Here is a 42,240-nt window from a genome sequence, read left to right as displayed (position 1 = left end):
TTTTTCAGTTTCTTAATTTCTTTTGTTTTAATTAGTTATTTGCTTTGTCTTCATTTATTGTTTAACCCGAATTTCTCATAACGTTTCTGCATTCACGAACCCGAGAACCTTAAGCCCCAACGGGGCGGCCGCGACGCGGTTAGGTTCGCAGGGTTGTCTGCCTGCCCCGACTTCCTCGACTTTACTTCTGGCAGATCCAGGGCCGTATGGCCCGCAGCGTGAATGCAATGTTATGAGATGTTCGGGTCATCTCTGAATTTGCTGAATATTGTATTGGGACTTATTCTGTCTTGATCTTAATTCGCCTTTCATCTTGTTCAATCTTAGACCTTATTTCGTCTTTGTTCGTGTTCAGTCTTTACTCTTATTCAGTCTTTGTTCTTATTCAATATTTGCTCTTATTCGGTCTTTGCTCTTTTTCAGTCTTGCTGTTGTTCAGTTTCTTAATTTGTTTTGTTTTAATTAGTTACTTGCTTTGTTGCTCTATCTTCATATATTGTTTAACCCGAATTTCTCATAACGTTCCCGCATTTACGACGCCGACGTAGTCGGTGTGTCCCGGCATCCGCTTCCTGGCTTCTTAACTTCCGGGACCAAGGTCGGCTATGCCGACCGCAGCGTAAATGTATTGTTATATGCTGTCGAGACTTCTTCGTATTTCCCAACATAATCTCTTCATTCTTTATTATCTTGTTCAATCTTTTTAATCTTGTTCATCTTTTTTATATTTGGTTTTTGTAGTGTTGATAGTCATTTATGATTTGTAGTCTTTTTTGAGCTTCTCATCTTCTGTCTTTTCGTTATATATTTCTATATCTCTTATTGTCTTATCGTAGTTTTATTCTTCATTTACTTGTTAATTTAGGCTTTATACAAATATACCACTACCCCTAATTAATGGTAATGGCTAATTTGTTCTTCATATATAGTTTCTCTCGATTGCATATAACGTTCCCGTATTCACGATGTCCGACTTAGTCGGATATGTCCGGCTGACACCGCTTCTCGATTCATAACTTCTGCCGGACCAAGGGCCGTATGGCCCGATGCGTGAATACAATGTTATGGGTTGTTCCCCCGTGGCATCTTAGAATCCTCTAACTGATCTTGACTTGAATAGCTCTTGATCGGTATAGCTCTTGATCTGTATAGCTCTTGACCTGTATAGCTCTTGACCTGTATAGCTCTTGATCTGTTTAGCTCTTGATTTGTATAGCTCTTGATTTGTATAGCTCTTGGTTTGTATAGCTCTTAATTTGTATAGCTCTTGATTTGTATAGCTCTTGATCTGTATAGCTCTTGATTTGTATAGCTCTTGATCTGTATAGCTCTTGATTTGTATAGCTCTTGATCTGTATAGCTCTTGATCTGTATAGCTCTTGATTTGTATAGCATGTAATAGATATTTACTCTTTAGATTTGTTCTTACACGGGGGAATTTCCTATAACGTTTCCGTATTCACGACGTCCGACGTAGTCGGATGTGTCTGGCTGATTCCACTTCTCGATTCATAGCTTCTGCCGGACCCAGGGCCGAATGGCCCGCAGTGTGAATATAATGTTATACGCTGCCTTGTCTTCTTTGAATATGCTTCCAATAGCCTTTCATATTTTGTAGTCTTTGCCCTTTGTAGTCTTTCTAGTCTTTCTAGTCTTTCTAGTCTTTCTAGTCTTTCTAGTCTTTCTAGTCTTTCTAGTCTTTGTAGCCTTTCTAGTCTTTGTAGCCTTTCTAGTCTTTGTAGTCTTTATAGTCTTGTAGTCTTTGTAGCGTTTCTAGTCTTTACAGCTTTTATATTCTTTATAGTCTTTGTGATTTTTTATTATTTATCTGTTTATCTGTCAGTTCCTGTAAGGAACGTTCCTTATTTCTTATTCATTTATCAAATATTTCACAAGGTTGCGTATAACGTTCCCGTATTCACGACGTCCGACGTAGTCGGATGTGTCCGGCTGTCTCCACTTCCCCGAAAAGCCTCTGCCGGACCAAGGGCCGAATGGCCCGAAGCGTGAATGCAATGTTATACGACGGAACTTTGAGTTACCTACGGGATGGTTATTTCAGATTTAGTTTTACTTGTATTAAGTATTTATCAGTTATTATATCTCCAGTTTCTGTAAAGAATTTTACTTCCTTTGAGCTATTACTATTTTGAAATATTAATGTTCCATCAGGTCCTTTCTCAAAAACTAGTTTTGATGAATCTTGCCTTTTGGAAGTATTAATAGTTTTTATTATTGCCTTTATTTGATTTTTATCAGTTATAGTTCTTACTATTTCCTTTCCATAATCCCGAGTTACAATTATTTCTGTATAATCTTGATCAATAATCTCCTTTTTATGATCATAATAGTAAAGAAACATTAATGTGAGGGAAGCTAATGAGATACCTATTAATAAATATTTTATAGTTTTCATCTTTGTTCCCTTCTATAATGTATGGGTTTGTTATTGCTAATTTATTATATCTCTTCGTTCTGTCGTATAACGTTCCCGTATTCACGAACCCGTAGGGTTGTCTGCCTGAGTTCACTTCCTCGAATTTCCTTCCGCAGACCCAGGGCCGTATGGCCCGCAGCGTGAATATATTGTTATGTGAAGTCTTCGTCTCCTTGTGTCTGCTTACAGTATAATTATTGTGGTAGTATTTGATTAATATATGGTTCTACTTTCTTTTCAAGGTATTCTTGATGTTCAATGAATTTATCATCAAGACTTTCCAAAAGACTTTCTATTCTTTCATCTTCCCAAGAGCTAATAATGTCATTTCGTTCATCTATATCTTTTGGAACTTGTCCATTAGGAAAGAGATTATTTACTTTTTCAAGTAGTTTTATAATTTTATCTGCTTTTATCTTTTTTAAGTCTTCCATTGTTTCTTCCAGATCATCTGCACCAGTATTGTAATAGAAACTAATTATTCCCCCATCACCTACACTGTCAATTAAAACTCTAGTGGTGTACCAGATACGTTCTGGTTCCGTCAAACCTTTAAGACTAACTTCTTCTGCTTTTTGAACGAGTTTTTCCCAGTGAGGTTGTAAATCATCAAACGATATCATTGTTTATCGCTCCTTTGAGTTATGTACTTTAATATAGTTCTTAAGAAGATTTCACATAACGTCTTTTTTACGAACACCTTCCCAAACTCTACTTACTTTAGGGATGTTCACGTAGTTCGTGAATATCCCTATTTGCACTTTGTTCCTGCACCCATACTCCTCGCCACTCTACTTCTCATTGTTTCTGATCCATCTGATCAAGCGGGCTTTGGATGCGCCGGACATCTTTTACACTGACGTGGGTGTATCTCTCGGTTGTTCGTGAGCTTTGGTGGCCCAGCAGCTCCTGAATGTACCGGATATCTATACCTCCCTCCAATAGGTGCGTGGCAAACGAGTGGCGGAGTGAATGGAGACTTACTTGTTTGGGGATGCCTGAAGCCTCCAGTGCCTGATCAAAACATTTTTGTACGGAACGTTCTGTTATATGCTTGCCCCCTATTTGTCCCGGAAACAGCCATTCTTGTGGTCTATATTGGCTGACGTACTGCTCAACGATTTCAAAAGCAGCGCTGGACAAAATTGTTACTCTGTCCTTTCTTCCTTTACCCTGGCGTACATGCAGTGTTCTGCGTTCCGGATCAATGTCCTGAAACCGTAATCGAACCACTTCACCTACACGCAATCCAGAGGAATAGGTTAAGTATAAAATAGCCCGATGCTTCAGATTAGCGGTTGATTTTAAGATTAGCATCACTTCCTGCATAGACATTACATTGGGTAGCTTATTTTCTTTTTTGGGTCTAACGTAAGAGACCTGTTCATCCTCTAGAAGTACCTTCTGATAATAAAACTTGATGGCGCTAATGGCTTGATTAATATAGGCGTGAGAACATTTACGATCCAACAAGGATAGCGAGTATACTTGAATCCGATTTGTACGCGAGTATTCCTGTATCCGATTAGTATTATCTACTTCCCGCACATAGTTGACGAAACGCTCCACCTGGCTGCAGTATGCCTTTACAGTTTTCGGGCTGTAGCCCCGTAGGATCAATTCGTTCTTCAGCCGCTGTTTCAGATCACTGTTCCACTCCAGACCGTGCGCACCCGCCGGTTGAACAGTAGCACTATGAGGAGCAGTATTTTTTTGAGGTGCAGCATTTTTTTGAGAATCAGCACTTCTTTCAGCAGCATTCCCTGTGGCAGCATTTCTTGAAGGAGAATTCTTTGGCGAGGTATTCCTCTGAACATCAAGCCTCTCCTGGAGCATGCTGCATTCTTTTGCGAGACTAGTCTCCACAATCAAAGTATCGTTTATGATGACTTCAAGCAGCTGATCCACATTCCCGATGGTGTAAGGTATCGTCCAAACAACATCTTCCGGAATCCATTTCCGGTCTTTTAATCGCTTGATCTTCGTTACGTCTTCGCTATTAAACTTGTTCATCTTGATGGCTAAAGTCTGTTCATCTCGCTTGGATACGAATACTTCCACGTTGGTTCACCCTCTCATTATACTGGCCATTCAAAATTATGGAAATAAAAAAAGGGAGATCCCGAAGTCCAATGACTTCGAAATCCCCCGATGCTTTCGGCGGTCTATCTCTATTCAGTTGTTCCGTTCAGTTTCATCAAAAAACCTGTTTTCAAACCCTTCTTAAACCCGGCTTGTTCATAAAAACGATGTACTGATTCCAGCGGCGAACTCGTTAACAGCATGATTTTATAGCACTGATGCGCCTTAGCGATTTCCACAGCTTTTTGCAAAACCAATTGGCCTAACCCTCTTCTCCGGTAGTCCTTATGCGTCACCACATTCTCGATCAGCGCATAGGGTCTGGCATTCCGGGTCAGATTCTTGAGAATATGCAGCACACAGGTAGAGACGATTTGGCCGTCCTGTTCAAGTGCAAGAATCTCCATGCAAGGATCATCCAAGATCCTCTCCCATAGCTCCATCAGAGAATCGGTGATTTCCAGCTCCGGATCATCGGCTTGCAATTGCTTATACAGCAGAAGCAGCTGTGGCAGCTCATCCCGTTGAATACTGCGGACCGCACCTGACAACTCCTTCCGCCGCAAACCTCGCATAACACCAGACGGCTCCACCACCATTCCTCCCGGCTGCTGATCCCGAGTCACAAATGTTACGCCATCTATAACCTTTGATGCACCACCCTCTCCACCTTCACTATCAATCCACGCTAAATAACTCTCAATTACCGGAACCTCTGGCGGACTTAACTCACGGGGAATATCCGGAATCGCAAAGAAACGGAGATCCTTAACCTCCGACTCCTCAGCCTTCAAACTGCCTGAATAAGAATCACAGATATAAGCACTAACCACGTTGTAGACTTCATCGCCGTTTGGGTACCGATAATAGAGTGATTCCCCTGAAAAAACATTCAGCAGTCTTAACTCCCCGGCAAGCAGACCTGTTTCCTCCAGCAGTTCCCTCCGGGCCACATCCTCCATGGATTCCCCCGGTTCAAGTGCCCCTCCAGGCAGCCCCCAACAACCATTATCCACCCGATGCTGCAAAAGAATTCGTCCCAGGTTGTCCCTAACGATGACACATGCCCCGGCCATGATCAAAGGCTGTGTTCCAACCTGCCTTCTAAGATTCATTATGTATCCCATCGTAAGCTCCCGGGTGTATATTTTTTCAGCAAAATAGACTGTGCAACGTGTGAACACATAATTAAAAAAGAGCGAATGAATAGCCAAAAACAGATAGTATCTTTGATACTCTGCCGCTGGTAATATCGAGCATGGTGCTCAACCGATTCTTCATCCGGCGAGGAAGCGCACGAACGACTTCATTTTTGTTCTTTTTAAGTCGTGGCTCCACCCAAATAATCTCCTCCAGATCATGAATTACAACAACCACCAAGGCTATCCAGACTAGAGTCTGCGTAGACCAATTCTGCACCTTAATCTCCTGCCTCCCGGACACTATAATGGCGTTATTGTCTTCGCGCAGAGAATCCCGAGTGCCTGTTCCATGGTGCGGATATATTCCGGTTCTCCACCAGAGCACATGAATGTAATATCGCCGCTGCCCTGAGTATTGAAACAATGCCCTGCTTCCAGCACGCGGACCAACCGCTTAACGGTACCAATGCTGCCGTCGATAATTTCGATATGCCCTGGCAGGACCTGCTGTAACAGTTCTCGGTAAAAAGGATAATGTGTGCAGCCCAGCACCACCGTGCCGTAGGCATTCAGATCAAACTGCGCCAGCTTCTGATGAAAATAGGCCGTAATAATCTCCCGGTCGAAGTTCAAAGACTCGCAGAACACTACCAGCTCCGGGAGCGGCAATGAATCTACGATACTCTGATCATCAATGCGGGAGACCAACTCCTTGTATTTGTTCTGTTTTAAGGTTAATTCTGTGGCGAAGACCAGTACTCTTTTGCCCGTGGAACGGGTTCGTTCAACAGCAGGCTTCACCGCCGGCTCCATACCGATGATTGGAATATTGTAAGCAGTCCGGAGATCCGCAATCGCGATGCTTGTGGCGGTATTGCAGGCGATCACAAGCGCCTTGATCTCTTCACTGATCATTTGTTCTACCGATTGCTTCACATAAGTGCTGACTTCTTCCTTACTCTTTGGCCCATAAGGCACATGCAAGGTATCTGCATAATATAAAAAGTCCTCATGAGGCAAATGTTTCATTGCCTCATGCAGAACAGAAATTCCGCCAATTCCCGAATCAAACACTCCGATTCTCAAGCTTTCACCTTCTTATATTTACTTTATCCGGGTTGTACCCCTTGATTTAAAAACATCCAGTACATGTTGCTGTACTGGATGTTCAAGTCTACGGTGATCTATCGTACCCTGTCAGGCTAAGAAAGTATTAGCCCCGGTTCTTATTGACCGTATTCGCTTTCGCACCTTCCGGTCCTTTAGCTCCTGGTTTAGCTGTGGTATTTCTCTTTGCGACTACCGGCTTCGCCGTCTTGTTCCATCGGGTCCAGCCTTTGCTTCCAGTTCCCCGGCCAGTTCCGCCGCCCTTGCTTTTTGCGCCCATTGTATTGTATCACTCCATTAGTTTACGACTTGCACTTTATCTATCATACCATTACCTTAAGTCGATGTTAAGTCATTATACGCTAACAGCCCGCAATGCGTGAGCATAGCGGGCTGTGGATGAGACAATAAATATGCAAGTTATATTATTGCTTCGGCTGAATATAGCCTTCCGCTTTCAGCAGTTCAGCGATCAGCACAGCTCCTCCGGCAGCACCTCTAAGGGTATTGTGGGAGAGACTGACGAATTTGTAATCATGCAGCGAATCCTCGCGGAGTCTGCCGGTGGAGACACCCATTCCGTTCTCAATATCACGGTCCAGACGGGTTTGAGGACGGTTCTCTTCTTCGAAATAGGTAATGAACTGCTTCGGTGCGCTCGGCAATCCCAATTCCTGTGGACGTCCGGCGAATTTCTTCCAGTTCTCCAGAATGTCTTCCTTGGACGGCTTCTTCTCGAAAGATACGAATACCGCAGCCATATGTCCATCCGCAACAGGTACGCGGATACATTGGGAAGTGATGACTGGAAGCTGGCTCTTAGTAATGCCTTCGCCATCTACGCTACCCCAGATCCGCAGCGGCTCCTGCTCGCTCTTTTCTTCTTCTCCGCCAATGTATGGAATCACGTTATCCACCATATCCGGCCAATCCGTAAAGGTCTTGCCTGCACCAGAGATAGCCTGGTAAGTGGTTACAACAACCTGCGAGGGCTGGAACTCTTTTAGCGCGTGAAGTGCCGGCATATAGCTTTGGATGGAGCAATTCGGTTTAACGGCGATAAATCCAGTTTCAGTACCGAGCCGTTTTCTTTGCTGTGCAATGACTTCTAGGTGTTCCGGGTTGATTTCAGGAATCACCATCGGTACATCCGGAGTCCAGCGGTGTGCTGAGTTATTAGAGATGACTGGAGTACCTGTCTTAGCATAAGCTTCCTCCAGCGCTTTGATCTCTTCCTTCTTCATATCTACAGCGCAGAAGATCAGATCTACATCTGCAGCCACTTCCTCAACCTTGGAAGCATCCTGAACCATAATCTCCTTAACGTTATCCGGCATTGGCGTGGACAGCTTCCATCTGCCTTTTACCGATTCCTCATACGTTTTGCCCGCCGAATTAGCGCTCGCCGCGATGGCAGTAACCTCAAACCAAGGGTGATTCTCCAGAAGTGCGATAAACCGCTGGCCTACCATACCGGTACCGCCAACTATACCTGCTCTTAGCTTACTTGACATATGAATTTCATATCCTTTCAAGCTGATTCCTGAATTTGATTTTTTGCTGCTTTTTAATAACCGATTATAAATGATATATGCAGCTTACACAATATGTGAATGCAAAGATAGAAATAATTAGTATACCTTTGTACTACAGAATGCCCAATCGTTTAGCTAATTCCTCCAGGTCCAACCCTTTTAGCGCGCCTTCCACCAATGCCGGAAGTAAAGCCGGCGTGCAGGCGAAGCAAGGTGTTCCGTCCCGCGAAAGCTGTTTGGCAGTCTGCTCATCATAAAAGGGTTTGCCCTGATCAGACAAAGCCAGCAGACACAATGTCCGGACGCCCGATTCACGCATTTCACGCATCCGGCGAATTAGTCCCGACTGGTTGCCGCCCTCATACAAATCTGAGATGATAATAAACAATGTTTTACGGGGCTCTTCAATAAATTGCTCACAATACATCACCGACTTATGAATGTCCGTCCCTCCGCCAAGCTGGATCCCAAACAACATATCGACCGGGTCATTAGCACATTGCTCCGTTAAATCTACAACCTCTGTATCGAATACGACCACACGGGTATCCAGAGCCGGAATGCTGGCAAAAACGGAACCGATAACTGAAGCCCAGATAATCGACTCGGCCATCGAACCGCTCTGATCAATATCAACAATAACGGTCCACTCTTTGCTGTGGCGGGCACGGTCGAAATAATAAAAACGCTCAGGAATGATCCGCTTGCGCTCCGTATCATAATGCTTCAAATTCCGCTGAATGGTCCGCTTCCAGTCCAGTCCGCTCAAAGATGGCAGTGGTGAATGTTCCCGCTTATTCAGTGCTCCGGTGACAGCACGGCGGATGTCGCTATCCAGCAGCTTCACCAGATCATCCACTACAGCTTTGACGAGCAGCCGGGCTGTCTCCTTGGTCTTCTCAGGAATCTTCCCTTTCAAGGAGAGCAGCGTTCCCACCAACTGAATATCAGGCTTCACTGTGGCCAGCAGCTCAGGCTCGAACAGCAGCTCCTTCCACCCTTTTCGTTCCATGGCATCATTCTGAATAATCGAGACTACATCCTCCGGGAAAAAAGACCGTACATCCCCCAGCCATTTGGACAGATGAACCGCACCATGACCAGAACCTGCACCCCTCCCTTTCACAAATCCTCCCGAATTGCTGCTGCCTCCTGCTCCAGTGTCATCATAAATAGCGGCCAAGGCCGCATCCATAATCTGCTCTTCGACTGTTAGCATCAGACGGCCGCCCTCCACATAGGATGACAATTGTCTTTCCGCTTCCTGGCCCAGAATCAGGCGCCACCGGGATACACTTGCTTCTCTGCTGGCAGTCATCCTTAAAAGTCCTCAAAATCAAAATCATTCAGATCTTCCAGCATTTTAGTTTCTTCCTCTCTCAGTTCACCCGTAAGAATTTCTGCGGCCTGTTCTGCATTCACACCCCATAGCTCACCCAATATTTCGGCGATCATCGTCTTTTCCTTAGGTGAGAAGGAGCTGAAGGCTCTTCTTAAAAAAACCAAAGCACGGATAAATTCTTCATCCTCTAAGGATTGTATATAATCATTCAACTGCTCCCATAGACTCAGCCGTGACAGCAGAGCGTAGCGGTTGCGCATGGAGAGCCCTTCGAACCAGCCTGCTCCAAGCTCCGCAGGAATGCCGGGAGACAGTCGCCGCGAAACCTCGGTAGCGCATTGCTCCGGCGTTATGGCTCCTCGTTCCATCAATATGGCGCAGGCGAACCCGGATAACCTTGGATTACGGTCATCCCGCTCCGATAACTGCTGCAGCGCCTGCAGCCATAACCCTTCATCCACCGTTTCACTATAATCCAGCGAAATCCGGTTGAGCTCATTCATGACAATCACCAGGCCGTTTGCGGCTTCATCATTGCAATTGCAGCTGTCCAGCAGGTACAGACTGCCGCGCCGGAACAACTGCTCCAGCAGCGGTATCAGCGATTCTGTATCCACTCTGCGAATGTCACCGAATCTAATAATAACGGCCAGCTCACTCGCAGCCGCTGCAATCTGCACAACATCCCGGCTATCCGCCGCCAAGCTTTGAAGCACACTTCTTCCCTCTTCCATTTGCGAGGCCACCCCGCACTGGCAGGCCAGCTTAATCAGTGTGGAGGCCTCTGCTATGGAACGGCATTCGTTCAGCTTCTCGCGAAGTACATAGGCACTAGCGATCTCGATGGTCTCGCCTAATAAGGTAGCTTCAACAACCTGAATCTCCACTTCAGGCGACCAACGGATGATCCAGTTCTCCCCCCAGGTCGCAGCTTGCTGGCCGCTTGGCTGTTCCTTCGCAAAGGTGATGCCCAGCAGTCCCAGACGGTGGAATAATACAGAACGATTCAAATCCAGAAAAGCCGCTTCGGATGAAGACACTCTCCTGTTCTCCCTTAGATCAAGCGAGAGCCCCGCAGCTACGGTGGTCTTGTACTTCGTAAGCTTCAGACGTTTGAGCTCGCGGTTCAAATCATCCTGAATCGGAGTCTGACTTACTCCCTCGGCCAAGCTTCCGATAGCCGTTCCCACATCCGCTCTGGCCAGTGCTTCCGCTACAACAGCAAGATCTCCGTGGCCTAATAGTGTCTGAGCAGCGTCCCTTAAATCCCGCAGCACAGGGACACTTCCTCCATGAAGAGCCGCCAGCGATTCGGCCATTCGAACGGCTTCGATTACCTCGGCAGTAGACCGGTGTGTGCCTTCACTTCGGATGAACCGGGCAACCGTGGAAAGGTAGAGATGCGGCAATTCCTCCGGTGTCCCGGCTTCGATAGCTTCCCACATCATCTGGAAATAGTGAGGAGCGCCATTCCCCGCTCCATAACCGGACATGCTGGAGAGTTTATAATAAGAATATGGCATCAGCGTCAGCTTTGTTCTGCGGGAAGGTAATCCGGCTAACTCGTCATCACTCATAGCCGCCGATAAATCCGCAAGGGCAGCGGCGTGATAAGCACCGCAGATCACCACGATTTTCTGCGCCTCATGTCCGGCTGCGATCTTGTCTTGGATCTGCCGCCGCATAAAGGACTCACGTACAAGATTATAAGCATGCTCCTTCGGCTGCTCCTGCTGCTCACTGGCTTCTGACAGTTCACGCATGTGCTCTGAGAAGGTAAGAATGGCGGCCCGGTACGCACCCGGATTGTGATTATGCTCGTAATTACGTTCCCAGTACATATCATAATCGTATTCTCCAGCTAGACTGGCTATCCGGCTATATACAGATTTATATTCCTGAGCTTCACCGCCCGGCGGCTCAATGCTCTCGTTCAGGGAGGGCTTCAATTCTTCTACTGTACCTTCCTCCCGCTTCCACAATTCCTGTATTCCAAGTGTAACGGACGAGGGAAGATCAATAAAAGCAGCTTCCGCCCCATTCTCCTTAGCCCATTTCATCCCCTGATACTCAGGAGAATAGACGGCAAATGGCCACAGTACTGTACGCACCGGCAGCTCATCGGTGAAAGCCAGAATAGCTACCGGGGGCTTCGTTGAGCCATGCGTCAAGTGGCGGATTTCACCGGTCGCATCACTCGGCCCTTCGATCAGCACCGCCGTGGGCTGAAGCTCCTCCAGATATTCCAGCAGATGCTTCGCACCGCCCGGAGACAGATGACGCACCCCGAATATATGAACTCCTGCTTCAGAAGTGAGGTTCACTCGTTCATCTCCTTACAGGCCTGATACAATCCGCGCCACTCGCTTCCCCTTTTCTTCATCACATTATCCAGATATTCTTTCCAGACCAGCTTATCCTTGTCGTCATCCTTGACAATCGCTCCCTGAAGACCGGCAGCTAGATCACTGTCCGTCAGATCTCCATTTCCGAAGCTTGCCGCCAGTGCCATACTGTTCGTCAGCAGCGATATCGCCTCAGCGGTGGAAATAACTCCTGCTGGAGACTTCACCTTCTCCTTCTTATCGAGCGTCATTCCGCTGCGCAGCTCACGGAAGATCGTAACGACTTTAAGCAGCGCTGCATCTGCCGGAATAGAGGCCTGAAGCTCATAAGAGGAAGCAATTTCTGCAACACGTTTCTTCACAATTGCCACCTCAGTCTCTAGATCTGACGGGGCAGGCAACACAATAATATTGAACCGCCGCTTCAAAGCGGCAGACATTTCGTTGACTCCGCGATCTCTGGTATTGGCTGTGGCAATTATCGAGAAGCCCTTGCGTGCGCTGGTCTCTTTGCCGAGCTCAGGAACAGAGATTGTCTTCTCTGACAGAATAGAAATGAGTGCATCCTGCACCTCTGAAGCGCAGCGGGAAATCTCTTCAAAGCGGGCAATACCGCCGTCCTCCATCGCGCGCATAATCGGGCTTCTGACCAATGCTTCCGGTGTAGGCCCGTTCGCCAGCAGCATCGCGTAATTCCAGGAGTATCGCACATGCTCTTCACTGGTTCCGGCAGTTCCTTGGACAACCAGTCCGGAGTTGCCATAGATCGCTGCGGCCAGGTTCTCGGACAGCCATGACTTCGCTGTTCCCGGCTCGCCGATCAGAAGCAGTGCCCGGTCGGTGACGAGCGTGGCGACTGCCATTTCAATAAGGCGGGTATTACCGATATATTTGGGCGTTATTATAGTTGATCCCGCCTTGCCGCCAGCGATAAAGGTTAATACCGACCGGGGAGACATCTGCCAGCCGGCAGGGATCTTTCCGTTATCCTCTCTGCGCAGGGCTTCCAGTTCTTCGCGATACAATACCTCAGCAGGCAGTCGCATAACATCCTGTAGCTGATCTTGTTCCGTTGACATATTCACATCTCCTTCATTGATGCATGGTGTCACGAGGGTAATATGGGTTATTTATTAGTGCGCTGCAGATACTGGATCAGAAAATCAATCTGCTGGATACATTCATAACTGTAAATGGAACGAAGCCCGTCAATGCGGTCAATATAGCTTACCGGAAATTGAAGCATCATATTGAAGAGATAAAAATCAAACACATAAGGATGATAAGTCTTGTCATTTTCAAGCGTCGATATCAGCAGGTCCAGCCGGCGGGACTCCTCCATGCCGGCCCGCTCCAGCCCCATGAAGATATGCTGGTAGTAATGATGATCTCTTCTGTAGTCTCCCTGCTCTTGTAATTTGTCCAGCAGATAGTTTCGGACTCCGCTATGTCCCGGCCTTGCAAAGGCGCAGACCATATCCACGGCATCCCGTTCAAGGAACCAATCCAGCCAGCGGCTATCCCAATCAGCAGCAATTTTGTCAGCCGACTTGAACTCTCTGGAGAGAAGCCGGTCTGTTCTTGAAACACTCCAAGCTACTTTGTAGAATACCACTTCCTGGCTGTCAATCTGCCGCCTAATTGTCTCTAGCAGCAGCTCTTCTCGTTGCTTGGCTTCTTTGGAGACGATGGATTTCAGCTTATCCAATATCGAGCCAGTGAACTGCTTGAACACATCCCTCGGTGAGAGTTGTAGCTGCGCCGCCCGGAAATGGCTGGGCAGATAACGGAGATCCTCACTTTCCATATCATGAAGCAGTTTCAAGGCTTCTGAAGTGGTGGATTGCTCCAAATATCTTGCCGCACAATCAATCAGCGGAATCCAGCCCAGGGAAGAGAAACGTTTATATTCACGCAGCACATCACTGAATATCTCCTCCAGCTGCGGACTTCTCACACCTGCAAATACGGTCAGAAAGGGCTCCATTTTGTTCCAGTAAGCCGCAATTTTTTTCTTCTTATCCTCGTTCTCACCGGTATGCGGTGCCTGACGAAGCTCTTCACTGAACAGTACAGCCAATTTCTCTGAAAGTTCCTCCGATGGCCACTTAGCCAGGGCATCCGCCGCCAGTCCTCTGTCCTTTCCTAAGAACGCCTCATACAGGGTATCCCGGCCCTGCGGAGTTTCACCTGCGGCCAATGCCGTATATGCAGCTTCACGTACTACCTTCTTCTTATCTTTTGTCCATTCCAGCAATTCCGCGGTATATTCACCATGCCCTGTAATACACTCTATGGCAGCCACCCTGATCTCATCTGTCCCATTCCACGCGGCATCCATAACTTCGCTGGCAACTTCGCCGCAACCCGTTTTAGCAATAACCCGCAGCTTACGAACCTCGGTTTTGCCGCCAGTCAGATCCAATCCGGTTATTAAATGACGGGCAATCTCCGGCCCATAGGATGGGAGAATGTCAGTCGTGACGAACTCAGCGATTTCATTATATGGATCATTCAGTGCAGGAATCGTCAACAGAAGCAGACGTAAATCTTGAAAAAGCCCCTCTTTGTAAGCCTCGGTTATGATCTCATATCTGCCGCCGCCGGTAGTCGTCAAAGCCTGCCGTACGGCAGCAAGCTTGCGGTAAGAGAACGTGGTGCCCAGTGGAAAATCCACACTTTGCAGCATCCCGGGTTCGCGATCTGGAGAGCTGACTCCTTGCGTGTAGAGCACCGATTCCAGCAGCAGCGTCAGCTCCTGCAATTGCACAGCCGCCGTAGTCCCTTGACCGCCGTCTGACTCTACCAGTGAAAGAATTCCATCGCCCAGTCTCTTAAAGACTGCAGCCCGCTCGCCGAGCTGCCCAAACTGCGGAAGCAGCCGTTTCAGCCGGAAATCCCCTGACGCCAAATCACTTCCGGCAATATATAATCTCCTAAGCTCTTGATGGAGCTCTTGTAATAACGCTGTACTCACAAGCTATCCCCCTTTAGTTAAACATACGAAAATTGCCAATTCATCAGAATAAGTTAATACAACAACCGGGTGATAACCTCACCTTTGATCCAAGTCAGCGGCTGAGCAACAAGACGTCCTTGATCCAAATGATGCTCGAACATGACCAATAGGAGGCAATCTGTATGCGAAGAAGCCGGCAGATAGGGAAGCAGTTGAACCGTGCCCTGCGGCAGTGAAGGAATATCCTCCAGAACTAACTGGACTCCCGATTCGTCGGTTATTACGAACTGTCCGCTTTCAGTGACCCCAAGGCTTGCTGCATGCAGCAGAAGTACAGGCCATTTGTCACCGAGCGGATTCTTCAACTGATTTTTTACCTTCTTAAGGATATCTGAATAGGAACGTTGTGCTTTAGCAGGAAGAATTGTCATGTCGGCCGCAGTAATATCTCTGGCTTTCATTTCCTCATAACGCACCCTGACATTCATGTCTCCGGGATATGTATACAATAAGGGAGTCTGCACGATCTGAAAAAAACTGTCCTCTTCCCTCATCAGCTTGGCTGCTTTGTATGGACGATAGTTCACAGTACGATGAATCTCTCCACTCGTAAGGTCCAGCCAATATCCGACATCAACATATTCCAGGCGGGCTTGATCGTCTTTACTGTAAAAGGCCAGCTGGAGCAGTTCGGCTCCCTCTTGGGTGAGACCATATTCCTTCAGCTCCGACAGCTGCCAGGCGTGACCCAGCCATTCATCTATCGTAGATTGATTATCCAGTGCAAGCTCCGGGTCCTCCGCTCTAGCAATTAGATAAGTCCGCCCTTTCTTGATAAAAGCATGAAGTCGTGTCAATTGCTCCACGGCATATGTATAGGTATCTTCACGATTTTGAGTATTACCCAGCAGAAGTACAAGCCGGCGCAATTCGATCTGCGCACCGGACAGATAATAATTGCCCATTTGTTTCACGTGTTCATTAATCATTTTCAGTGTTTTACTGTCAATCGTCGATAACCCGCTCCGTACCAGGGATAGGACGAGCTTCTCCAGAAGATCAAGTCCTTCAAGCTGGGTATTAATCTTTTTTTTGAGCGCGGATTTATTAACCTTCTTGGGTTTGTTCTCCACGTCATCGGCCAGTTGACTCTTGCTTTCTTCCCGTTTCCCGGCCTTCTCGCGCTTAGCGGCGATATCTTCCGGAACTGTTGCGACTGTGAAATCCTGTCCTTCAGCATAAGCATACATAAGACCAAGCGTGTGCTTACATGGAAACTGGCGGCTTGGGCAGCTACAGCGGAACACCGGACTCTCCGGCGCGATAAAATCTACAGAGCACTCATAAGGCGTCTTCCCGCTCCCCGAGCACAACCCAAAGAGCAACGATCCGTCATCCGTGCGGTTGAGCTGTATGAAGCTCTTTTTGCGAACCAGTCCTTGTCCGTTCTTGATGGCAACGGCATTAGGCGCAAACGAATCTACTTTTGATGCTGTAAGTTCAGGCAAAGTTCGTTTCCTCCTCGAAAAAGATAAGATCACATGTTTGCATTCATCTTAGCAAAAATACTCAAGGGTTCCAATGGCTGGAGACTCCCCGCCTCAAAAATAGTAAAATTGTCCCACCTATATATTGAACACCAATTTCTCTATTGGAATCACTACAGTCAAATCTGTACACAAAAAAAGGGCAGACATTGAAGTCTCCCCTTTACCGTACAAAAGCTCTATCACTTCTGTCCGTAATAAAGTAAGTCGTTGAATTCGCTTAGCTTACTTGAACCAGCCTTTTTCCTTGAATCTCGTAATGGCTTCGATCCGGTTGCCGACATCCAGCTTGTCGAGAATCACCGAGATATAATTGCGGACCGTCCCGGTGGTGATATAGAGCTCACTGGCGATTTCCTTCGTATTTTTGCCGTCGGCGATCAGTCCAAGCACTTCCTTCTCCCGCTGTGTCAGCGGATTGGATTCACCAGCGCCGTATGCCGCGTCCATCAGCTCGGGAGCATAGATCCGTTTGCCTTCCATCACGCTGCGGATCGATAGTGCAAGCTCCTCGCTAGGACTGTCCTTAAGCAAATAGGCATTCACTCCAGCTTTAACGGCGCGCTCGAAATATCCAGCCCGGGCGAACGTGGTAAGGATCATGACTTTACAGCCGGAGCCTTTAATCGCCTCAGCAGCATCAAGCCCGCTCATGGCAGGCATCTCGATATCCATGATGCAAACGTCCGGTTGAAGCTGCTTAACCAGCGCCACGGCCTCTTCCCCGTTAGATGCCCGACCTACCACCTTCATGTCCTCTTCTAAATCCAGCAGTGAAGCCAGCGCTCCGAGCAGCATGCGCTGGTCTTCGGCAATTACAATCCTGATCATATGCTCTCCTCCTCTTCCGGCTGCTTAAAGGCATTCGGCACTTTAAATAATATTGTTGTTCCTTCATTATTGACGATATCCATGCTGCCATTTACGAATTCAAGCCGCTCCCGCATCCCCTGAAGCCCATGGCCATTCGAGTAGATATTGGTAACCTGAATCCCTGCTCCGTTATCCTTCACACTAATAATGAGACTGGTCCGCGATGGGTTAATCGTGATCCAGCAGGCCCTGGCCCCGCTGTGCTTCACCACGTTAGTGACAGCCTCTTTAATACACATACAGAGCACATGCTCAGTCATTAGCGAGGTATTGGTCAGATGAGGATTACCCACCAGGAAGAAATCAATTTCTGCCGCTTTCAGGAACTGCCTGATCCGGACCAGCTCCTCCTCCAGCCGGATGCCCCGCATTTCTGTGACCATCTCGCGGACTTCGTTCAGCGCACTGCGGGCGGTCTGACGCACATCGTTAATCTCCACGGCAGCTTGAGCCGGATCAAGATGAATCAGCTTGCCAGCCAGATCGCTTTTCAAACCAATCAGTGAAAGCTTCTGTCCTAAGGTGTCATGCAGATCACGTGCAATCCGCTGCCGTTCCTCCTGCTTCACAAGCTCCGAGATCCGTTTATTGGCATCTTCCAGCTGACCCTGAAGCTTGTCCTGATTATTACGGTTGTAGGTGGTTACTGGTAGCAAAATCACCGCGATCATGCTCACCAGGACAAAAGGAAGCTGATTAATGAACAGGGAGTTGCGTGAGATCAGCGCGAAATTCACCGTTACCAGGGTAGTGATCAGGTGAATCGAGTACAGCGTAAAGAATCCGATTTTGTTCTGAATGTTCCCGATAAAGAAAGCCAGAAATAATGCAAAATACACATATCCGAACAACAGCGTCATCGTAACGGAGATTACAATCTGCACACTTGTCCAGAAATATACCAACCATCCCTTGGATAAGAAAGACAGCACATAACAAACAAAGAACACTGCAATTAGTACGATTCCGCTGACCATTTGAATCATAGAGGTGGAACGGAAGATAAAATAGAAAGGCAAAATATAAAATACGACCCATACATAAGGGCTTAGTCCTGTATTTCTATGAAAAATATGATGCCACTTCTGCATGTACGCCATCCTTTTAATTACCATATGATATTCCTATTTTAGCACAAACCGGGAGTCATCCGGCAATGTGTAATGAAAGAAGAGGAAGAGCTGCGCCAGGAATCATGCCCCGGACAGGAATCTTCCTCTAAGTGTGTAGAACCTCATCCTATTCTTGTCTTTCGCACCTTCAGCCCCGCTTTACTTAGACCGGGTCTCGGCAGTCTGTCTTTCAGCTGTTTAAAGCTGATAAACTCTTTATTCTCTTCATCCCAAAGCCGGAAAGTGATCGCCTTCAAGCTGGTGCGGATCGTGATGGTAGTCGCCATGTGCAGCGGCGGTGTGGCATTATGCGCTTTTTCCAGATTATAGTTAGGCACTTTCGGGCTTAGATGATGCACATGATGGAACCCGATGTTCCCGGTGATCCACTGCAGCAGCCGCGGCAGCTTATAATAGGAGCTTCCCTCTACAGCTGCCTTCACGTAGCTCCACTCCTCATCCTTCTCGAAGAAAGTATCCTCGAACTGGTGCTGAACGTAGAACAGCCATATCCCGAGCAGGCCGGATAAGAACATCACAGGGAGCTGAATCAGGACGAAATCCTGCCACCCGATAGCCCAAATTAACCCTCCGTATAATACCACGATAAACAGATTGGTCAGATACGTATTTATCCGCTCTTTCAACCGGGCACCTTTCACATTAAAACGGTATTGAATCAGAAAGACAGCGATCGGTCCCAGACCAAAAATAACGAGTGGATGACGGTAAAACCGGTAGCAGAACCGTTTCCAGCTGCTGGCCTCCGCATATTCCTCCACAGTCATGATCCAGATGTCACCAATCCCTCTTTTATCGAGATTGCCGCTTCCGGCATGATGAATGGAATGGGCGTGTTTCCACTGCCGGTAAGGAACCAGCGTCAGTACACCTGTCAGGGTACCGATAATATCGTTGGCTTTGCGGTTTTTGAAGAATGAACCGTGGCAGCAGTCATGGCAGATGATAAAGGTGCGAATCACGAAACCTGCTGTAGGAAAGATAAACGCGAGCGCAAGCCAATACGAAATTGAGAGGCTATAGTAAGCTGCTGTCCATAACAGTACAAGCGGCACGAGTGTATTGATAAGCTGCCTGATGCTTGAGCTGAGATCTGTTTTCTCGTAGGGTACCACACTTTTTTTGAGGCTGGAGAGGCGGGCGGTGTCTTTGGTGGCCATCGGATATTCCTCCTTGCCGGATTCTATCTATATTACTATCTTCATTATAGACCGCGCTATCCCGGCGTTATAGTCATAAACATCAAGCGCTCCGTATGACATTTGTCACCTTTATATTTCCCGGCTCTCCTGTTTTGATGTATTCCCTCTAATTAAAGGCAGTAGAATGACCATTCCAATCAGGAACAGCAGGCTGCTTCCCGCATATACAGTGACCAAGGTAAGCACATCCTTCAGCCAACCCGCCAATGACATGCCAATCACCATAAGACCCATAAACATCGGCATCATAATCCCTCCGACACGCCCCATGAATGCTCCTTCCGTATTTCTAAGAATCAGCGTATTAATGCCGACATGGACGCAGGGATAAATGAATCCGGTCAAAGCCTGAAGGCAAAAAGTCAGCAGTATACTATGAGACCAGCCGACACCTGCTGTGCCAACCGCGCTGACAAACAACCCTACAGCCATTAAAGTTTGCGGTTTGACTTTCTTAGCAACGCCCATAATATAAGCCCCTCCAAGCAGAGTCGCTGCACCGTTAACCATCATGAACCACTGCAGATAATCTTTTTGTTGACCCAAGTTCTCCATAACCACATATAAGCCGAGCGGCTGAATAAGTCCTACACCGAGTCCGGTAAAAGCAAACGTAAGCCCGAGTGTCCGGAGAACCGGACTTCGGCCGACATACTGTAATCCTTCTATCATCTCCGTTGTGACTCTACTGGCGTTCCGCGCAGACTTTCCACTTTCATCAGCCGGGAGCAGCGAAAGGATAAGTCCTGAACCAATAAACATGACACCCATAATAACAAGTGAAACCTCTATCCCATAGCGGTTATAAATAAAGGCTCCTATGACCGGACCAATTATCATGAAAAAGGCCGACAGCGATTGGAACATCGCCATAACTCCCTGAAGCTGATCTTCAGACACATGCTGCTTGAAGAGCTTCATGGCCGAAGGTTGTGAGAATTGGGACATCACAGCTGAAAGAAAAGTTGCCAGCAGCAGTGCCCGCCAAGAGCCATGTATGACCACAAACAATACGGCAAAGACCGACAAGGAGGACAGGAAATCACTGAGAATCATAGTTCTCTTCGGACGCCAGCGATCTGCCAGGGTACCTCCGATAATCCCGAACAGGAAGATCGGCGCAAATTCGGCGACAGAGATGAGGGACACATAAAATGGATCATTCCGCGTAATATCAGTGACATAGAGCAGAATGGCAAAGTTCCGTACCCACACCCCGAGCTGAAGTAATACACGCGACATAATAATGGTACGAACATAACGGTTTCTAAACACAACAATACTCCTTTTTCTATAAAAATATAGATATTATTAAATAACGTTTATTATATTATAAACAAAAGTGTATTTTGTCTATATAATAATTTGAACTCGCATCTTGATTGTTACAAAAAAATAACCTTATCTGAAGCACCAGCCCTCTTACTCGCTGTAACTTCAGATAAGGTATTTGTAATACAGGAACTTGTTGACCAAGATTAACTCTCTCTCTTAAGCAGCTTCGAATTCGCCAAATACAGGGTAATGACCAGTACCAGGATTGCTCCGGCATAAATCAGTGTGTCCGATGAGCTCTCATGGTCAATGATGATCAAGCGGATCATCGCGGTGATGCCGATGTAGATGAAATAGCGGAGCGGGAAGTGGTAGTTCGCCTCGAAATATTTGATAATGAGGGCTATGAACTCGAAGTACAAGAAATAAATCAGAATACCCTCCAGCAGATCCAGCTTGTTCAAATCGCCGCCTTCGTTAATGTAACTAAAAATATGAATGGTTTCTTTCCCCAGAAAAACAACAAGAATGAGGGCCAGGATAATCAAGGCAATGTTCAGAACCCACTGTAAAACATATGGAACGTGCTCAAATTTATTGGTTGTCTTCATACCGTATCACCTCCCGTACTAAAAGTAACTTTAGTATAGAAGTGATTTCGTTTTCACAGCAATAGCCGATTTTGCAAGCGGGTGCTCAGGGGGATTGGCCAGTGGTTGGCTTTCGGCTGTTCTGCAGGTATACTATTCTTATTTCATTTAGCCGTTTTTTTACCGGACGATCAAAGGAGAGCAAGAGGATATGCCGATAACCCGCCCGCTTTTTACAGACAACGATTTCCAAGAGGCTATGGACCACAAATATCGTGTCCGCGTCTTCGAAGACGATCATATGGTCAATTCCGGAGCAACCGTTGTCCGTTTCACTGATTCGGATGTAATTATGCAGTCGAATGTCAGTGATATGATGTATTATTCACGTAAGAACTGCCAGTTTTTCGAAATAAGATCATAAATGTTATAAGAGTGAGTACACAATAACAAAGCCGGACGCCTATGACCTCTTTGGTCCAGCGTCCGGCTTTAGTTAAATTGTATGGATATACTTAGGTACCTGCTATTTATGATTGCCGTTCTTTAAATTCATTTTCTCATTGAGGATATCCTGAAAGCTCTGAGTCTTCTCTTCAGCACGATTCACTTTGGGGCCAGCTGGCGACTGTGGTCTAAGAAATTGATGATTGAACGCCATTATATTATGTACAGTCATACTCATTAGAACCAACCTCCACCTTAGAATCTTTGCTGAATATAGTTCATTTGCACTACAACTTACTTATTATTACCCCGGCTCTGCACGATTAAAACACCTTAAAGACATAAAAAACCTGCGGCTCTGAAATCTCCGCAGGTTACTGATCACCTATTTAAGTGCTGCCCATGAAGCGGTGTTTAACTGCTCCAACTCTTCTTTCGCAAGTTCAAAGGTCATGGCACCGATATTCTCCTGTGCATGCCGCACCTTGGATGCTCCCGGAATCGCAACGACTGTCTCTCCATGGAAATGGATCAACCAATTGAGGGCAACCTGTCCAGGGGTGGCACCGTATTTATCTCCCAGCTGGCTCAGAAGTTCAATTAAGCCCCGGCTCTTAGCCATGCTCTTCTCGTCAAGACCCGATTGCATCTTGCGGATGCGGGAGACGGCGCTGATCTGCGCAGGGTCTTTATGAAACCGGCCGGTTAATATCCCCTGCTGAAGCGGCGAGTAGGCGATGATGGAAATGCCCAGCTCTTTGGCGGCATCCATGGTACCATTCTGATCGATATTACGATGCAGCAGATTGTATTTCACCTGATTCGAGACCAAATCCAGACCATACTGTTTCAAGAGCTTGTGGGCTTCCACCATTTGCTTGGCGTTATAATTGCTGACTCCCACATAGCGGATCTTACCTGCCTTGACCAGGCCGGCCATGGCCTTCATTTCATTCGCGATAGAAGACAAAGAAAATGGCTGATGAATCTGGTACAAGTCAATCGTACGTCCGCCTAGACAGCGGATTCTTTCGTCAATCGTAGAGGTAATGGAACCCGCCGTCCGAAAGAGCGGCCACCATTTGGTCGCAATCAGTGGCTTAAATGATTCGTTCCCTCCGGCCTGCAGCTGATCCAATACAGACGCAAGCGCTTGTTCGGATTTACCACCGCCATAGATTTCAGCCGTATCCACCCAGTTCATGCCGCCTTCCAGACTGACACGGACGATATCGAGAATATCTGCATCCTCCAGATTGCTCCAATATCGACCCACGATTCCACTTCCCTTGCTGAACTGCCAGCATCCCAGACCAAGCGGAGATACAGACATTGAAGAGCGTCCCAAGGGCCGTAATGCAACTGCAGCTGATCTTGTCACCATTACTCATCCTTCTTCCAGAGAATTTATTAAGGTTCATATATCGGGTCTCTCATTGATGTTCTTATTTCTGTCAATCGCAGGAATTAAGACAGCTCACTCCTTGAAAATATGGTATAATTACCCTGACTTTTGTCCTGCCCAGTGGTCAGACCATGAAACAAAATATAATTGGAGGGAAATCATGTTTAAAATCTTTGGTTTTTTCCTGCTGTGGAATCTGGTAGGAAACCCTTTTCTGGCAATCCTCATTCTTCTCATTATCTTATATTTCCTTGACCGCAGGTATGTCGGACTTTTCCCGAGTGTTGTCAAACCCTTCCGCAGATCACGGCAGAACTCACGGCTGCGGACAACTATCTCTTTAAATCCCAATGATGTATCCGCTAAATATGACCTCGCCCGTAACCAGTCGGAGCGAAAGAAATATGCGGAAGCGAAAGATCTCCTCCTGCAAATCGAAGACCGCTACGAGCTGTCTGCTGAATACTGGATTGAGCTTGGCAAAGTAAATCTCAAGCTAGGATTACTTGAAGAAGGCGAAGCCCAAATTCTACGCGGTCTTGAGATTAATCCAAAAGCTCAATATGGCCAGCCTTATCTACGGTTAGCCGAAGCTTTCCGGAATAGCGATCGCGACAAAGCCTTAAGTTATGTAGGCAATTTTCAGGATATTCACACTTCGTCCAGCGAAGCCTATTATCTGGCCGGCTCCATGTTCAAGGCACTTGGTAGAACCGATGAAGCCAAACGTGCTTTTGCCGAATCTATAGCTATTTACCGCTCACTCCCTAAATACAAGAAACGCCAGGAGCGGGGATGGGCGCTGCGCAGTTATTTTGCTAAAATGCAATAATTACATAAATCCTTAAGCTACGAATTCATTAGTATCATACGAATCCATACGCGGCCCCTGCTGATCTTCTTCCAGATTGGCGGGGGTTCTTTGTTACCACTTGAGCGAGGACGTAACTACGGTGAATGTTTGGACTTCCGGCCGCTGTTGTCTCCCGATTTCTTGATTAAAACCGCTGTTCGCGGTTGAAATCCGGAGACAAAGGCGGACGCTACGCTCCTCCAGTTCCAAAAATCCCCCTTCGTTACCTTCGCCTTTTTGTTAAGTTTTTAAGTTCAACATATACAGTATTTAAAAACCCCGTAAATCCCAGCTATCATCTAATGGATGCAGTCAAGATTTACGGGGATCATTCGGCCGTCAGGCAGCCTGCAGAATTACATAGTTACATCATGTTTCGGGGAATCCCCGCTTTCTTTTACACTAAACGGCCACCAGTTCGCCCGCCCGAACATCCGCACCATAACCGGCACGAAGAACGGCAGGAAGACCAGTGCATATAGTGCCAGACCTGTCAGAACCACGGTTGCAATCTGCATCATCGACAACACGCCGGATGGATACATAGAAGCGAAGGTACCTCCCAGTATAACAACTGCCGACAAAATAACAGTACCCATGTTGCGCATGGCATGCAGAATAGCTTCCTTCACATCCCATGTTTTGTTCTCATTGAAACGTGCCATCAGGAAGATACTGTAGTCTACACCTAACGCGATCAGCATTACAAAGCTGAAGAACGGCGTTGTCCACGTAATGCCTGAATAATTGAATAGATTCACAAAGATTGCTTCTGTCACACCCAGAGCTGTGAAATAGGTGATTAAGAGCGATACAATCAGGTATATTGGCATAATAATCGAGCGCAGCAGCAGTATCAGAATGATGAAGATACCACCAAGCATCAAAATAACGGTCCGCGTATAATCCTCATTGGAGATTGCCTGCAAGTCACTGTATGTGCTGGTGACGCCGCTGATCGCCGTCTCCGCATTCTCCAGCTTCGTTCCGATAACAGACCGGTTTACTGCAGCCTGGATCTCATCGATATTATCAATGGCTTCAGCGCTGTACGGATTCTGCGACAATACAACATCCAGCGTCATCACCTTGCGGTCAGGAGACAGATAGTTGTCGAAGACTTGTTGAATGCCGTCTGCCTGAAGTGCTTCTTCCGGTACAAAAAATCCGCTTAGCTCATCATCTTTCGCCGCCTGAATCTGATTCAGATAATCCTGAGCAGAGGCTAATCCGCCTGTGATTTGTTTCAATCCATCAGCGCTGTCGCTAAGTCCTTTGGTCAGCTCTCCGATCTGGCCGTTTAATTGACCGAATCCATCGGCTAACTGCTGTTGCCCGCCTTGCAATTGCTCCAAGCCACCGGAGATCGACGGGATTTTATCCACGATTTGTCCTTGGCCGGCAGCAGCCTGATTCAGGCCACTCTGCAGTTGGCCAATCCCTGCCGTCAGCTTCTCAAGACCTCCAGCAAGTGCAGTCTGACCGGCTACCGCTTTGGTGTAGCCCGCGTTCGCTTCCGTCATCCCCGCCGCTGCACCTTTTAATTGCTCGGAGATCTGGCCAAGGCCCGTCGCAAGCTGTGCAGCTCCAGGGCCGCTTTGACTGACTGTTCCCTTAATGGTCTGATAGTTCACATCATGGAGAAGCTCCGGATGGCTCGTTTCAAGACCCGTGAAGGAGGCTCCCAGTCCATTAAGAGCCGCTGCTACTCCTTCAAGCTGCTGATGAATCTGTCCAAGTCCTCCATCCAGAGCTGTCAGACCGCCGCCTATTTTCTTGTAGCCGTCCAGCAGTGCCTGATTGGCTGCTGCTAGCTGCTTAGCACTGGCTGCCGCTTGTTCCAGTCCTGCTTTAATTTCACCTGCGCCTGCAGAACCGCTCTTGATTCCGCTCTCGATCCGGGAAAGTCCGTCTCCCAGAGCATCGATCCCATTCTTCAGCTCGGCTGTCCCCTCCGTCAGCTTCTCGCTGCCGGATACCGCTTCACTTAGCTTAGGCGCATTATCGCTCAGCTGTTTGCTGGCTTCAGACAAGCCCGTCTGAATCTGAGTCAGACCATCATTGGTTTGATTAAGTCCATCTGATAACGTAGCAACTTGGGTCGGAATCAGGAAATCATTAATCTCCTCACCGGTTGGACGCGACATGCTGCGAACAGCTTTAACCCCGTCCACCTTCTCCAGCTCACGGCTGATCTTCTCCGCAAGCCCCATGTACTCGGAAGTATCCATGCGGTCATCATTTTTGATTACAATCTTAGCCGGCATCGATTCTCCCGGACCAAAGCTCTCGGCGATAATGTTAAAGCCTTTAACCGAGGCATAGTCGGAGCCGATTTCATCCATGCTGTTAAAAGACAGCTTACCGTTATAGGTCAACAAGAATGGTACAACAATTGCTGCCACAATCAGCAGCGCTGCCCATGGTCTTTTTAATGAAAAAGATCCCGCAGCGCCCCAAATACGGCTTTCACTGTGCTCAAGCTTGCCGCGCGAAGGCCAGAACAGCCTTTTGCCCAGAACGGCCATGAAGAACGGAACGACAGTCAGCAAGGCAAGCAGCATGACAGCTATGCCTACGGCAACCGCAACCGCTGAACGGTAGAGCATAAATTTCGAGAATCCGATCGCTACAAAGCCAACGAATACTGCGAGTCCGGAATAAAATACAGTTCCGCCCGCTTTGCGGTATGTAGCAATAATTGCACTTTTGGTGTCTTCCGCAACAGCAAGCTCTTCCTTAAAGCGGCTAATGAGCAGAATGCAGTAATCTGTCCCGATTCCGAAGAGTACCGCCACCATAAAGATCTGTGTAAATGTTGATAAAGGAAAATCATAACGGTCGACCAAAAAGGCGACAATTGATTGTGAAACGATATAGCTGAGTCCCACGGTAAGCAGCGGTACAAATGGCGCTACAAACGAGCGGAACACCACGAACAGGATCAGCAGAATGAAGACAACCGTGATATATTCCGATTTCTTCAGACCCGCTTCCGAGCTGACAATAGTATCTTCAGTGATCAGTCCTTCACTGGTCAGATAGTGATCTGCAGTAACGTCTCCCAGCAGTTCATCCACTTTATCCGGCAGCTCTTTCACAGTTTCTTCCCCGCCCTGGACGGATAAAGCAACCATGATGGTCTCCCCATCCTTCGCAACCAAAGTATCTTTAAGCTCACTTTGCGAAAAAGGATCTGTGATGGAATTTAATTTCAGCGCCTCTTTGCTCGCTGCCAGCTTCTCCACACCCTGGCGGATACTTTCGTTATCCTCAGCGGTGATTCCACCCGGCTTGTTGAACACCAGTGCAACCTGGTGTAATGTCTCACCGTTCTTAGAATCCGCCACTTCTTTCATGATCTCTGACGCTCTGGAAGAAGTGTATCCTTCCGGCACTGAGATTTGCCCTTTCTCGCGGACAAGATCGGACATGGCCGGAGCCGTCATAAATAACACCACAGCTGCCGCGAGCCATACAACAATAACGGCCCATCTAGCTTTTAAAATGGTCTTCAATTGGTCTTCCCTCCTGATTCCTGCATTAAGCTTCCCAGCTTCTCAAACATGCGGATAAACATTTCGATATCATCTTTTGCAAAATGGAACAAATACGGGGACACGATGTCCTGAACCTGCTTCGAGGCTCCTTCGTACACCGTTCTTCCGTATTCCGTTATCGACAAATAGACTTGGCGCCTGTCATTCTCGTCACGGGTCCGCTCAATCATCCCGGCTTCCACAAGGCGATTGATCATCGCAGTAATAGAGCTTTTCCCCACGGCGAACGACTCAGCCAAATACGAGGAGGTACACAGCTCCTGCCCGTCGATGAGACGAAGGATCAGAAATTGGTCACTCGTCAGGTCTTCGGAAATGCTGTCCCGGATCTGGGCGTTGATTCGCCTGGTTACGGTCAGGTAGGCATCAATATAGCGGTCAATCCAATGGCAAGCTTCGTTGTTCAAAATACCTTCCTCCCTGATAATAGTTCGCATGTAGAATAGTTCTACTGTAAAACTATATTATCTTCACCCATGAAAGTCAACTCCGGCATCAGAATGTCCGAGATGTCCCAAAGGGAATCAAAAAAACGGCTGTTCCCTCCTTATGAGGGATGACAGCCGTCTTCACAGTACACGATATTTATTTAATATTGCAACTCCATCACAAATAGAACATCAAAGGTGGAACGTTCCCCAAGTGATCTTATTCCTCGTCCTCGGACTCTTCCACTTCGTATACGCAGCGGAACATTTCAATTCCAGCGGGGTTCTCCCCAAGACTGTAGACCATGAAGCCAAGGCTGCGGTAAAAGTCTGCTGCGATCTCATCCTCGGTCTCTGCCACGAGATAACGCGGTGAACGTGCTGCAAGCAGCTCCAGAATCATGCCGCGCGCATAACCCTTGCCGCGGTTCTCAGGCAGGACGGCAATATGTCGAATATCCAGTGAGCCGTCTTCCGTTTCTTCAAAGCCTACCAGGCCAAGCAGCAAGCCTTCTTCTTCCCAGCCGGATATGTGTAAGGATGTCTCTTCCTTATATTCGGAAGATGCTATCTGCAAGGCATCCGGCTCATCAATCACTGCATAAGATAACAGCTCATCCACTTCAGGGGTGCCCATGCGCTGTTTCAAATCGGTTAACATAGTCATTCGTTCTCCTTCGTTCTTATCATTTTGATTATTCTTAGCAGACAGCAGCCTGCCCATATTCCCAGTAGGTTCAGCAGCAGATCATCGATATCGAAACTACCTGCCCGCAGCAGCATCTGTAGAAGCTCCAGCAGCAATATCGAAGGCACTGCGAACAGCGCGAGATTGGATAAAGAGTTCAAACGCGGTGAGCTCAGCGGCAACAGGTAACCCAAAGGAATGAAGACACCTATATTGCCCGCCAGATTGATCACCCTGTCCATAAAGGACAAGGAGTTCCCCGAATCCAGATAGAATCCGATGGTCTGCAAGGGAATCAGGTTGTATTTCAGGGCTCCTCCTGCTTGAGCAGATCTCCCAAATCCTATGAACATCCAGTACAATAAGGCAGCGCCATATATAAGCAGCAGTGAGCAAGATATCCGCCGCAGCCTAGTCATATCCCGTGCACCCTCTGCATCTCTGTTCGAGTCCCCCCGTGAATCATCCCCGGTTTGGAGCTTCCACGATTTCAATAGTCCCGTCACTCTTGCCGATAATCGCAAGATCTGCGATCCCGATGAAGAGGCCATGCTCGACAACGCCTGGAATTTCCTGAAGCTCCAGAGCCAGTTCACGCGCCGATTTAATCACCTCAAAATGGCAATCAGCAATATAGTTGCCGTTGTCTGTCTTGTACAATTCATCCCCGCTGCGGCGCAGCTCCGGGTTACCGCCCAGCTTCTTAAGTTCGGCTACTGTCCATTCCCGGGCAAAAGGGATAATCTCAACCGGAAGCGGGAATTTCCCAAGCGTACCCACAGCTTTGCTCTCATCTGCCACAACGATCATCCGGGTACTGTTGCGGGCAACAATCTTCTCGCGGAGCAACGCACCGCCGCCGCCTTTGATTAATTGAAGACTTGCATCCAGCTCGTCTGCACCGTCGATCGTCAAGTCCAGGCTATCGATGTCTGCGAAAGAAACAAGAGGAATTCCTAATTCACGGGCCTGATCCTCCGAGGCTTGCGAAGTGGCTACAGCCGTAATCTTAAGGCCTTCAGCCACTCGTTCTCCGAGCTTGCGGATTGCCCAATATGCCGTTGACCCTGTACCAAGCCCTACCTTCATTCCGTCCGTCACATACTCCACTGCTTTTTCTGCCGCCAGCTGTTTAACGTTGATAGTCATTGTTAATTCCCCCATTGGTTCCGTTATAATGTTCTATATTGAATCCGCCTAATACCTATATCAGGGAGGTCTCCTTATGAGAACCGAAGATCAGATTAAGTCCAAAATCAACGAACTTACCCTTCAGCGCAGGTCTCTCGACAGCCGCCTAACGCCTCTGCCTGACGATCACCCGCAACGGGAGATGCTTAGCAGCCAGATTACACGACTTGATGATATGCTGATGATGCTGGAATGGGTTCTGAATCCTCCGGCCGGCAAATACCACGCCTGAATGCAGAGTGTCAGGAAGTCATTAATATTTTACCGTAACAAAGACTGTCGGGATCGCCTACGTAAGGCCCGTAAAGATCAATCGGCTCGTAGCCATGTTTGGTATAAAGGGCAATGGCTTCGGGCTGCTTAATTCCGGTCTCCAGTCTAATCTCCCTGTAACCCGCTGTCCAAGCCTTCTCCTCCAGAAATAGCAGCATTTGCGCCGCTATCCCCAGCTTGCGGTATTCCGGGTCAACATAGAACCGCTTGAGCTCCATCGCGGCAGTCTCCTGACCCAGATAATCGAGCGGACGAAGTGCCCCGCAGCCTATTGGAACAGCATTGGAGTAAGCAACAACAAAGGTCATTTCCTTCACTTTGGGATCCGTGAAATCCACAGCATAAATAGTCTCATGAGGGTACCGCTGTCTCAGTTCCACATCCAAACGGTCTATTAGACCCCGCAGATCCTTATTCTCAGGGTGCACGAGTTCAAAGCTTACTTCAATAGCTGGCAACAACGATTCCTCCTCCACTGTCTCTCTTGTTTATCATGTCTCTTAATATAATTCACAAGGTTTAGAAAGGCTATCTTTGCTGCAAAGTGCCGGAGTGATTTGAGTGTACCGCCTCTGTAAGTTTCATGATGGCCATCCTCTCACTGCTTCCTAAAGCCATATCAGGGTAAGTCTCAAGCTGAAAGTCACTGTCTTCAGTTATCGTCGCTGCGACACGGTTTGATACCCATTGTTGAGCCTCTGACAGATTCATTTCGCCTTTTCCCTCTGCCGTCCTGGATAATATTAAAGTCCCATCCATGCTTGTGAATTTGAATAGTGGAACCTCACCGTAACCCGGAACCACGTTCTGTGCACTGGAAAAGATAGCGGAATAACTCCTCGATGACGGCCGCGGGCTTGTTCGCTCCTGGTCCTTCTCCGATATCAGCCTACTGTTCTGATAGGCCAGGATACCGCCTGCCAGCAGTACAAAAAACAAGAGAGTTGATAAGACGTATATCACTGTTGCTCACCCTCCCTTCACTCCTGATCCATTCCATAGCGATTTAATAGTATCATGACGGCAACAATCCGCAAAAGTGTCTTTTTCGCAAAACAGCTTAATCCATAAAGTTATTTTGAAATATTCAAAATAACAGTTGAAACTTTATTAGGCATGTTCCATAATGTAGCTATGTACGCTGCTAGTCAATCCATAAGGAAACCAAGGGAGGATAACTCGTAATGAAATTTTTCTTGGACACCGGAAATATTGATGAGATCAAACGTATCACCCGCCTCGGATTAGTAGATGGCGTGACAACCAACCCTTCACTTATCGCTAAAGAGGGCAGATTATTCAAGGACGTTATCAAAGAGATTGTCGCTATCGTACCTGGTCCGGTCAGTGCAGAGGTTATCGGACTCAAAGCAGAAGAAATGCTCAAAGAAGCCTACGAGATTGCTGAATGGGCGCCGAATGTTGTGATCAAGCTGCCAATGACGGAAGATGGTCTTGAAGCCTGCTACGAGCTTACCAAGAAAGGCATCAAAACCAACGTAACGCTGATCTTCTCCGCCGCGCAGGGGCTTATGGCTGCCAAAGCGGGAGCAACGTATATCAGTCCGTTTGTCGGCCGCCTGGATGATATCGGTGTAGACGGAATGAAGCTGATCAAGGAGCTCAAAACCATTCTGACCAACTATGGATTGAAATCAGAGATTATTGCAGCCAGTATCCGGAATATTGCACATGTGGAGCAAGCGGCAATCGCAGGCGCACACATCGCTACTATTCCTGGATCACTCCTCCCTTCACTCTGGAAGCATCCGCTGACAGACAGCGGGATCGAACGGTTCCTGAAGGACTGGGAGAAGGTACCGCAAGTCTAATTATTGTTGATATCGTAATAAATTCAGGGGATGTTCTTAAGGCCATATTTGGCTTTAAGGACATCCCCTTCATATTGTCTTGGGTTGACCCTTTTACTTGTCAGAGATATAATTGTTGTGACAAGTATTCATCAAAGGAGAATCTAGTATGCCACTTCATCCTTCTTCCCCGGAGCAGTTCCTCGGATTCATGCTGGGTTCCACATATCGCAGCGTATCGAATCAGTTCGCAAGAGTTCTTAAGCCATATGACATCACGCCAGAGCAATGGTCCGTTCTATTCATAATCGCTGGCCGCGAAGGCGTGAATCAAAAGGAAATTTCCGAGGCTTCAGCTAAAGATCAACCAACCACCGCCAGAATTGTAGAACTGCTACAGAAGAAAGGCTTCATCACCAAATCCGTAAGCAATAGCGACCGCCGGGCGTTCCAGCTATATGCTACAGCCGAGGGCAAGGACCTAATTGATCTTACTCTGCCGCTTGAGCAAAAGAATATTGAAAAAGCTGTATCCGGATTCACTACTCAGCAACTGACAGAGTTTCGCCAGATGCTGGAGTTGATTCAGCGCAACATGGGAAATCATCAAGAATAGGAGAATCATCAATGACATCCGCAACAGAACGTTTATGGTCTAAGTCTTTTATTATCCTGACAATGTGCAACCTGTTACTGTTCACCGGCCTTCAAATGACGTTGTCTACTCTTCCGTCGTATGCCAAAGGGGAACTGCATGCCACCTCATTTGAAATCAGTCTGGTTACCAGCCTGTTTGCTTTAAGTGCCATAGTGTCCCGCTTGTTCTCTGCAAAAGCGATGGAGAAAGGCGGACGTAATCTGCTGATCTTTCTGGGTCTAGCCATTATGCTCTCCGCAGTCTTCGGGTATTACGGAGCTCGCAGCATTACGATGCTCCTGATCCTGCGTATGCTGTTCGGCATCGGATTCGGAATGGCCAGTACAGCATTCCCGACGATGGCTTCAGATGTTGTCCCCATCCGCAGAATGGGCGAAGGTATGGGCTTCTTCGGGTTATCTACCAGTCTCGCGATGTCTGCCGGCCCACTGATCGGCCTCGGCCTTCTGCAAGGTCCAGGCTTCGGTACCTTACTCACATATACAGCCTTAATTATAGGGCTGATTCTTCCGCTTGCATTCACGTTGGCTGCAAGCCTGCCTGCACATCACAAAGAACCGAAGGCAGCACCGGCATTCGAAGGTATAAGCACAGGAACTTCCGGCAGGAGGCTGATCCTTCCCTGCCTGCTGAATTTTCTGCTCTCCATCTCTTACGGTGGCCTGATCGGCTTTCTGGCTTTGTTTGGAGCAGAAGCGAAGCTGGAGCACGTGGCTTACTTCTTTCTCTTCAACGCCGCAGCTATTGTTATCGTCCGTCCTTTTTCGGGGAAATGTTATGACCGCTTTGGACCTGCAGCACTGCTTATTCCCGGACCTTTATTTATAATAGCCGGACTCATTCTGTTGTCATTTGCCGATTCGACTACTGGGCTTTTAGGTGCAGCACTTTGTTATGGTATAGGCTTTGGTTCCATGCAGCCATCACTACAGACATGGATGATCCAATCCGTTGAACCACAGCAGCGGGGAATAGCCAATGGGATGTTCCTCAATTCGCTGGATCTGGGTGTCGCTGTAGGCACGATGCTGCTCGGTGTCATTGCCACTTACCACAACTACGCAGTAATGTACCGTTACTCAGCCGTAGCACCGGGAATACTTCTTCTTGTATATCTCACTGTACTAATGGTACAGAGACGAGGACGAACTGCAAGACGTACAGCATAAATAATCATTTGAAGACTAATGTTTGCGGGCCCTCTGGCGCCGGACGCGGCCAAAGGGTTTGCCCATTTCTTGTTTCTCTGCAGAGGGCTTGTCTTCCTTCTGGCTTTTATTATTGTTAGGAGTTACAGCGAACAACGCCAGAACACCTCCCACCGCTCCCACTGCCGCCATCGTTCCGAATAATACCCAGTGGCTGCTGTTCATGAGAAGAGATACAGCCGGAGGACCTGCTGCTACACCAATAAACCTAAGCGAGCTATATAGAGAGCTGATCGTCCCGCAGTTGTCCTTCTCGATTCCTTCCGTGATCAGAGCATCCATGCAAGGTAGAGTTACCCCAATCCCGATCCCCGCGAGGCTCAGAAATCCAACCATATAATAGATACCGTTATTAAACCCTGTAATTATCATGGCAGCTGTAACCAGCAGCATTCCGCTAAATCCCAGCCATTTCATCCGGGTTTTGTTCTGACCAATGATCTTTCCGCAGCCATACGAAGCTAAGCAGAGAAGAGCCAGAGGAATCGCGAGTACAAATCCCTTCCTCGATCCATGCAGATCATATTTAGACTCAAGAATTTCCGATAAATAAAACTGCACACCAAAAATAACAAACATGCAAATGCCGCCAATCGCAAAAATCGCATACAGCCAGCGTCCCTTCTCATGTAAAATGCCGGCAATACCCGTGATAAATTGACGTATAGAGGTCTTCTCGGAACAATCCTTTTTTTTAGGGCTTTTAACCATAATGATCACTAGAAAAAAGGACAGTACACTAAGCCCAGGAATCGCAATAAATGGTCCAAACCATAGTAACGTTCCAAGATAAGCACCTACAATCGGACTGAGCACTTTCCCGAACGTATTCGAGGTCTCCACAATACCTAAGCTTTTGCTTACCTCTTTGTCATCCTTGAAGAGATCCCCGACAAAAGGGATAACAATCGGAAAGGCCCCGGCAGCTCCGATGCCTTGGATAAAACGCCCCGCCAGTATAATCCAATAGGCGCTCGTTCCAGCGCTCTTCCAGGCTGCCCATGCGGCCAAAGCCCCCCCGGCAGCGGTTAGAATCAGGCTGGGAAGAATTACGGTTTTGCGGCCATAGCGGTCCGACAGAAATCCCGCAATAGGAATCATTACGATAGCTACAAGTCCGTACACGGTTATGAGCATGCTGACCTGAAATGAACTTACCTCAAGATGGCGTGAAATTAGCGGCAATATGGGCAGCAGCATGGAATTCCCAAGAGTCATTATTAACGGAATCGAAGCCAAAGCGAACAAATCGCCTTTATTCTCCTTCATGACAGACCACCTTATCATCATCATTCATATTGATGTAGGGTGTGGTTGTGAGCCAAGTTTTATTCACGACTGAAGGATGAAATCAATTTGCAGCCCCTGCCTCCACTTGCACTGCTTTTTGCGTCGGAATAAACCTGCTGGGCTCACCAAGGCTATAGATGTGCAACAGATGCATCGCCCGGGTACAGGCGGTATAGAACAGCTTTCGTTCATTTTCATGGTTGTATTTATCAGAAGAACCGTCATAAATAATAACCGCATCAAACTCTACACCCTTGGCTAAATAAGCTGGCAGCACCAGTGTACCCTTTTGAAAATTCGGCGTTTCTTTGGTCACCAGACTGACCTGAAGGCTTGCGGATAAACGCGCATGAACAAGCGAGCTTTCCTCCGCGGTTTTGCAGATCACGGCTACATAATGATATCCGCGGGAGTGAAGCTCAGTAATATCCTTCTCCACCGCATCAAAAAGTTTATTCTCATCGGCAACTGATTGAATGAGCGGTTCTTCACCCCGGCGGTTAAACGGTACAATATGTTCTCCTCCCGGTATCATTGAACGCGTGAACTCCACAATCTCGAAAGTCGAACGGTAACTGCGTGTCAACGATATGACTTCTGTATTCTCCTTGCCGTAGATACTGACTAGCCCTGCGAGATCACCAAGCACTTCACCCTGTGCGTAAATCGCCTGGTTTAAATCCCCAAGCACAGTCATCTTAGCTCGCGGAAAAAGTCTGCGCATAAACTCCAGCTGAAACGGAGAGTAATCCTGAACCTCATCAACAATAACATGCCGGATTAAGGTATTGGTCCGGAAGCCCTGACTCAGTTCTTTTAAATATAAAAAAGGAGTCGCATCCTCATAGGCCAGCTCACCCGCTTGAATCGACTGTAAGGTTAGGGTACAGATCTCATCCCATTCTGCAGGAAGAGCCTCAGTCCCATTTAGATTCTGCATCAGCTCTGCATCGGTAAACAATGAACTGTACAGTCCCTTAACATCAACGAAACGTCCTCTTTTAACCCAGCGGCGAAGCGGCTTTAAGCGCTGACTGACCACGTACCGCTCCAGTAGCTCACGCTCTCTGTCGAAATCATCAAAGGACTCACTCTTGCCCCGTTTTTTCCGCTTATTATTGAGATAGGCCCGTTGGTAATCCTCCCCATCCAAAAGCTCGATCTGATCCTCTACCCAGTCCTTGCTGCGTTCCTCATGTCCAAAATCAGAGATTTTCTTCAAAAGCCAGCCAATCATCAGGTCGATCCGGTTCGCTAGTCTGATTGCAGGATCGAAGGAATAGAAATGATGCAGCATCTCTTCCTTGCTTATAATAATACGCCCCTGAAATACTACCGGTTTGAACAGCATCCCTTCGTGTTCCAGCTTGAATACATATTTGCGGATGACATCGAGGAATTGAACAGATGATTTATATCCGATTCCCGCTCTACGGATTTGTGCTTCCTGTCCTTCCGGAGCATTAAGCAGACTTTCCGTCTGGCTGAAGACATCCTCCAGCTGGAATTCCTGTCCGAGCCGATGCTCCAGATACATCTGAAAGGTCGTCTGCTGCATATTTTCTTCACCAAGCTCCGGCAGAACCGTAGACACATAGCTGTTAAACAGCGGATTCGGAGAGAACAACAACATTTGATCTGCCTGTAGTACCTCGCGGTATTTGTACAATAAATAAGCTACCCTTTGCAGCGCTGCAGAGGTTTTCCCGCTCCCAGCGGCACCTTGTACGACCAGCATCCGGCTTTTATCATTGCGGATTACGGCATTCTGTTCTTTCTGAATGGTGGCCACGATATTCTTCATCTTGTCATCGGCACTATGGCTTAGTACCTGCTGCAGCAGCTCGTCACCTATCGTTACACCTGTATCGAACATGACATCGATGTTCCCGTCATGAATGATAAACTGCCGCTTCAGATCCATCGTGCCGGATACCTTACCACCCGGAGTGTCATATACAGCCGGACCCGGCGCACCATCATAGTAGAGACTGGATATAGGCGCCCGCCAGTCATAGATCAGAAAAGTCCCGTCATCTTCCATTAATGATCCAATCCCTAGATAGATCTTCTCTTTCTCCCCGTCCGGCGCTTCAGTGAAATCAATGCGGCCAAAGTAAGGCGAGTGCACCAGCTTCCTGTATTTTTTCAAGGCCTTGCTGGATTGAAGGTGATGACGCTCCCGCTCATTAAGAATTTGCGATTGCTGGCGTAGACTTGTAGAGGTCTCCCCAAGATCATCGGGGCTGCTGAAGTTAACTGTTACCTCTTCCCAGAAGTCTTTACGCATATCTACAACATCCGTACGGTGTTGGCCCAATTCTTCAGATAACACACGGATACGATCGGACAGCAGCTTTGTTAAAATGTTTACCCGCTCTTGTTCAACTTTCCACTCGCCTTCATGATTCAACAATACTGTTCATCCCCTTTAAAAGGCTGAGATCTCACCCTTTTTTCTTCATGTCGTTTACATATGTATAACACATTCGGCCCGTAAAAATACTATTCCTTCTCCTCCGGGTTTCTGTTGATCTGCTCCGCCACCCGGTCAAGCCTCTCTAATTGATAGCCATAGTCATAAATCGCTGCAGCAACAATTGATAATCGAAGCTGTCCTGTCTTTTCCGCGTTGTAGTGAACAATCGCCGTTTCCAGGAATTTGTCGTTATCCTCCCCAAGAGGATCGGTATCCGAGACACCAGGTTTAAGTTTATCTTCGAATTTCAGCAGAATATGCTCATGATATTTAATCAGTTGCTCCAGATGCCGGTCAAACAAGAGATCCGTCTCCTCCGTGCGCTCCGCCTGAAAATAGTGACGGTCCACCGCATCCAGCACCTGATATCCTTTCTGAAGGGATGAGAGCAGATTTTTATATACAACCATTTGTCTGGTCTGGCTATACTTCGCCCTTCGAAGCTTCTTTTGCTCCTCCTCGAACAGGCTGTATTTATCCTCCAGCGCCTTGATCGAGCCCTCCAGCGCATTCTTTTCATCACGAAACACACTTTCCTTCATCTCATGCGATACAGCCGTCCGCAGCAGCAGGGACAAGCTTGTAAATACCGTTTCGATCTGCTGGATATATTGTTCCCTGGGCTTGGGCGGAAAGACAATAATATTAATCAAAAAAGCCGCAAATATTCCTGTAATCGTTAGAAGAAATCGCTCCAACGCAAATTCCCACTGCCCAGAGGCTTCCATGACTGATATTACAGTGACCAATGTCAACCCTATAGTATCCCCACGGTTCATTTTCATGCTGATCATGATTACCAGTATGCATACCAGTCCGACGGCAATCGGCTCGTTCGATAATAACATTCCACCTAAGAGGGCAATAACGGCACCAATCGTGCTGGTCTGAATCTGGTCGAGAAAATACCGCCATGACCGGTAGATAGACGGCTGCATCGCAAAAATCGCTGCAATCGCAGCTCCAACCGGCGATGGAAACTCCAGTAGTTGTGAAATGTATAATGCCAGTGTTACAGCTAATCCTGTCTTGAGAATTCGGGCGCCAAAAGCCAAAATCATCCCCCCTGTCGTGAATTCACGAGTACGATCTAAGTGTATAATTCATTTTCGCTGGTTTTATAGCCTGTATTCGGCTTTTTTGGGAATACTGTTATGGAACCATTCAAATCCGCCTGTAGAGGAGGTGTAACAATGCGTAACAAGCATCACATCCTGCTAGCCGTTGCGGCAGCCGTCTTACTAGGTTTCTCACCCGCAGCTCTTACCGGAATTGCCGGAGCTGAGACAGCAGCCCCGTCCCCTTCACCTTCCGCGGATCCGGGACACCATGCTGCCTATGACATTCATGGTCATCATCACGGAAATGACGGGAAGTTCCATGCGGGAGGGCATTTTATCCTGAAGGAGACCTCAAAGCTGCTTGAAATGGAATGTTCCTCGCTCCGGGACAGCCTAAAGGCAGGAAAGACGCTTCCTGAGCTTGCTATGGAGAAAAAAGGCTGGACAGAAGAACAGTATGTGCAAAAGCTGTCTGAATCCGCAGGCAAGCATCTCGATCAGGCTGTAGCTGAAGGACGTCTTACCAGCGTAGAGGCTGCTAAGCTAAAGGAGCAGCTCCCAGTAATACTGAAGCTCAAAATACACAATATGGGTAAATAACAAGCATTCGGATACCTTCCTGAAATATTCAGGAGGGTATTTTATCCTTTGCCCGAAATAAGCGGAATATTGCAATCGAGAGCATCAGCCAGGCACAGCTTGCCGCATAGCCACCGATGACATCACTTGGGTAATGTACACCAAGATAAATCCGGCTCCATCCGATACCACTTGTTACCAACACTGCTCCACCAATTAACAATAGACGCCAGAATTTAGTGCTAATATGCCGCCATAATAAAAAGGTAACTACGCCATATAAGGAGAACGCCGCCATGGAATGGCCGCTGGGGAAGCTGTATCCCACCTCTTCAATTATGCGGTGTATATTGGGACGTTCTCTGTGGAAACGCAGCTTCAGCAGCGTGTTGAGCAGATGGGAGCCGACACCTACCCAAAGAAATAGGAGCAGCTCCACTCTATGCTTAAGCAGTAAATAGAGCAGCAGCATAATCAACAGCGAAAGTCCTATCGCAAGTGATGATGATCCGACCAGAGATAATCCTCTAGCCAAAGAAGTAAGAAACGGTGATTCCACCGACTGAACCATGTGGATAATACGGCTGTCAAAAGAAGCTGTTTTATTAAACACAACAAGTATAGAAATGCATCCAAATATCAATGTAAAGAGAATGAAGAGTATAATTTCTCTATATTTTCCGTCCATTTTTCGCATGTGTCCCCCGGTGTATGATCCAATGATATATATCTGATTTCCAGACAGGGTCTATCCCGTGTTATACTTGTACATAGAAACCTATTCAGGGATGGAGTGCTGCCAAGTGGAAAGTCTCAAGCTTCAGGAACGCTTGCTGAACCAGTTCATTTCAACCAAGATGCCCGTAACGATATTTACAACGAACGGCGTCAAAATGCAAGGGCTTGTCACCTCATATGATTCTTTTACTATTACGCTTCAAGGTCAAGGTGACGGAAGGCAAAGTGTCCTGTTTAAATCAGCGGTTTCCACCATTGTTCCGCTTAAACCAGTATCACTCAAGTAATGTTTGTTCTACATCTGTTAAGTAAAGTGAGCACCGGGTATATTATACCCGGTGTTCTTTGATTTCTAGAATAACGCCGGCTTAACGCATACCGGTTTGGATAATTTCGCAGTATTTCCTGTAAAAGTGAGCATGCCTGTATCCTGATCCCGAGCGAATACAACCAGATTATTTCCGTCACGGTTAGCGGCGATTAAGTAAGCACCCTCTGGTGTAATCGTGAAATGGCGGGGATGTCCTCCCTGGGTAGATACATGTTCCACAAGCGTAAAATGCCCGGAAGCGGCATCAACTTCATATATAACTATATTGTCTGCGCCTCGGTTAGATCCGTATAAGAAACGCCCGTCCGGTGATAGCGCAATTTCCGCACATGTATTCTCTCCGGAGAAACCAGCTGGTAAAGTACTGGTTGTCATCACTGGCTGCAGAGTACCACCCTCTTGATCGTAGGTAAATGAAGTAATAGTGGAATCCACTTCATTAATTACGTACGCCGAATTACCATCCGGATGAAAAGCCAGATGCCGGGGTCCTGCACCCGGGTGCATAGCAGTCTCAGCATGAAGCTCAAGAGTATCCTTTTCACGGTTGATGCTATAGCCTCTAATCACATCAAGGCCAAGATCCGAGACCCATACAAAACGCCCATCGGGACTAAAAATCGCGGAATGTGGATGCGGGCGGTCTTGGCGTTCTGGATGAGCTCCGTGGCCGGAATGAACAACCGTGTCGCATAAACGTTGCGGTTTACCCTCCCCATCTAACGATATCAGACCAATCATGCCCCCATGATAACTGCATACAACCAGATATTGATTGTTCAAATCACGGGAAACGTGGCACGTGGTAGTTTGGCTTGAGCCCAAAGCCGGCATTGTTGTTGTGCGGGTAAGCTCGGTTAATCTACCGGTAGTATTATCAATCGCATACGCGGCAACCTCCCCTTCTTTACCACCCTGCCCATTCGGGATCTCCCCTATGGCATATAAACGGTTTCCTGCCGGATCCACATTTAGAAATGTCGGATTTGTAATTCCACTTATCTCATGAAGCAGGCGAAGTGTGCCTCCTTCTTGTCCGTTGAACTCAAAAACTTGTACGCCGCTGTCACCTGCAGATGAATACGATCCTGTGAACAATAACAATTTGGTGTGTCCGTTCATTTCCGTGCTCCTCCTCCAATATGTTACCCATTTCTGTATATTTAACATGATGTCATTAATATAATTTACATTTTTTAAGCGTCCATGACAAATCCAATGAAAAAAATGTCATAAAATATTTTAAAAATAAGGCTTTCCAACGATTAAAGTCTGTGTTATGATGAAAGCGCTAACATTAATCTTATTTCCTAAAAGGGGGAACATGAATGAGTAGCATCCTACTGGAAGCCAAAAATGTTTATGAGGACTTCGAGGTTGAAACGGACATTCTGTTCTTTAGGGTCGGAGACCATGATCTGGTCATTTTTCACGGCAGAAACTATAACATTAAAAAGAGATTGTCTGCCGAACAACTGAATCGTTTATTGTCTAATTCAAGCTACTATCATGTGCAAGGCGACTGCTATGTCAATCTGAACAAAATCAGTGCCATTGAGGATGACTGCATCTATTTCGGTGAAATGGGCCTGTTTGCGAAGCAGGTACGTGTTCCGAGACGGAAACAGGAGAACATCCGTCAGTTGCTGAGAGCGCGAATCAGCTCTTAAG

General features: G+C 47.4%; 41 protein-coding genes. 9 read left to right on the top strand and 32 right to left on the bottom strand.

Going from position 1 to position 42,240, the window contains the following annotated elements; all coding sequences use genetic code 11:
• Positions 1 to 2,053: 2,053 nt before the first annotated feature.
• The 18 genes from ACAN55_RS14020 to psiE form a co-directional block, all read right to left on the bottom strand.
• Complete coding sequence (locus ACAN55_RS14020; protein WP_379133676.1) at positions 2,054 to 2,416, bottom strand: hypothetical protein; 363 nt, start codon at positions 2,414 to 2,416, stop codon at positions 2,054 to 2,056.
• Between the two features lie 215 nt (positions 2,417 to 2,631).
• On the bottom strand, positions 2,632 to 3,060 hold the full coding sequence (locus ACAN55_RS14015; protein ID WP_379133673.1) for a DMP19 family protein: 429 nt from the start codon (positions 3,058 to 3,060) through the stop codon (positions 2,632 to 2,634).
• 175 nt (positions 3,061 to 3,235) lie between these two features.
• Positions 3,236 to 4,498: a tyrosine-type recombinase/integrase gene (locus tag ACAN55_RS14010; RefSeq protein ID WP_379133670.1), complete on the bottom strand. Its 1,263-nt coding sequence runs from the start codon at positions 4,496 to 4,498 to the stop codon at positions 3,236 to 3,238.
• Between the two features lie 110 nt (positions 4,499 to 4,608).
• Positions 4,609 to 5,646: a GNAT family N-acetyltransferase gene (locus ACAN55_RS14005; protein ID WP_379133667.1), complete on the bottom strand. Its 1,038-nt coding sequence runs from the start codon at positions 5,644 to 5,646 to the stop codon at positions 4,609 to 4,611.
• A gap of 61 nt (positions 5,647 to 5,707) precedes the next feature.
• Complete coding sequence (locus ACAN55_RS14000) at positions 5,708 to 5,938, bottom strand: HXXEE domain-containing protein (RefSeq protein ID WP_379133663.1); 231 nt, start codon at positions 5,936 to 5,938, stop codon at positions 5,708 to 5,710.
• 23 nt (positions 5,939 to 5,961) lie between these two features.
• Positions 5,962 to 6,747, bottom strand: coding sequence for a glutamate racemase (gene murI, locus ACAN55_RS13995; RefSeq protein ID WP_379133660.1), 786 nt, complete (start codon positions 6,745 to 6,747; stop codon positions 5,962 to 5,964).
• A gap of 127 nt (positions 6,748 to 6,874) precedes the next feature.
• Entirely contained in the window at positions 6,875 to 7,048 is a 174-nt protein-coding gene (locus ACAN55_RS13990) for a DUF3934 domain-containing protein (protein ID WP_379133657.1), read from the bottom strand.
• Between the two features lie 145 nt (positions 7,049 to 7,193).
• Entirely contained in the window at positions 7,194 to 8,282 is a 1,089-nt protein-coding gene (gene asd / locus ACAN55_RS13985; RefSeq protein WP_379133654.1) for an aspartate-semialdehyde dehydrogenase, read from the bottom strand.
• Between the two features lie 133 nt (positions 8,283 to 8,415).
• Positions 8,416 to 9,621, bottom strand: a complete 1,206-nt coding sequence (locus ACAN55_RS13980) for a VWA domain-containing protein (RefSeq protein ID WP_379133651.1) — start codon at positions 9,619 to 9,621, stop codon at positions 8,416 to 8,418.
• Positions 9,622 to 9,623: 2 nt separating this feature from the next.
• On the bottom strand, positions 9,624 to 11,969 hold the full coding sequence (locus ACAN55_RS13975; protein WP_379133648.1) for a DUF5682 family protein: 2,346 nt from the start codon (positions 11,967 to 11,969) through the stop codon (positions 9,624 to 9,626).
• Positions 11,966 to 13,069: an AAA family ATPase gene (locus ACAN55_RS13970; RefSeq protein WP_379133645.1), complete on the bottom strand. Its 1,104-nt coding sequence runs from the start codon at positions 13,067 to 13,069 to the stop codon at positions 11,966 to 11,968. The genes ACAN55_RS13975 and ACAN55_RS13970 overlap by 4 nt, the downstream gene beginning before the upstream one ends.
• A gap of 47 nt (positions 13,070 to 13,116) precedes the next feature.
• Positions 13,117 to 14,967 (bottom strand): HEAT repeat domain-containing protein, encoded by a 1,851-nt coding sequence (locus tag ACAN55_RS13965; protein ID WP_379133642.1) that lies wholly within the window; start codon positions 14,965 to 14,967, stop codon positions 13,117 to 13,119.
• A 53-nt stretch (positions 14,968 to 15,020) separates the two neighbouring features.
• A complete protein-coding gene (locus ACAN55_RS13960; protein WP_379133639.1) occupies positions 15,021 to 16,457 on the bottom strand; it encodes an SWIM zinc finger family protein in 1,437 nt (478 codons plus the stop codon).
• A gap of 264 nt (positions 16,458 to 16,721) precedes the next feature.
• On the bottom strand, positions 16,722 to 17,327 hold the full coding sequence (locus ACAN55_RS13955; protein ID WP_379133636.1) for a response regulator: 606 nt from the start codon (positions 17,325 to 17,327) through the stop codon (positions 16,722 to 16,724).
• The gene (locus ACAN55_RS13950) at positions 17,324 to 18,460 is read right to left on the bottom strand and encodes a histidine kinase (RefSeq protein ID WP_379133634.1); all 1,137 of its coding nucleotides are present in this window, start codon (positions 18,458 to 18,460) and stop codon (positions 17,324 to 17,326) included. Before ACAN55_RS13950 ends, ACAN55_RS13955 begins: the two co-directional genes overlap by 4 nt.
• 143 nt (positions 18,461 to 18,603) lie before the next feature.
• Positions 18,604 to 19,662: a Delta(5) desaturase DesA gene (gene desA / locus ACAN55_RS13945; RefSeq protein WP_379133631.1), complete on the bottom strand. Its 1,059-nt coding sequence runs from the start codon at positions 19,660 to 19,662 to the stop codon at positions 18,604 to 18,606.
• 111 nt (positions 19,663 to 19,773) lie between these two features.
• Positions 19,774 to 20,979 carry an MFS transporter gene (locus tag ACAN55_RS13940; protein ID WP_379133627.1) on the bottom strand — a complete coding sequence of 402 codons (1,206 nt, stop codon included), beginning with the start codon at positions 20,977 to 20,979 and terminating at the stop codon, positions 19,774 to 19,776.
• 203 nt (positions 20,980 to 21,182) lie between these two features.
• Entirely contained in the window at positions 21,183 to 21,590 is a 408-nt protein-coding gene (gene psiE / locus ACAN55_RS13935; RefSeq protein WP_379133624.1) for a phosphate-starvation-inducible protein PsiE, read from the bottom strand.
• A 190-nt stretch (positions 21,591 to 21,780) separates the two neighbouring features.
• Between psiE and ACAN55_RS13930 the strand changes: the two genes are divergently transcribed.
• On the top strand, positions 21,781 to 21,993 hold the full coding sequence (locus ACAN55_RS13930; protein WP_379133621.1) for a hypothetical protein: 213 nt from the start codon (positions 21,781 to 21,783) through the stop codon (positions 21,991 to 21,993).
• A gap of 102 nt (positions 21,994 to 22,095) precedes the next feature.
• On the opposite strand, the gene ACAN55_RS13925 is transcribed toward ACAN55_RS13930, so the two are convergent.
• Together ACAN55_RS13925 and ACAN55_RS13920 are read right to left on the bottom strand one after the other, a co-directional pair.
• Complete coding sequence (locus ACAN55_RS13925) at positions 22,096 to 22,254, bottom strand: hypothetical protein (RefSeq protein ID WP_379133618.1); 159 nt, start codon at positions 22,252 to 22,254, stop codon at positions 22,096 to 22,098.
• A gap of 147 nt (positions 22,255 to 22,401) precedes the next feature.
• Positions 22,402 to 23,400: an aldo/keto reductase gene (locus ACAN55_RS13920; RefSeq protein WP_379133616.1), complete on the bottom strand. Its 999-nt coding sequence runs from the start codon at positions 23,398 to 23,400 to the stop codon at positions 22,402 to 22,404.
• Positions 23,401 to 23,581: 181 nt separating this feature from the next.
• Here ACAN55_RS13920 and ACAN55_RS13915 point away from each other — a divergent pair, with 181 nt between their 5' ends.
• Positions 23,582 to 24,253, top strand: a complete 672-nt coding sequence (locus ACAN55_RS13915) for a tetratricopeptide repeat protein (protein ID WP_379133613.1) — start codon at positions 23,582 to 23,584, stop codon at positions 24,251 to 24,253.
• 377 nt (positions 24,254 to 24,630) lie between these two features.
• Here the strand turns inward: ACAN55_RS13915 and ACAN55_RS13910 are convergent, their stop codons facing one another.
• The 5 genes from ACAN55_RS13910 to rpiA form a co-directional block, all read right to left on the bottom strand.
• Positions 24,631 to 27,792: an MMPL family transporter gene (locus ACAN55_RS13910; protein ID WP_379133610.1), complete on the bottom strand. Its 3,162-nt coding sequence runs from the start codon at positions 27,790 to 27,792 to the stop codon at positions 24,631 to 24,633.
• Positions 27,789 to 28,241, bottom strand: a complete 453-nt coding sequence (locus ACAN55_RS13905) for a MarR family winged helix-turn-helix transcriptional regulator (protein ID WP_379133607.1) — start codon at positions 28,239 to 28,241, stop codon at positions 27,789 to 27,791. Before ACAN55_RS13905 ends, ACAN55_RS13910 begins: the two co-directional genes overlap by 4 nt.
• Positions 28,242 to 28,482: 241 nt before the next feature.
• Entirely contained in the window at positions 28,483 to 28,923 is a 441-nt protein-coding gene (locus tag ACAN55_RS13900; RefSeq protein ID WP_379133604.1) for a GNAT family N-acetyltransferase, read from the bottom strand.
• 2 nt (positions 28,924 to 28,925) lie between these two features.
• Positions 28,926 to 29,369, bottom strand: coding sequence for a VanZ family protein (locus ACAN55_RS13895; protein WP_379133601.1), 444 nt, complete (start codon positions 29,367 to 29,369; stop codon positions 28,926 to 28,928).
• A 43-nt stretch (positions 29,370 to 29,412) separates the two neighbouring features.
• On the bottom strand, positions 29,413 to 30,099 hold the full coding sequence (rpiA, locus tag ACAN55_RS13890) for a ribose-5-phosphate isomerase RpiA (RefSeq protein ID WP_379133598.1): 687 nt from the start codon (positions 30,097 to 30,099) through the stop codon (positions 29,413 to 29,415).
• Positions 30,100 to 30,175: 76 nt separating this feature from the next.
• Between rpiA and ACAN55_RS13885 the strand changes: the two genes are divergently transcribed.
• Complete coding sequence (locus tag ACAN55_RS13885; protein WP_379133595.1) at positions 30,176 to 30,373, top strand: hypothetical protein; 198 nt, start codon at positions 30,176 to 30,178, stop codon at positions 30,371 to 30,373.
• A gap of 10 nt (positions 30,374 to 30,383) precedes the next feature.
• Here the strand turns inward: ACAN55_RS13885 and ACAN55_RS13880 are convergent, their stop codons facing one another.
• Together ACAN55_RS13880 and ACAN55_RS13875 are read right to left on the bottom strand one after the other, a co-directional pair.
• Positions 30,384 to 30,863: a GNAT family N-acetyltransferase gene (locus ACAN55_RS13880; RefSeq protein WP_379133702.1), complete on the bottom strand. Its 480-nt coding sequence runs from the start codon at positions 30,861 to 30,863 to the stop codon at positions 30,384 to 30,386.
• 79 nt (positions 30,864 to 30,942) lie between these two features.
• Positions 30,943 to 31,377, bottom strand: a complete 435-nt coding sequence (locus ACAN55_RS13875) for a hypothetical protein (RefSeq protein WP_379133592.1) — start codon at positions 31,375 to 31,377, stop codon at positions 30,943 to 30,945.
• Between the two features lie 221 nt (positions 31,378 to 31,598).
• Between ACAN55_RS13875 and fsa the strand changes: the two genes are divergently transcribed.
• The 3 genes from fsa (at position 31,599) to ACAN55_RS13860 (ending at position 34,052) form a co-directional block, all read left to right on the top strand.
• Positions 31,599 to 32,246 carry a fructose-6-phosphate aldolase gene (gene fsa / locus ACAN55_RS13870; protein ID WP_379133589.1) on the top strand — a complete coding sequence of 216 codons (648 nt, stop codon included), beginning with the start codon at positions 31,599 to 31,601 and terminating at the stop codon, positions 32,244 to 32,246.
• Positions 32,247 to 32,394: 148 nt separating this feature from the next.
• On the top strand, positions 32,395 to 32,841 hold the full coding sequence (locus tag ACAN55_RS13865) for a MarR family winged helix-turn-helix transcriptional regulator (RefSeq protein ID WP_379133586.1): 447 nt from the start codon (positions 32,395 to 32,397) through the stop codon (positions 32,839 to 32,841).
• A gap of 11 nt (positions 32,842 to 32,852) precedes the next feature.
• Entirely contained in the window at positions 32,853 to 34,052 is a 1,200-nt protein-coding gene (locus tag ACAN55_RS13860) for an MFS transporter (protein ID WP_379133583.1), read from the top strand.
• A 15-nt stretch (positions 34,053 to 34,067) separates the two neighbouring features.
• On the opposite strand, the gene bcbE is transcribed toward ACAN55_RS13860, so the two are convergent.
• The 3 genes from bcbE to ACAN55_RS13845 form a co-directional block, all read right to left on the bottom strand.
• Positions 34,068 to 35,360, bottom strand: coding sequence for a bacillibactin exporter BcbE (bcbE, locus tag ACAN55_RS13855; RefSeq protein WP_379133581.1), 1,293 nt, complete (start codon positions 35,358 to 35,360; stop codon positions 34,068 to 34,070).
• An 82-nt stretch (positions 35,361 to 35,442) separates the two neighbouring features.
• Positions 35,443 to 37,794 carry an RNA polymerase recycling motor HelD gene (gene helD, locus ACAN55_RS13850; protein WP_379133700.1) on the bottom strand — a complete coding sequence of 784 codons (2,352 nt, stop codon included), beginning with the start codon at positions 37,792 to 37,794 and terminating at the stop codon, positions 35,443 to 35,445.
• Positions 37,795 to 37,886: 92 nt separating this feature from the next.
• Positions 37,887 to 38,915: an aromatic acid exporter family protein gene (locus tag ACAN55_RS13845; protein ID WP_379133578.1), complete on the bottom strand. Its 1,029-nt coding sequence runs from the start codon at positions 38,913 to 38,915 to the stop codon at positions 37,887 to 37,889.
• Between the two features lie 138 nt (positions 38,916 to 39,053).
• Here ACAN55_RS13845 and ACAN55_RS13840 point away from each other — a divergent pair, with 138 nt between their 5' ends.
• Positions 39,054 to 39,521 carry a hypothetical protein gene (locus ACAN55_RS13840; RefSeq protein WP_379133576.1) on the top strand — a complete coding sequence of 156 codons (468 nt, stop codon included), beginning with the start codon at positions 39,054 to 39,056 and terminating at the stop codon, positions 39,519 to 39,521.
• A 28-nt stretch (positions 39,522 to 39,549) separates the two neighbouring features.
• Here the strand turns inward: ACAN55_RS13840 and ACAN55_RS13835 are convergent, their stop codons facing one another.
• Positions 39,550 to 40,113 carry a phosphatase PAP2 family protein gene (locus ACAN55_RS13835; protein WP_379133574.1) on the bottom strand — a complete coding sequence of 188 codons (564 nt, stop codon included), beginning with the start codon at positions 40,111 to 40,113 and terminating at the stop codon, positions 39,550 to 39,552.
• 190 nt (positions 40,114 to 40,303) lie between these two features.
• Here ACAN55_RS13835 and hfq point away from each other — a divergent pair, with 190 nt between their 5' ends.
• Positions 40,304 to 40,525 (top strand): RNA chaperone Hfq, encoded by a 222-nt coding sequence (gene hfq / locus ACAN55_RS13830; protein WP_379133571.1) that lies wholly within the window; start codon positions 40,304 to 40,306, stop codon positions 40,523 to 40,525.
• Between the two features lie 65 nt (positions 40,526 to 40,590).
• On the opposite strand, the gene ACAN55_RS13825 is transcribed toward hfq, so the two are convergent.
• Positions 40,591 to 41,691 (bottom strand): lactonase family protein, encoded by a 1,101-nt coding sequence (locus ACAN55_RS13825; RefSeq protein WP_379133568.1) that lies wholly within the window; start codon positions 41,689 to 41,691, stop codon positions 40,591 to 40,593.
• Positions 41,692 to 41,897: 206 nt separating this feature from the next.
• Here ACAN55_RS13825 and ACAN55_RS13820 point away from each other — a divergent pair, with 206 nt between their 5' ends.
• Positions 41,898 to 42,239 (top strand): LytTR family transcriptional regulator DNA-binding domain-containing protein, encoded by a 342-nt coding sequence (locus ACAN55_RS13820; RefSeq protein WP_379133565.1) that lies wholly within the window; start codon positions 41,898 to 41,900, stop codon positions 42,237 to 42,239.
• Position 42,240 lies beyond the last annotated feature (1 nt).

This window comes from Paenibacillus oryziterrae (genome assembly GCF_042610485.1).
Taxonomy (GTDB): Bacteria; Bacillota; Bacilli; order Paenibacillales; family Paenibacillaceae; genus Paenibacillus_AQ.
Note: the sequence above shows the minus strand (reverse complement) of the source record. Positions and strands in the feature narration are given on the sequence as shown.

Coding starts and splice junctions, on each gene's coding strand:
- ACAN55_RS14020 (WP_379133676.1), bottom strand. CDS start 2,416: ATGAAAACTATAAAATATTTATTAATAGGTATCTCATTAGCTTCCCTC.
- ACAN55_RS14015 (WP_379133673.1), bottom strand. CDS start 3,060: ATGATATCGTTTGATGATTTACAACCTCACTGGGAAAAACTCGTTCAA.
- ACAN55_RS14005 (WP_379133667.1), bottom strand. CDS start 5,646: ATGGGATACATAATGAATCTTAGAAGGCAGGTTGGAACACAGCCTTTG.
- ACAN55_RS13990 (WP_379133657.1), bottom strand. CDS start 7,048: ATGGGCGCAAAAAGCAAGGGCGGCGGAACTGGCCGGGGAACTGGAAGC.
- asd (WP_379133654.1), bottom strand. CDS start 8,282: ATGTCAAGTAAGCTAAGAGCAGGTATAGTTGGCGGTACCGGTATGGTA.
- ACAN55_RS13980 (WP_379133651.1), bottom strand. CDS start 9,621: ATGACTGCCAGCAGAGAAGCAAGTGTATCCCGGTGGCGCCTGATTCTG.
- ACAN55_RS13970 (WP_379133645.1), bottom strand. CDS start 13,069: ATGTCAACGGAACAAGATCAGCTACAGGATGTTATGCGACTGCCTGCT.
- ACAN55_RS13955 (WP_379133636.1), bottom strand. CDS start 17,327: ATGATCAGGATTGTAATTGCCGAAGACCAGCGCATGCTGCTCGGAGCG.
- ACAN55_RS13950 (WP_379133634.1), bottom strand. CDS start 18,460: ATGCAGAAGTGGCATCATATTTTTCATAGAAATACAGGACTAAGCCCT.
- desA (WP_379133631.1), bottom strand. CDS start 19,662: ATGGCCACCAAAGACACCGCCCGCCTCTCCAGCCTCAAAAAAAGTGTG.
- psiE (WP_379133624.1), bottom strand. CDS start 21,590: ATGAAGACAACCAATAAATTTGAGCACGTTCCATATGTTTTACAGTGG.
- ACAN55_RS13930 (WP_379133621.1), top strand. CDS start 21,781: ATGCCGATAACCCGCCCGCTTTTTACAGACAACGATTTCCAAGAGGCT.
- ACAN55_RS13925 (WP_379133618.1), bottom strand. CDS start 22,254: ATGAGTATGACTGTACATAATATAATGGCGTTCAATCATCAATTTCTT.
- ACAN55_RS13920 (WP_379133616.1), bottom strand. CDS start 23,400: ATGGTGACAAGATCAGCTGCAGTTGCATTACGGCCCTTGGGACGCTCT.
- ACAN55_RS13915 (WP_379133613.1), top strand. CDS start 23,582: ATGTTTAAAATCTTTGGTTTTTTCCTGCTGTGGAATCTGGTAGGAAAC.
- ACAN55_RS13900 (WP_379133604.1), bottom strand. CDS start 28,923: ATGTTAACCGATTTGAAACAGCGCATGGGCACCCCTGAAGTGGATGAG.
- ACAN55_RS13895 (WP_379133601.1), bottom strand. CDS start 29,369: ATGACTAGGCTGCGGCGGATATCTTGCTCACTGCTGCTTATATATGGC.
- rpiA (WP_379133598.1), bottom strand. CDS start 30,099: ATGACTATCAACGTTAAACAGCTGGCGGCAGAAAAAGCAGTGGAGTAT.
- ACAN55_RS13885 (WP_379133595.1), top strand. CDS start 30,176: ATGAGAACCGAAGATCAGATTAAGTCCAAAATCAACGAACTTACCCTT.
- fsa (WP_379133589.1), top strand. CDS start 31,599: ATGAAATTTTTCTTGGACACCGGAAATATTGATGAGATCAAACGTATC.
- ACAN55_RS13865 (WP_379133586.1), top strand. CDS start 32,395: ATGCCACTTCATCCTTCTTCCCCGGAGCAGTTCCTCGGATTCATGCTG.
- ACAN55_RS13860 (WP_379133583.1), top strand. CDS start 32,853: ATGACATCCGCAACAGAACGTTTATGGTCTAAGTCTTTTATTATCCTG.
- bcbE (WP_379133581.1), bottom strand. CDS start 35,360: ATGAAGGAGAATAAAGGCGATTTGTTCGCTTTGGCTTCGATTCCGTTA.
- ACAN55_RS13840 (WP_379133576.1), top strand. CDS start 39,054: ATGCGTAACAAGCATCACATCCTGCTAGCCGTTGCGGCAGCCGTCTTA.
- ACAN55_RS13825 (WP_379133568.1), bottom strand. CDS start 41,691: ATGAACGGACACACCAAATTGTTATTGTTCACAGGATCGTATTCATCT.
- ACAN55_RS13820 (WP_379133565.1), top strand. CDS start 41,898: ATGAGTAGCATCCTACTGGAAGCCAAAAATGTTTATGAGGACTTCGAG.